General features: G+C 64.6%; 48 protein-coding genes (2 of these 48 only partly in view). 26 read left to right on the top strand and 22 right to left on the bottom strand.

Annotated elements, in window-relative coordinates; genetic code table 11:
- Positions 1 to 115, bottom strand: the 5' end (the start) of a protein-coding gene (locus AC56LW_RS03315) for an SDR family oxidoreductase (RefSeq protein ID WP_183555629.1). Its footprint begins 926 nt before the window's first position; the window shows 115 of its 1041 coding nt (coding positions 1–115); its start codon is at positions 113 to 115; its stop codon lies beyond the left edge, outside the window.
- 227 nt (positions 116 to 342) lie between these two features.
- Between AC56LW_RS03315 and AC56LW_RS03310 the strand changes: the two genes are divergently transcribed.
- Positions 343 to 816: a transposase gene (locus AC56LW_RS03310; RefSeq protein ID WP_499631593.1), complete on the top strand. Its 474-nt coding sequence runs from the start codon at positions 343 to 345 to the stop codon at positions 814 to 816.
- A gap of 247 nt (positions 817 to 1063) precedes the next feature.
- Here AC56LW_RS03310 and AC56LW_RS03305 read toward each other — a convergent pair whose 3' ends face one another.
- From AC56LW_RS03305 to AC56LW_RS03295, 3 genes are all read right to left on the bottom strand, one after another.
- A complete protein-coding gene (locus AC56LW_RS03305; protein ID WP_499631590.1) occupies positions 1064 to 1705 on the bottom strand; it encodes a DUF8692 domain-containing protein in 642 nt (213 codons plus the stop codon).
- A gap of 231 nt (positions 1706 to 1936) precedes the next feature.
- Positions 1937 to 2914 (bottom strand): Bug family tripartite tricarboxylate transporter substrate binding protein, encoded by a 978-nt coding sequence (locus AC56LW_RS03300; protein WP_258835240.1) that lies wholly within the window; start codon positions 2912 to 2914, stop codon positions 1937 to 1939.
- A 129-nt stretch (positions 2915 to 3043) separates the two neighbouring features.
- Complete coding sequence (locus AC56LW_RS03295; RefSeq protein ID WP_499631587.1) at positions 3044 to 3700, bottom strand: DUF4230 domain-containing protein; 657 nt, start codon at positions 3698 to 3700, stop codon at positions 3044 to 3046.
- 123 nt (positions 3701 to 3823) lie between these two features.
- On the opposite strand from AC56LW_RS03295, the gene AC56LW_RS03290 reads away from it, so the two are divergent.
- Entirely contained in the window at positions 3824 to 4495 is a 672-nt protein-coding gene (locus AC56LW_RS03290) for a class I SAM-dependent methyltransferase (protein ID WP_499631585.1), read from the top strand.
- Between the two features lie 18 nt (positions 4496 to 4513).
- Here AC56LW_RS03290 and AC56LW_RS03285 read toward each other — a convergent pair whose 3' ends face one another.
- From AC56LW_RS03285 to hepT, 4 genes are all read right to left on the bottom strand, one after another.
- Positions 4514 to 7345 carry an Hsp70 family protein gene (locus tag AC56LW_RS03285; RefSeq protein ID WP_499631582.1) on the bottom strand — a complete coding sequence of 944 codons (2832 nt, stop codon included), beginning with the start codon at positions 7343 to 7345 and terminating at the stop codon, positions 4514 to 4516.
- On the bottom strand, positions 7342 to 9222 hold the full coding sequence (locus AC56LW_RS03280; protein ID WP_499631579.1) for an Hsp70 family protein: 1881 nt from the start codon (positions 9220 to 9222) through the stop codon (positions 7342 to 7344). Before AC56LW_RS03280 ends, AC56LW_RS03285 begins: the two co-directional genes overlap by 4 nt.
- A gap of 8 nt (positions 9223 to 9230) precedes the next feature.
- Positions 9231 to 9821 (bottom strand): DUF2760 domain-containing protein, encoded by a 591-nt coding sequence (locus AC56LW_RS03275; RefSeq protein ID WP_183555618.1) that lies wholly within the window; start codon positions 9819 to 9821, stop codon positions 9231 to 9233.
- A 121-nt stretch (positions 9822 to 9942) separates the two neighbouring features.
- Positions 9943 to 10380, bottom strand: coding sequence for a type VII toxin-antitoxin system HepT family RNase toxin (hepT, locus tag AC56LW_RS03270; protein WP_499631576.1), 438 nt, complete (start codon positions 10378 to 10380; stop codon positions 9943 to 9945).
- A gap of 156 nt (positions 10381 to 10536) precedes the next feature.
- Here hepT and imuA point away from each other — a divergent pair, with 156 nt between their 5' ends.
- The 3 genes from imuA to AC56LW_RS03255 all read left to right on the top strand — a co-directional run bounded on the left by imuA (position 10537) and on the right by AC56LW_RS03255 (position 13187).
- The gene (gene imuA / locus AC56LW_RS03265; protein WP_332531426.1) at positions 10537 to 11244 is read left to right on the top strand and encodes a translesion DNA synthesis-associated protein ImuA; all 708 of its coding nucleotides are present in this window, start codon (positions 10537 to 10539) and stop codon (positions 11242 to 11244) included.
- Positions 11174 to 12727, top strand: a complete 1554-nt coding sequence (locus tag AC56LW_RS03260) for a Y-family DNA polymerase (RefSeq protein WP_499631573.1) — start codon at positions 11174 to 11176, stop codon at positions 12725 to 12727. The genes imuA and AC56LW_RS03260 overlap by 71 nt, the downstream gene beginning before the upstream one ends.
- 97 nt (positions 12728 to 12824) lie before the next feature.
- A complete protein-coding gene (locus AC56LW_RS03255) occupies positions 12825 to 13187 on the top strand; it encodes a hypothetical protein (RefSeq protein ID WP_499631570.1) in 363 nt (120 codons plus the stop codon).
- A gap of 55 nt (positions 13188 to 13242) precedes the next feature.
- Here the strand turns inward: AC56LW_RS03255 and AC56LW_RS03250 are convergent, their stop codons facing one another.
- The 3 genes from AC56LW_RS03250 to AC56LW_RS03240 all read right to left on the bottom strand — a co-directional run bounded on the left by AC56LW_RS03250 (position 13243) and on the right by AC56LW_RS03240 (position 17428).
- Entirely contained in the window at positions 13243 to 13992 is a 750-nt protein-coding gene (locus AC56LW_RS03250; RefSeq protein ID WP_499631567.1) for an AAA family ATPase, read from the bottom strand.
- A gap of 66 nt (positions 13993 to 14058) precedes the next feature.
- Complete coding sequence (gene tyrS / locus AC56LW_RS03245; RefSeq protein ID WP_499631565.1) at positions 14059 to 15279, bottom strand: tyrosine--tRNA ligase; 1221 nt, start codon at positions 15277 to 15279, stop codon at positions 14059 to 14061.
- A 226-nt stretch (positions 15280 to 15505) separates the two neighbouring features.
- Positions 15506 to 17428 (bottom strand): M61 family metallopeptidase, encoded by a 1923-nt coding sequence (locus tag AC56LW_RS03240; RefSeq protein ID WP_499631562.1) that lies wholly within the window; start codon positions 17426 to 17428, stop codon positions 15506 to 15508.
- A 211-nt stretch (positions 17429 to 17639) separates the two neighbouring features.
- Between AC56LW_RS03240 and AC56LW_RS03235 the strand changes: the two genes are divergently transcribed.
- The 4 genes from AC56LW_RS03235 to AC56LW_RS03220 all read left to right on the top strand — a co-directional run bounded on the left by AC56LW_RS03235 (position 17640) and on the right by AC56LW_RS03220 (position 21953).
- Positions 17640 to 18110, top strand: coding sequence for an Hsp20 family protein (locus AC56LW_RS03235; protein ID WP_183555607.1), 471 nt, complete (start codon positions 17640 to 17642; stop codon positions 18108 to 18110).
- A 228-nt stretch (positions 18111 to 18338) separates the two neighbouring features.
- The gene (locus AC56LW_RS03230; protein ID WP_499631559.1) at positions 18339 to 19889 is read left to right on the top strand and encodes a Do family serine endopeptidase; all 1551 of its coding nucleotides are present in this window, start codon (positions 18339 to 18341) and stop codon (positions 19887 to 19889) included.
- 52 nt (positions 19890 to 19941) lie between these two features.
- Positions 19942 to 20604: a response regulator gene (locus AC56LW_RS03225; protein ID WP_258835222.1), complete on the top strand. Its 663-nt coding sequence runs from the start codon at positions 19942 to 19944 to the stop codon at positions 20602 to 20604.
- Entirely contained in the window at positions 20601 to 21953 is a 1353-nt protein-coding gene (locus AC56LW_RS03220; protein ID WP_332531433.1) for an ATP-binding protein, read from the top strand. The genes AC56LW_RS03225 and AC56LW_RS03220 overlap by 4 nt, the downstream gene beginning before the upstream one ends.
- Here AC56LW_RS03220 and AC56LW_RS03215 read toward each other — a convergent pair.
- Positions 21950 to 22438 carry a hypothetical protein gene (locus AC56LW_RS03215; RefSeq protein WP_499631556.1) on the bottom strand — a complete coding sequence of 163 codons (489 nt, stop codon included), beginning with the start codon at positions 22436 to 22438 and terminating at the stop codon, positions 21950 to 21952. The genes AC56LW_RS03220 and AC56LW_RS03215 overlap by 4 nt on opposite strands.
- Positions 22439 to 22593: 155 nt before the next feature.
- Here AC56LW_RS03215 and AC56LW_RS03210 point away from each other — a divergent pair, with 155 nt between their 5' ends.
- Positions 22594 to 23724 (top strand): branched-chain amino acid ABC transporter substrate-binding protein, encoded by a 1131-nt coding sequence (locus AC56LW_RS03210; protein ID WP_499631553.1) that lies wholly within the window; start codon positions 22594 to 22596, stop codon positions 23722 to 23724.
- A gap of 93 nt (positions 23725 to 23817) precedes the next feature.
- On the opposite strand, the gene AC56LW_RS03205 is transcribed toward AC56LW_RS03210, so the two are convergent.
- Complete coding sequence (locus AC56LW_RS03205) at positions 23818 to 24561, bottom strand: hypothetical protein (RefSeq protein WP_499631550.1); 744 nt, start codon at positions 24559 to 24561, stop codon at positions 23818 to 23820.
- Positions 24562 to 24951: 390 nt separating this feature from the next.
- Here AC56LW_RS03205 and AC56LW_RS03200 point away from each other — a divergent pair, with 390 nt between their 5' ends.
- Complete coding sequence (locus tag AC56LW_RS03200; protein WP_499631547.1) at positions 24952 to 27246, top strand: family 43 glycosylhydrolase; 2295 nt, start codon at positions 24952 to 24954, stop codon at positions 27244 to 27246.
- A 39-nt stretch (positions 27247 to 27285) separates the two neighbouring features.
- Positions 27286 to 27870, top strand: a complete 585-nt coding sequence (locus tag AC56LW_RS03195) for a PEP-CTERM sorting domain-containing protein (protein WP_499631544.1) — start codon at positions 27286 to 27288, stop codon at positions 27868 to 27870.
- A 57-nt stretch (positions 27871 to 27927) separates the two neighbouring features.
- Here the strand turns inward: AC56LW_RS03195 and AC56LW_RS03190 are convergent, their stop codons facing one another.
- Complete coding sequence (locus tag AC56LW_RS03190) at positions 27928 to 30333, bottom strand: TonB-dependent receptor plug domain-containing protein (protein WP_499631542.1); 2406 nt, start codon at positions 30331 to 30333, stop codon at positions 27928 to 27930.
- Between the two features lie 208 nt (positions 30334 to 30541).
- On the opposite strand from AC56LW_RS03190, the gene AC56LW_RS03185 reads away from it, so the two are divergent.
- Positions 30542 to 33733 (top strand): error-prone DNA polymerase, encoded by a 3192-nt coding sequence (locus tag AC56LW_RS03185; protein WP_499631539.1) that lies wholly within the window; start codon positions 30542 to 30544, stop codon positions 33731 to 33733.
- A gap of 457 nt (positions 33734 to 34190) precedes the next feature.
- Complete coding sequence (gntR, locus tag AC56LW_RS03180) at positions 34191 to 35219, top strand: HTH-type transcriptional regulator GntR (protein WP_332531441.1); 1029 nt, start codon at positions 34191 to 34193, stop codon at positions 35217 to 35219.
- Between the two features lie 6 nt (positions 35220 to 35225).
- Here gntR and cynS read toward each other — a convergent pair whose 3' ends face one another.
- Positions 35226 to 35675, bottom strand: coding sequence for a cyanase (gene cynS, locus AC56LW_RS03175; RefSeq protein ID WP_499503319.1), 450 nt, complete (start codon positions 35673 to 35675; stop codon positions 35226 to 35228).
- 247 nt (positions 35676 to 35922) lie between these two features.
- Here cynS and AC56LW_RS03170 point away from each other — a divergent pair, with 247 nt between their 5' ends.
- A complete protein-coding gene (locus AC56LW_RS03170; RefSeq protein ID WP_499631534.1) occupies positions 35923 to 36435 on the top strand; it encodes a gluconokinase in 513 nt (170 codons plus the stop codon).
- Here the strand turns inward: AC56LW_RS03170 and AC56LW_RS03165 are convergent.
- On the bottom strand, positions 36432 to 37358 hold the full coding sequence (locus AC56LW_RS03165) for an AraC family transcriptional regulator (RefSeq protein WP_499631531.1): 927 nt from the start codon (positions 37356 to 37358) through the stop codon (positions 36432 to 36434). The genes AC56LW_RS03170 and AC56LW_RS03165 overlap by 4 nt on opposite strands.
- 157 nt (positions 37359 to 37515) lie before the next feature.
- Between AC56LW_RS03165 and AC56LW_RS03160 the strand changes: the two genes are divergently transcribed.
- Positions 37516 to 38265: an SDR family NAD(P)-dependent oxidoreductase gene (locus AC56LW_RS03160; RefSeq protein WP_499631528.1), complete on the top strand. Its 750-nt coding sequence runs from the start codon at positions 37516 to 37518 to the stop codon at positions 38263 to 38265.
- 238 nt (positions 38266 to 38503) lie between these two features.
- Positions 38504 to 40285 carry a glycoside hydrolase family 16 protein gene (locus AC56LW_RS03155; protein WP_499631525.1) on the top strand — a complete coding sequence of 594 codons (1782 nt, stop codon included), beginning with the start codon at positions 38504 to 38506 and terminating at the stop codon, positions 40283 to 40285.
- A 19-nt stretch (positions 40286 to 40304) separates the two neighbouring features.
- Here the strand turns inward: AC56LW_RS03155 and AC56LW_RS03150 are convergent, their stop codons facing one another.
- Together AC56LW_RS03150 and AC56LW_RS03145 are read right to left on the bottom strand one after the other, a co-directional pair.
- Positions 40305 to 42674, bottom strand: coding sequence for a GH36-type glycosyl hydrolase domain-containing protein (locus AC56LW_RS03150; RefSeq protein ID WP_499631522.1), 2370 nt, complete (start codon positions 42672 to 42674; stop codon positions 40305 to 40307).
- Positions 42671 to 44047 carry an MFS transporter gene (locus tag AC56LW_RS03145; protein ID WP_332531448.1) on the bottom strand — a complete coding sequence of 459 codons (1377 nt, stop codon included), beginning with the start codon at positions 44045 to 44047 and terminating at the stop codon, positions 42671 to 42673. The genes AC56LW_RS03150 and AC56LW_RS03145 overlap by 4 nt, the downstream gene beginning before the upstream one ends.
- Before the next feature lie 205 nt (positions 44048 to 44252).
- Here AC56LW_RS03145 and AC56LW_RS03140 point away from each other — a divergent pair, with 205 nt between their 5' ends.
- From AC56LW_RS03140 to AC56LW_RS03130, 3 genes are all read left to right on the top strand, one after another.
- Positions 44253 to 45512 carry a DUF2254 domain-containing protein gene (locus AC56LW_RS03140; RefSeq protein ID WP_499632875.1) on the top strand — a complete coding sequence of 420 codons (1260 nt, stop codon included), beginning with the start codon at positions 44253 to 44255 and terminating at the stop codon, positions 45510 to 45512.
- Between the two features lie 56 nt (positions 45513 to 45568).
- Positions 45569 to 46330 carry a DUF6624 domain-containing protein gene (locus AC56LW_RS03135; protein WP_499631519.1) on the top strand — a complete coding sequence of 254 codons (762 nt, stop codon included), beginning with the start codon at positions 45569 to 45571 and terminating at the stop codon, positions 46328 to 46330.
- Between the two features lie 92 nt (positions 46331 to 46422).
- Positions 46423 to 47106 carry an outer membrane beta-barrel protein gene (locus AC56LW_RS03130; protein ID WP_499631516.1) on the top strand — a complete coding sequence of 228 codons (684 nt, stop codon included), beginning with the start codon at positions 46423 to 46425 and terminating at the stop codon, positions 47104 to 47106.
- A gap of 5 nt (positions 47107 to 47111) precedes the next feature.
- Here the strand turns inward: AC56LW_RS03130 and AC56LW_RS03125 are convergent, their stop codons facing one another.
- Both AC56LW_RS03125 and AC56LW_RS03120 read right to left on the bottom strand, forming a co-directional pair.
- Complete coding sequence (locus AC56LW_RS03125) at positions 47112 to 48446, bottom strand: MFS transporter (protein WP_332531451.1); 1335 nt, start codon at positions 48444 to 48446, stop codon at positions 47112 to 47114.
- Positions 48447 to 48805: 359 nt separating this feature from the next.
- Positions 48806 to 50581, bottom strand: a complete 1776-nt coding sequence (locus AC56LW_RS03120; RefSeq protein WP_499631514.1) for a methyl-accepting chemotaxis protein — start codon at positions 50579 to 50581, stop codon at positions 48806 to 48808.
- Between the two features lie 288 nt (positions 50582 to 50869).
- Here AC56LW_RS03120 and pyrG point away from each other — a divergent pair, with 288 nt between their 5' ends.
- The 5 genes from pyrG to AC56LW_RS03095 all read left to right on the top strand — a co-directional run bounded on the left by pyrG (position 50870) and on the right by AC56LW_RS03095 (position 55522).
- Positions 50870 to 52567, top strand: a complete 1698-nt coding sequence (pyrG, locus tag AC56LW_RS03115; protein ID WP_499631511.1) for a CTP synthase — start codon at positions 50870 to 50872, stop codon at positions 52565 to 52567.
- The gene (kdsA, locus tag AC56LW_RS03110) at positions 52564 to 53418 is read left to right on the top strand and encodes a 3-deoxy-8-phosphooctulonate synthase (RefSeq protein WP_332531454.1); all 855 of its coding nucleotides are present in this window, start codon (positions 52564 to 52566) and stop codon (positions 53416 to 53418) included. The genes pyrG and kdsA overlap by 4 nt, the downstream gene beginning before the upstream one ends.
- A 97-nt stretch (positions 53419 to 53515) precedes the next feature.
- Positions 53516 to 54802, top strand: coding sequence for a phosphopyruvate hydratase (gene eno, locus AC56LW_RS03105; RefSeq protein WP_332531455.1), 1287 nt, complete (start codon positions 53516 to 53518; stop codon positions 54800 to 54802).
- Between the two features lie 74 nt (positions 54803 to 54876).
- Positions 54877 to 55236 carry a cell division protein FtsB gene (gene ftsB, locus AC56LW_RS03100; protein ID WP_258835205.1) on the top strand — a complete coding sequence of 120 codons (360 nt, stop codon included), beginning with the start codon at positions 54877 to 54879 and terminating at the stop codon, positions 55234 to 55236.
- Positions 55237 to 55246: 10 nt separating this feature from the next.
- On the top strand, positions 55247 to 55522 hold the full coding sequence (locus AC56LW_RS03095) for a helix-turn-helix domain-containing transcriptional regulator (RefSeq protein ID WP_332531456.1): 276 nt from the start codon (positions 55247 to 55249) through the stop codon (positions 55520 to 55522).
- A 126-nt stretch (positions 55523 to 55648) separates the two neighbouring features.
- Here the strand turns inward: AC56LW_RS03095 and AC56LW_RS03090 are convergent, their stop codons facing one another.
- Positions 55649 to 56164, bottom strand: coding sequence for a Dps family protein (locus AC56LW_RS03090; protein ID WP_183555578.1), 516 nt, complete (start codon positions 56162 to 56164; stop codon positions 55649 to 55651).
- A 189-nt stretch (positions 56165 to 56353) separates the two neighbouring features.
- On the opposite strand from AC56LW_RS03090, the gene AC56LW_RS03085 reads away from it, so the two are divergent.
- Complete coding sequence (locus AC56LW_RS03085) at positions 56354 to 57112, top strand: hypothetical protein (protein WP_499631506.1); 759 nt, start codon at positions 56354 to 56356, stop codon at positions 57110 to 57112.
- 65 nt (positions 57113 to 57177) lie between these two features.
- Here AC56LW_RS03085 and hslO read toward each other — a convergent pair whose 3' ends face one another.
- A protein-coding gene (gene hslO / locus AC56LW_RS03080) for an Hsp33 family molecular chaperone HslO (protein ID WP_332531458.1) crosses the window boundary here: on the bottom strand, positions 57178 to 57483 show its final stretch. 675 nt of this gene lie beyond the right edge of the window; the window shows 306 of its 981 coding nt (coding positions 676–981); the start codon falls outside the window, past its right edge — the gene reads right to left on this strand; the stop codon is at positions 57178 to 57180.

Here is a 57483-nt window from a genome sequence, read left to right as displayed (position 1 = left end):
GTACGGCAGCGGCCGAGGCGGCGACGCCGGCGGCCACGGTGCCGACGAATCGGCGGCGCGATGGCGCCATGTCTTGCGTGGTCTGGTTCTCGACCTTCTTGTCTTCCGAATGCATGCTTGCTCCTTGAATGTGGTGGCAGGGTGCCGGTAGCGGTCACAATGTTGATAAAGATGTTAGTCGTTATCGAAAAGTCATGGTGTTCGGTAGCGGTGGAGCAATGTCTTGTGAGGGAAGTCAAAGACGCCTGAACGAAAACAGGGCGCGAGCTTCATCGCGGTGATGAAAACTGAACTGGCGGGCCAGGCAGGTGTCGAACTCCGACTGTAACAAGGGAGCCCGCCGTGACATCGTTCAGATTCGTGAAATCAGGCCCGCGTCGCGCATTGCTCGACCATCCCCGGCCGGCAAGGGCGATGGCGGTCCCGCACCAGCAGGGCAGCCTTGAGCGGCTCGCGGCTCTCATCGCAGACAGCAGGTCGACGCAACGCTGCTGCCCGCATTGCGCTAGCCGGCAACTCAACCGGCATGGCCAGGCCAATAACCGCCAGCGCTTTCGCTGCCGCCAGTGCCGCCGGACATTCAACGACCTGACCGGCACCCCGCTGGCGCGGCTGAGATTGCGCGACAAGTGGCTCGATTACATTGTCATGCTGCGCGAAGCCAGATCAGTGCGCGCAGCGGCGGCCCAGGTTGGTGTGCACAGCAATACCGCGCTGCGCTGGCGTCACCGCTTTCTGGACGAGACTGATAAAGAACGGTTGTGGCCCACTGACAAAGTTCGCCGCACACTGAAAAAGGCCACCACGAAGCAATGACGTTCGCCGCGACAGCCAGGGAATCCCGGTGCGTGCGTCATGAGGACGTGGTCCGGGCAGCGGCGCCAGTGCACTGCGCCGGAGTCGCTTGCCGCACCGTTGCCGTGGTATCGGCATGCAGATTGACCTCGAGTCTGTCGCAGCTCGCAGCGATATGGCTGGTCATGGCATAAATCAGGGTTGCCATGCCGGTCATTTCGAGTCCTTCTTCCGCCATGACAAGCAGGTTGTAGAGCAGACTGTCACCCTAGCTTTCCATCACACTGCCATTGATCAGTTCCATACCGAGGCAACCGCTGAGGAACAGGCCTGCCGCCAGCAGCATTCGACGGCGCGTGGCAGGCGGCAACCGCAACATGAATTTGAGGAAGAACAGCGAGGCCGTGAACACGCCTATCAGGCCCGGCACGACCCAGCTGTAATACAGCAGTCCGAGTTGTGCGCCATTTGCCGGATCGGAGCCCCCCAGCATCGCGCGCACCGGCCCGGTCATTTTTTCATGTACCTGAAAGCATTCGTCGTAAGACAAGAACAGGAAACCGACTGCCAGGACGGTCCAGTAGATGGCGTCCCGGTCACCGCGGTTTTTCGCGTCCAGAGCAATTAAGGCAAACAGCGCGGCGCTGCACAGTCCGAGGCAAACCGAGAAAAATGTCGGAAGATTACCTTCGGCGTCGACATTAAAAAGGGGAACCAGTCCATGGACGACATCGTGTCCGAACCCCAGTCGCAGGACAAGGCCTGCCGCGTGTGCGCACAGCAGACAAATGATGATCGTGCCCAGGAAGTGGGCAATCGAGCGGGGACTGCCTGATAAGCGAAAGTCGGGCATGTTGTTTTCTCCAAAATGATCGCCGAGGAATTTCTGTTTAAATGGCAGGAACTGCACACTTTTATGACAGGACGATGACAACGATGTTGTGGAGATTACATTAATATTTCGACATCGTAAATAATATATTTTTTGTATTTTTTTTGGGAGGATAAGGCGCTGGCAGGCAACCTGCCAATACACCAGGGCACTGCGCTTGATACGGTAAGCAAAATGCGGACGTAAAAAAACGGGTGACCCGGCAAAGCCGCGTCACCCGTTTTCAGGGCATTACCGAGTCACTGACAATCAGTCGACGGTCGCGCCGCTGTCTTTCACGACTTTCGACCACTTGGTGGTTTCAGCCTGGACGAACTTGGCGAAGTTCTCAGGCGTGTCGCCCACGTACTCGGTGCCGGTGTCGGCCAGCACGCGCTGGAAGTCAGGCGACTTCATGACCTTCTGCGTTTCGGCGTTGATCTTGTCGACCACGGCCTTCGGCGTCTTGGCTGGCACGAACATGCCATACCACGCATACGATTCGATTGGCAGGCCGGCTTCGGCGAAGGTTGGTACATCCGGCAGCAGCGGCGAACGCTTGTTGCCCGAAATGGCGATTGGCTTGACCTTGCCGCTCTTGATGTGCGGCATGATCGCGATGGTGCTGTCGAACATGATCGGAATGTGGCCGCCCAGCAGGTCGGAAATCGCCGGCGCCGAACCCTTGTATGGGACGTGAACCATGTCGAGCTTGGTCACGCCGCGGAAGATTTCACCGGTCAGGTGTTGCGGGGTACCGTTACCGGCCGACGCATACGAGAACTGGCCGTTCTTCGACTTGATCAGGGCCAGCAGTTCCTTGACGTTCTTGGCCGGGACCGATGGGTGGGCAACCAGCACCAGCGGCGCGCGCAGCAGGTTGGTGACCGGGATCAGGTCGGTCGCCGGGTTGAACGCCATTTTCTTGTACAGGCTCGGGTTGATCACGATTGGTGCGCTCGAGGTGATCAGCATGGTCTGGCCATCGGCCTTGGCGCGGGTGACCGCTGCCGAACCGATATTGCCGCCGCCGCCGCCACGGTTATCGATGACGAACGACTTGCCCAGCGCGGTCGTCAAGCCTTTGGCCAGCGGGCGCGCCGCGATGTCCGACGGGCCACCTGCCGGCCATGGCACGACGACGGTCACGGTGTCGCTTGGCCAGGTTTGGGCGAAGACGCTGGTAGAAAGAACGGTTGCCGCGAGAGCAAAGACAAGGGTTTTTCCGCTGGATGGGAAGACGCGCATGGTGTTGTCACCTCTATATAGTTGATTTGTTCCGATAACCTGCTGAGGCGATTCTACACGAAGGGTCATGCCGGTTGCGTCATCGCAGGTGTAATCTTTTGTTTCTATGTGGGAATTTCTTACAACAGATTATGGCGTGGTGCCAGCCTTGGGCAGCCCGGTGCTGGCTTCCCACACGACGGTCGGCGTCCAGCCGGTGGCCAGCAGCGTGGCCTGCATCACGGTGGCGGCGTTGTCCCTCGCGGTATTCAATATTGTTGGCTGGCTGCACGCGGCCTGCACCGCTTTCTGCGCCGTGGCCAGTACGTTGTTCATGGCCGTGGTGCGCGTTTGCGCCGATGGAATGAACGCCTGCAAGCCCTGGTCGGTGATCGCATAGAAGTACGAGCCGCCCTTGGCGCGCGGTTCGTGGTTGATGCGCGCCTGCAGGGGCGAGGGCGCCGGCAGCACGACCGTCAGCGTGCGCGCCGTGTTGTCGATGTCTTCGTAGCGCGCCTGGCGCAGGTCGGTGGCCAGCGTGCAGTCGCCGCGCGCGACCAGCAGCACGCGGGTGCTGCCAAGTCGGACTTCCCATTGCGACCACGGGATGTCCACGGCATTCGGCTGCGTGAATTCGATCACGTCCGAATAGTTCATCTTGAGCGACACCAGATGCCCCATCTTCTCGAGCGACACCAGCGGCGGCGGTGCGGGCGCTTCGTCGGCCGGGCGCTTGATGAGCGCGAAGGTAATGGCGGCAGCGAGGACGGCGACGAGCAGGATGGGCAGGTGTTGCGATGGTTTCATGGGCGGCAGGGGCGGGTGCGTTGGCGGAGTCGGCGGCCAGTCTATCCGATCCTGTGGATGGCTGTCGTTCACCGGTGTGCCGTTGCCGCCTGCGGCATAATCACGTGATTACAGGAGGAACCCATGCCAGGTCTTACCGATGCCGCTGTTCTCGACGCGTGGTCGCGCAACGTCGACCCCTGGACCACCGCCGTGCGGGGAGGTGAGATCGAAACCCGCATGCTGGTCACCAATGCCGCCATCGTCGATGCGGTGCGCAGCCTTGATCCGGCCACCGGCGTCGATCTCGGTTGCGGTGAAGGCTGGCTGGTACGCGCGCTGCCGGGCGTGGCGATGGTCGGTGTCGATGCGATTGCCGCGCTGGTCGAGAAAGCCAATGCCGCTGGCGGCGGCGACTTTTGCGTGCTGTCGTTCGAGCAGATCGCGCAGGGCCAGCTGGCGCTGGCAGTCGATGTCGCAGTCTGCAATTTCTCGTTGATCGGCAACGAGGCGGTCGATGGCCTGCTGCGTGCGGCGCCAACCTATCTGCGCGAGGGCGGCTCGCTGATCGTGCAGACCGTGCATCCGCTCATGGCGTGCGGCGATGCGCCGTATGTCGACGGCTGGCGCGCTGGCAGCTGGGCAGGCTTTTCCAGCGACTTCGCCGATGCGCCGCCGTGGTACTTCCGCACGATCGCGGGCTGGGTCGCGCTGTTCGCAGCAAACGGGTTGCGCGTCACTGCGATGCGCGAACCGCTGCATCCCCATACCGGCAAGCCGGTCTCAGTGATCCTGATCGGGCAGCTGGAAGCGTGATGCGTCGATCGACCGCGCTCAGCGCAGCAGCTTGAGCCCCGGCGGCAGCGCATCGCCCAGCATGCGCGCTTCGCTGGCCTGATCCAGTTCCACGACCTCGCGCACCATCGCTGTCCATGCCGGCGGCGCGCCGCTGGCGGCCAGGCGGCGCAGCACGTCGCCGCGCACCGCATCATCGATGTCGCGCGAGCGGTCGCCCGTCATGCGCGCGATGTGGGCGGCGGCAAAGCCGGCCGGCTCCACCTTGCGCCAGTCGAGCAGCAGGAGCTGGCGCAGCCAGCCCTCGGCCACGTCGGGCGGCGCCACTTCGTGCGCGCTCGACTGGAACGACTGGCGCGCACCCACGCGGCCCAGCGCCCACAGATAGCGGCCGTAGCGCGCGCTGGCGCGGGCATCGAGCTTGCCGCCGGCAGGGATGTCGGCGATCTGCTTGAACAGCCATTCCCCGATCTCGGCCTTGTAGGCCGACGGGATGCGTTCGAGCGACGCGCCCACGCGCAGCAGGTCTTCTTCGCTGCCATCGACCAGCGTGACGGGACGCCGGCCACGCTCGGCGGCATCGGCCTGCAGGTTGAAGGCGAAATCGTCCAGCACGCGCAGTTGCGCATCGAGCGACAGGCCGCCGGCCACGCGGCGCCACAGCGTCCACCATTCGGCGCGCACCTGGCTGTCCTTGTGGTGCTGCACGCCCGCTTCGAACAGGGCCCACAGCCCTTCCATGCGCCACTCGTCGAGCGGGTGGCCGAAGCCGGGGCGCAGGCTGTAGCCGGCCAGGTTGAGCCACGCGCGCTCGTGCTCGACCGAGCGGCGCCGGCCTTTCGCGCGCGCCATCAAGGCGTCGAACAGGCGGCGCAGCAGCGGCGTGGTCCAGTTTTCGCGCGGGCCGAGCAGGTGTTCGAGGCCAGCGCGCAGTTGCTTGACTTCTTTCGGCTCGACCTGTTTCGAGCGGGCGCCGAACACGCGCTCGATCTTGTCGATCGCCGCGTCGAGGTTCGCGGGCAGGGCCTCGTCCGGCGCGTCGATAGCGCCATCATCATCGCTATTGCCACGCAACTGGAACGCCAGCTGCCAGCGCCCGCCGCCGTCTTCGGCGACGCAATGCACTTCGAGCGAACCGACCTCGCTCAGCGTCGTCACCAGGTGCACCGGAATTTCGGCCGTGGCGCCGGATCCTGATTTGCGCAGCACCGTCGCGATTGGCGGCAGGCGCACCACGTCGGCCAGGTCGAGATCGACCAGGTCACCGGCCTGTGGCGCCGCGCCGGCATCGGCAATCGTCGAGACCAGGTGAAAGCGCACTGGCCGGCCGACGCGCAGCGCGAAGCTGCGGTTTGCCAGCGTGACGTCCGTGGCGGCCGGCGTGCCGCGTGGCAGCAGGCAGACGGCGCGCAGCAGGCCGGCGCGCGCTTCGCCGTCGAGTAGCAGGTAATAGTTGCGGGCCGCGCCGCTGTCAATGGCCGGCGCCAGACCCTGGCGCGCCAGCGCGTAGGCGACGCCGCCACGGGCGACGGCGATATCGGGATTCTCGTTGTGCAGCACGCGCAATGGCGCGTCACGCCAGCCGCTCAGCGTGTCGACCAGGCGCCTGGCCAGTGCGGCGCCCCTGAACACGCCGCCGTTGAGCAGCACCGTATCCGGAATCGGGATCGCGCCGCCATCCAGGCCGAGTGCCTCGCGCGACGCCGCTGCATGCTGGCGCAAAAAGCTCGCCAGATGCCGCGTGATGGCGGGGTCGCTCGCGTACGGCAGGCCGAATTCGACGATGCCGGCGCGGGCGCGCGTCGGTTCTTCCTGCGCCGCGTTGAGCGGCAGGAAGCCATCGAGCACGATGCGCTCGATGTCGCTGCGCAGCAGGTCGGCCTTGCGAGCGGAGCCGATCAGGCGGCTGCCAGCGCCGAGCAGCGTGACGGCGACCGACTCGGGCGCGTCGTCGGCCAGCAGTTGCTCCTTGGCGGCGCGGCAGCGTTCCGTGAGCTGGGCCAGGCGCGCGGCCGACAGGCGTGTGCGTGCATTGTCATTGTCGGCACCGGATTGGCCGGCCATGCGCGCTTCGATCAGGTGCGCCAGCGCCAGGTCCATATTGTCGCCACCCAGGATCAGGTGGTTGCCCACGCCGATGCGCGTCAGGTGCGGCTCGCCGTCCCTGGTATCGACCTTGACCAGGCTGAAGTCGGTGGTGCCGCCGCCGACGTCGGCCACCAGCACCAGCCGCGCGTCGCCCAGATCGTCGGCCAGGCTGGCGCGATGGCGGTACAGCCAGTCGTACAGCGCGGCTTGCGGTTCTTCCAGCAGCGCCACCTGCGGCAGGCCGGCCAGCCTGGCCGCTTCGAGCGTCAGCGCGCGGGCGCCTTCGTCGAATGACGCCGGCACCGTGAGCACGATCTGCTGGTGTTCGAGGGGTTGTTTGGGGAAGCGCGCATTCCATGCGGCGCGCAGGTGCGCAAGATAGCTGGCGCTGGCAGCCACCGGCGAGACCTTGGGCACGTCGTTGTCGACACCCCACGGCAGGATCGGCGCCATGCGGTCGACGCCGTCGTGCGACAGCCAGCTCTTGGCGCTCGTGACGAGCCGGCCCGGCGTGGCCGCACCGAGCACGCGCGCCAGGCGCCCCAGCGCAACGCGCTCGACGCCGGCGACGTCCGCCTGCTGCCAGGGCAGTTGCAGGGCGCCGGGCGCGAGCTCGTCCGGCCCCGGGTGGTAGCGCATCGACGGCAGCAGCGGTGCGCCGGCCACTTCGCCGGGCGCCACCAGTTGATCGATCTGGAATAACTCGATGCCGCCCGGGCCATTGCGGCCGTAGGCCAGCACCGTGTTCGTGGTGCCCAGATCGATGCCAACGAGCCAGGTCACTGGACCCCGGCCGCCGTACGCACGTCGAACTCGATCTTCCAGCGCTGGCCGTCACGCGCCACCGCCAGCAGTTCGAGCGTGCCGGCGTCCGTCGCCAGCGCATGCAGTTTTACCTGCACAACATCACCTGCTGCGCGGCCGTCGGCCGGCAGCGTGGCCTGGATCTCGTTCATTTCGTGCAGCTCGTCCGGGCCCCAGAATTCGAGCACGTCGCCGATGCGGTCCTGGCGGCGCGTGGTGGAGCCGAAGAAGCGGAACGTGACCGGTTCGCCGATCACCAGGCCGAATTCCTGGCCCGGCAGTTCGAGTTCGCTGCCTTCTTCCATGCCGAATGGCGCCACGCACAGGGCTTCAAGTGGCGGCTCCATGCCCGGGATGGCCGGCATCGACGATTCGACGCCAACGTAGTACGAACGCGCCGTGCCGCCGCGAATGCGCACGCCGCCGCCACGTCGCGCGTAGCTGAAGTAGGCCGCGCCGCGCGCGACGGCCAGATCGAGATCGGCGCCTTCGAGCATGCGGGCCGGTTCGGCGCCTTCCATGTACAGCCAGTCGTTGATGGTGTCCATCACGCGCTGGGCCAGGATGCCGGACTTGAACACGCCGCCGTTGAACAGCACCGCGCTTGGATGCAGGAACGTGTGGTCGGCCGTGACGCGGCCACTGAAGCCTTCGAGTTCGGCGGTGGCGCCGGCCTGGCGCGCGAGGAACGCGGCCAGGTGGCGCGTGATCGCGGCATCCTGCGCATACGGCAGGCCAAGCTGGGTCAGGCCGGCGCGGGCGCGCACGGTCGGCCGCGCCGAGGCTTCCACGCGCGGGAAGAAGCCGTCGGTGATGAAGGCGGTGACTTCGTCGCGCGTGAGTTCGGTGCGGATCGAGCCGCCGATGAGTTTCGAGCCGCGGCTTGGCACTACGATCGGGTGCGTCGTTGCGTTGGCGTCGGCCAGTAGCGCTTCCTTGGCGCTGCGGCAGCCGTAGGTGAGTGCGCGCATCTGCCAGGCGTCGAGCTGCGTGCCGTTGGCAGCGAGCTTGCGGGCCACGAAGTGGGCCAGCGCCAGGTCCATATTGTCGCCACCGAGCAGGATATGGTCGCCCACGGCGACGCGGTGCGGTTCGAGCTTGCCGTCGCGTTCAAGGATCGCGATCAGCGAAAAGTCGCTGGTGCCGCCGCCGACGTCGACTACCAGGATGATGTCGCCGGGTGCGACCTGCTTGCGCCAGCGCCCGCCGCTGCCCTGGATCCAGCTGTACAGCGCCGCTTGCGGCTCTTCGAGCAGGGTCGGCGTGAAGCCGGCAAGGCGCGCGGCGTCCAGTGTCAGCTCGCGCGCGCCCGGATCGAACGAGGCAGGGATGGTGACGGTGACCGATTGCTGGTCGAACGGCGCTTCGGGGTGCGCGGCGTTCCAGGCCTGGCGCAGGTGGCGCAGGTAGTGGGTCGATGCATCCAGTGGCGAAACACGGGTGACTTCGTCCGGCGCGTCCGTCGGCAGGATCGCGGCGCGGCGATCCACACCTGGGTGGCACAGCCAGCTTTTGGCCGACGAGACCAGGCGGATCGGCGTGGTCGCGCCGCGGTTGCGCGCCATCTCGCCGGCGATCGCGGTTTCTTCAGTGTCGCTCCATGGCAGCGCGCGTTCGCCGGCCGGCAGTTCGTCCGGGTGCGGCAGATACAGGAACGATGGCAGCAGCGGCAGCGCTTCGATCGTGCCGGGCGCGGTCAGTTGCGGGATCGGCAGCACGGCGTCGACGGCCTGTTCGCCGTCACTGGCCTGCAGGTCGACATACGACAGCGCGCTGTGGGTCGTGCCCAGGTCGATGCCGATGGCGTAACGCGGTTCGGCCGCGTTGTTCAACGGGTCGTTGGAGGAGTTGTTCACGATGTCGTTCACAGTTCCACCTCCGCCGGGGCCAGCACGCGTGCATCGTGGCGCTCGGCCAGTTGCGGCAGCGTGACGCTGGCGGCGCGCCAGCCGCGGTGGCTCAGGGTGCCGTTGAATGGCGCCGTGCCGACCACGTTGCCGGTCAGGCGCACGCTGGCGGCATCGAAGCCTTCGTTCAGCGTGATGCGGGCGCCTTCAGCTTCGCTGCGCACCGGCTCGATCGTGAAGTGCTCGCGCAGTACGCGCGCGCAGCCTTCGTGCACGACGCGTGCGGCGGCGCCGATGTCGGCGTCCGAATAGCTGGTGAGATTTTCGTGGGCGAAGTCGATCAGGCGTGCTTCGCGCTGGAAGAGGCTCAGCAGTTGCAGGGCCGAATCCGGCGTCGGCGCGCGCAGGGGCGTCGGTGCTGGCGCTGGCTTCACGACAGGTGCAGGTGCCGGTGCCGGGGCAGGTACCGGTGCCGGAGCGGCGGTCGGGCCGACGCCGTCATCGCGCACGCGCGCGGCAAATTCGGCGTCGCCGAGCGATTTGAACAGGGCGCCGAAGGCGATCGACAAGCGGCTGAAGAAGCCGGGCAAATTGGTCTGTTGGGTCATGGTTGTTTTGATTGGTCAGTGCGAAAGCGGCGACCCGGCGCATCCGGCGCCAGGGAATGCCGCTCCCAAAAGAGGCGCATGATACCAGCAGGCGCACCGTTGGCGCACTGACAAGACATGGTCAGGGTTGGCCGACAGCGCGCGCGCCGCTCGTCAGCGCTGCTGCGTAATCGGTGAAATCGCCAAGGCCGCGCTTGATGATCGTGACGAGGGCGGGCAGGGGCGCGGCCTGGTAATCCCATTCGGCGCGGCAGAATTCGCCGGTGCGCTTGAGGTTTTCGGCCACGACCGGGACGATCCAGCCATGCCCGGCCAGCAGCGTGATGACCTCGCGCTCGTCCTGCGCTGGTCCCAGATGTGCGCAGCCGATCACGTAGTCGCCCATCTCGATTGCCGCTTCCCAGGCGCGGATCACGTTGAGCGTGGCCGCATCCTGGCGCGTGATGTCGTCGGTGAACGTGGTGGGGTCGCGCTCGTATTCTTCGCGGGCGCGTTTGCAGCAGCGTTCGATGATGCCGGCTTTCTTCAGAAGAAGATCGGTACTCACTGCGTTGCTCATTAACAACTCCATGATCACTGGACACCAAAAAGATATATGGCGCCAAAGCGCCGATCTACAAGGTGCGGATACGGTAGACAAAATGAAAAGCGCTTGCCAAGCCCCGTTTCAACGAGTACTGTACGTTTATACAGTACTTGCATTGTTATCACTATCATGACTCCTTCTTCCATCTTTGCTGCGCCAGAGGCATTGCACCCATCGCTGTGGCGTGCTTCGCAGCTGGCGCATGCCGACACGCGCTGCATCGACACGGGGCACGCCACCTTGTCGGGCCAGTTGCCGGGCGGTGGCTGGCCCGGCGGCACCCTGGTCGACCTGTTGCTGCAACAACCCGGCATCGGCGAAATGCGGCTTCTGCGCCCGGCGCTGGCCGCCTGCGCATCGCGCCGCATCGTGCTGCTGCAACCACCCCATCCACCCCAGGCGCTGGCACTGGCCGCGCTGGGCCTCGATCCATCCCAATTGCTGTGGCTGCGCTCGACGCGCAGCGCCGATGCCCTGTGGGCAGCCGAGCAGGTCTTGCGCAGCGGCAGTTGCGGTGCGCTGCTGTTCTGGGCCAACCACGTGCGCAGCGACAGCCTGCGCCGCCTGCACCTGGCGGCGCAGGGTGGCGAAACCCTGTTCTTCATGCTCCGCCCCTTGTCTGCCGCGCAAGATGCATCGCCCGCGCCGCTGCGCCTTGCGCTGCGCCCGGCCGCCGGCGGCATGACGGTCGACTTCATCAAACGCCGGGGACCGCAGCGCGACGCGCCGCTGTTCCTGCCCCTTGGTTCTTCACTACTGCAACGCCATGCGCCTCTGGATCGGCCTGTATTTGCCCCAGCTACCGCTCGAAGTCTTCAGCCCACGCTGGTGCAATAGCAGTAGCAATGGCGGCGGTGCCGATGGCGCCGATGCTGCCGACGCTGTTGTTGTAGCTGCTGCTGCGGGCGATCCCGGCATCGTGGTTCTGGAACAGGAGCGGGTCATGGCCTTGTCGAAAGCGGCGCACATCGAAGGCGTGCTGCCCGGCATGCGGCGTGGCGGCGTGCTGATGCTGATGCCCGACGCGCGCATCGTCCAGCGCAGCCACGAGCGTGAAGCCGAGGCCTTGCAGGCAGTGGCGATGGCGATGCTGCAGTACACGCCGCAAGTGGCGCTGGCCGAAGAATGCACGCTGCTGCTCGACATCGGGGCCAGCCTGCGCCTGTTCGGCGGCATCCGGCAGTTGTGCGAGCAGGTACGCGCCAACCTGCGCACGCTCGGCTTTACGGGTTGCATTGCCTGCGCGCCCACCGCGCGCGGCGCCTGGCTGCTGGCGCGCCGCAATGCGGGGCGCGCGGTCAAGATGGCGTCGCTCGTGCGGCGGCTCAATCGCCTGCCGGTGAGCCTGCTGCCACCGGCGCGGCCGTTCGCGGCCTGGTTCGATGGTCTCGGTTGTCGCCGGCTGGACGAATTGCAGCGCCTGCCCCGGCCTGGCCTGCAGCGGCGCTGCGGGCGGGCACTGCTCGACATGCTCGACGCGGCGTATGGCCACAGCCCCGAACTGTTGCAATGGATCGAGCCGCCCGAACGTTTTCAGGCCCGGCTCGAACTGTTCGACCGGCTCGAACACGCCGACCTGCTGCTGGCCGGCGCCCACCACCTGGTGCTGCAGATGACGGGCTGGCTGTGTGCGCGCCAACTGGCGGTCGAACGCATCCTGCTGCTGCTCGAGCACGAGCGGGGCAGGGTGGCATGTCCGCCCACGGCGGTCGAAGTCGCGCTGGCCGAACCCACGTGGCGCGACGAACACCTGATGCGGCTGCTGCGCGAACGCCTGGCCAAGCTCGAACTCGTCGCACCCGTGATCGGCATCCGGCTCGAAGCCCAGCAGTTGCAGGCGATGGCGCCGCCGACTGACTCGCTGTTTCCCGATCCCGGCGGCAGCGAAGAAGACCGCATGCGCATGATCGAACTCCTGGTCGCGCGCCTGGGTCCCGACAACGTGCTGCAGGCGCTGCCCCATGCCGATTACCGGCCCGAGATCGCCAACGCCTGGGTACCGGTGCACGAGAAAGTGAGCACGGCGGCGCGCGCCGCGCAGATGCCGCCCGATGTGCAAAGCCTGCCCCGGCCAAGCTGGCTGCTGGCCAAGCCGCTTGCGCTGCTGATGCGCGACCACCGGCCGTTCTATGGCTCGCCGTTGCGGGTAGCATCCAATCCCGAGCGCATCGAAGCGGGGTGGTGGAGCCAGACGCAGACGCGCGATTATTTCATCGCCGAAGGCAAGGACCACGCGCTGTACTGGATCTACCGCGAGCGCATCAACGGCTCGGGCGAGGATGCGGCGCCGCGCTGGTTCCTGCATGGCTTGTTCGGGTGAGGCGATGACTATCAACGCATCGCCAGCGCGCGCCAGCGAACGGACCGTTTACCCCGGTCAGGCATACTTCAGCGATCGACAGTCGACAGGAGAACCCATGAAATCATCCATTCATCTCGCCGCCCTGGCCGCTTTTACGTTCGCCGCCTCGGCCCACGCCGCCACGCAGCAGACGCTGGAAACGTCCGGCTTTACCGTCAAGATCGTGCAGCAGTGCGAAGAAGGCAACGTCACCTGCGACGACGTGCGCTACACCGGCACCAGCAAGAAGACCGGCAAGGCAATCAAGCTGCGCGGCAAGACCATGCACTCGATGGCAGCCGATGGCGTCACGCCCGGCGCCTTCCAGGGCTACGTGTTTCGCTCGGGCCGCGTGAACTACACCGTGTTCGCCGATGGCCGGCTGGTGGTTACCGAGGGCAAGAAGACGCTCGTGAACCAGCGTGGTGAATGGAAGTAGTCCTGGCCCGCACTCGATGAACCGAGAATAGGGTCGCCCGGCTAAATCACCACGCTCAATCCGGCGCCAGCAACTGTTCCAGCCGGCGCGGATAGTGATTCAAAAAGTCGCGTGTCACGGCGTAATGTTCCGTGTCCTCATACCCGATCTCGGCAATGCCGTTGCCGTCGAATACCAGGATCTTCGCGCCAGGATAGGCAAGCAGAATCGGCGAGTGCGTCACGATGATGAACTGCGACTGATCCTGCACCAGTTGATGCATCGCCCGCAACGCTGCCAGCTGGCGGGTGGGCGAGAGCGCCGCCTCGGGTTCATCGAGCAGGTACAGGCCATTGCCTCTGAATTTGTCGAGCAGCACACTCATGAATGCTTCGCCATGCGAGCGCGCATGCAGCTTCTTGTCGCCATAGCCACCGAAGACACTGGTCTCCGGCATCCGGTCGAGGTAGGTCGCGAGATTGTAGAAGCTCTCGGCCCGAAGAAAATAGCCGTCCTTGGGCCTGCGCGTGCTGCGCGACATCCGAATGTGATCCGCCAGCCGGGTGTGCTCGCCGGACGTGTTCAGCAAGTGGTTGTTCAGCGTGCCGCCTTCGATGCCAAAGCCCAGTGCCAGCGCGATCGCTTCCAGCATGGTCGACTTGCCGCTGCCATTCTCGCCAACGAAGAAGGTCACGTCGGCGTGGAACTCGATCGATTGCAGTTCGCGCACGGCAGGAATGTTGAACGGGAAGTCATCGAAGCCGACCTCGTTGCCGAAGTCGGCCCACACGCGTTGCAGGTAAGGCTTGGCGCTGAAACGATGCATGGCGAAGGCTCGGGAATCGGCAGTGCCGCCAGTGTGCCACACCCTGTGCCCGCCGGCCTCGCAGCGTTACCCATCGCGCTCCGCAAGCACGATGCGCACATGCTGCTTGCGCCCGGCCGACAGAAGCCATTCGCTACCGGCAGGAAGCGCCATATCGGCATCCATCACCGCCACGCCATCGAGCCGCAAGCCGCCGCCCGCCGCCAGGCGCCGCGCTGCACCGCGCGATGCTGCGAGACCGGCATCGACGGCAAGTTCGGCCAGCGTGATCCCGGTCGCGAAGCGCGTGGCATCGAGCGCGAACGTCGGCATGTCGTCGCGCCGGGCGTCGCCAAAGGCCGCTGCTGCAGCGCGCAGCGCCGCGTCGAGCGCGTCCTGCCCGTGTGCCAGCCGCGTCGCTTCATTGGCCAGCACGATCTTCGCATCGTTCAGCGCCGCGCCCTGCAACGCGCCCAGGCGCCGCACCTCGGTCATCGGCAGTTCGGTAAACAGTGCGAGGAAGCGCGCCACGTCGCGGTCGTCGACATTGCGCCAGAACTGCCAGAAGCCGTAGGGCGACAGGCGGTCGGCGTTGAGCCACACGGCGCCGCCCGCCGACTTGCCCATCTTCTTGCCGTCGCTCGTGGCCAGCAGCGGCATGGTCAGGCCATACAGGTCCAGGCCCGACCGGCGCCGGCCCAGATCGATGCCGTTGATGATGTTGGCCCACTGGTCGGCTCCGCCGATCTGCAGCGTGCAGCCGTGACGGCGCGCCAGTTCAGTGAAGTCGTACGCCTGCAACAGCGTGTAGCCGAATTCCAGGAATGACAGCGAGTGTTCGAGGCGCGAGCGGATCGCATCGAACGTCAGCATCCGGTTGACGCTGAAGTGACGCCCCACCTGGCCCAGGAAGTCGAGGTAGCCCAGGCCATCGAGCCATGCGGCGTTGTCGACCACCGGCACGTCCGGGCCGAGGTAGCGTGCGAAGGCGCGGCCGATACCGGCAATGTTCGCGTCGATCGCCGGGCCGTCCAGCACCGGCCGCGTGGTGTCACGAAAACTCGGATCGCCAATACGTGTGGTGGCCCCGCCAATGAGCAGCAGGGGGTGGTGGCCCGCGCGCTGCAGCCAGCGCATCAGCATGAGGCCTTGCAGGTGGCCGACATGGAGGCTGTCGGCAGTTGCGTCAAAGCCCAGGTAGGCGGTGATGGGCGTGGCCATGGCGTGGCGCAGGCCAGCGACGTCGGTGCATTGGTGAATGAAGCCGCGTTCTTGCAGAACGTCGAGCAGGTCGAGCGGGATGGACATACAGTCTCCTGGAGATGGAACGCCCAGGAAGACCGGTTACCCGTACATGTCCGCCTGAAGCGGACCGGGTTGCGTGAAAGCCCCTACCGCTGCGAGGTGCGGTAGGCGTAATAGCTGGCTGGGGAAGTCACGATGAAAGTCATGGATCGATCTTAGCTGCATGCCGGCGCATGCGTCAAGCGTCGGGGCAGCGCCGCGACGCTTGCTTCAGTACTTACTTCAGTGCTTACTTCAGCGCCTTGAACAACACCTCGAGGCGGTCCTTTGTGCCCGGAATGCGTTCCAGGCGCGGGTAGCGCAGGCCGTCGCGGTAATCGAGCGAGATCGTGCGCAGGTTGTTCCCCTTGCGTACCAGGAGTTCGAGCGGCGCCTTGCCATCCTTGGCCGCGCGCACTGCTGCCTTGAGCACGTCGCCCTTGTAGACGCGGTTGTTGACCGCGACGATCGTCGTGTTGGCCGCCAGGCCCGCGCGGAAGCCCACGCCGTCCCAGATCACGCCCGTGATGCCGCCATCGGCGCGCACCTGGAAGCCCAGCGAGTACGTGAAGTCGGCGGTCTTGTTGCGCTCTTCCGCGCCGCGCGCTGCGTCGCTTGGCGTGTCGCCGTAGACCAGCTTCCAGCCGGCGCGCTTGAGGCCATCGAGCGGGGCGCCCGGGCCGTGGCCGTCCAGGCGCGCGCGCAGGAACGGCGCCCAGTCGTATTTCTGCACCTTGTTCAAGGCGGCCACCACATCGCCGAACGTGTAGTAGGTGGTCTGGGTGCTGCCGTTGTCGATGCCGAAGAAGGCGCGCGCGAAGTCCTGCAGGCCGCGATGCTCGCCCGACATTTCGCGGATCATCGTGTCGACGTCGAGCCAGATCAGCATGCCTTCGGTGTAGTAATCCTCGCTGCGCTGCCAGTTGCCCCAGCCGATCGGACGGCGCCCGTTGATGATCGGGTCGTTGACGGTGTCCTGGACTGCGCGCCAGTCGCGGCCCTGGGTAGCGTCGTAGCGCGCTGCATCGGCGGCCAGCGCATCGCGCGCGTGGGTTTGCGACACCAGGCCCGAACGCGCGGCGAGCACCTTGCCCCAGAACTGGGTCTGGCCTTCGTACAGCCACAGCAGCTCGTTCTGCAGCGGCGTGTTGAAGTTGGCGACATCCTGGCCTGCGGGCCGGCGGAACTTGCCGTTCCACGAGTGGACGAATTCGTGCGGCAGCAGCTCGCGCCCGGCCTCGTTGCGGTTCCACTCGGTGAAGTACCCGAGCTTGACGCCATTCTCGCTCGACTGCTGGTGCTCGCGGCCGATGCCGCCGAATTCGTCCGAGATCGCGAACAGGAAATCGTACTGGCGATAGTGGTGCGAACCGAACAGCTTGAGCGCCTGGTCGACCATCGCGCGGTGCAGCTTGATCTGGTCCGGCTTGGCCTCGAGGTTTTCGGGATTGTCGGCCACCACATTGAGCATCACCGGCTGCTTCGCGCCCGGCGCCAGGTCGATGCGCTTGAAGTAGCGGCCCGCGAACAGGGGCGAATCGACCAGCGTGTCGAGATCATGCGGCTTGAAGCGCACTTCGTCGCCGGTGCGTGCTTCGACCGCCAGCGAGCTGGCGAACTGCCAGCCGGCGGGCAGGCGCAGCGTCGGCTGCACGGTAATGCGGCGCGCCTGGTAGCCGGCCGGGTACAGCGCCACCGATTGCCACTGCACGCCGAGGATGTCGTCGGTCATCGTGATGCGGCCCTGCGTCGTATCGAGCGGCGACAGGAACTGGTATTCGGCTTCCAGCGTGGTGGCGCCTTCCGGCACGACGACGTGGAACGCATACACGTTGACCGGGTCGCGCTTCCATTCCACTGGCTTGCCGCCGGCGCGGAATTTCAGGCCGGCGAGCTGGGTCAGCGGAATGTTCGGGCCGTGGTTCCCCGGCGCCCACTGCGGATACAGCAGCGTCATCGGGCCAGCCTGCACGGGCATCGACAGGCGCATCCTGAAGACCTGCTGCGACAGATTGCTTGCGTCGACATGCAGCGCGATCGTGCCGGGATACGGCGCGTCGCCGACGGCGGGAAGCTGGGCTGCGGCAGGCAGGGCCAGCGTCAGGGCCAGAGTCAGGGCCAAAGCGCTCGCCGGACGGGCAGCGCGTGCGAAGAAGGTGCGGGATGCGGTCATGGGAAAAGGCAGGGAAGGGAAGCCGGGCAGTGTAGCACCGCGCGTCGGACTGAATTTTCCTTGATACATCATGCAAACAAAATTTGGAAAAATATTTTAAATTCCGTATTTTGCTTGTCTTGATTTCGCGATGGATGGCATTAGATTGGTACCAGCGGATGCTCAACTGAGGTCCGCACCCTTATCGCTTAACTTTACAAGGATAACTATCATGCGTACTTACGACCTGACCCCCCTCTACCGTTCCGCCATCGGTTTCGATCGCCTGGCCAGCCTGCTCGAGCAACGCGCCGAGTCGCAGCCAAGCTACCCGCCGTACAACATCGAACTGGTGAGCGAAGACCAATACCGCATCGTGATGGCGCTGGCCGGCTTCACCCGCGACGAAGTCGAGATCATCACCGAGCGTGACAGCCTGCACGTTACTGGCCGCAAGCAGAAGGATGACGCCCAGCGCACCTTCCTGCACCGTGGCATCGCAGCACGCGATTTCGAGCAGCGCTTCCAGCTGGCCAACCACGTGAAGGTCACCACGGCGTCGTTCGACAACGGCATGCTCACCATCGAACTGGTGCGTGAAGTGCCCGAGGCGCTCAAGCCGCGCAAGATCGCCATCGGCGATGCTGCCGGTACCACAATCAGCGGCGACAACGTCCAGGCACTGGAACAGCGCGCTGCCTGAGCTGTGGCACATGATGTGATAACGGTTTGAACGGAGGGCGCCTGCAGCATCGGGGCGCCCTTGTCCTATCTGGCGGGCCTTGTGTCTGTGCAGCCGCAAACCGTGTGCATTAAGGCGCGTCTAAGGGGTGTTGTCTGTCAACTTAAGTATGGTCTAAGACGGCTGCGCGACACTAGCCTCATCGAATCTCGATCACCGATTCACCGAATTTTCATCAGGAGCACATCCATGTCGAACCCAAGTGCCGTTACTGCCATCACTGCCAAACGCCTGACGCTGGCCCTGTGTGCCGCGGGCGTCATCGGCGGCGCGGTCGGTGCCATCGCTGTCAATCACAATAACGCTACTGCCAATGCTGCTCCGCCTAGCGTGCCCGCGGTCGTCGCGGCCGCCCCTGGTGCTGCGCCGGCTGCTGCCGTGGGCGCACCGTCGTCGACGGTGGCGCTGCCCGACTTCACGCGCATCGCCGCGCAACAGGGCAAGACCGTGGTCAATATCCGCGTTGTTGGCGGCACCAAGACGGCCGCCCGCGGTGGCGGCGGTGCCGGCGGCATGCCAAGCCTCGACCCTGGCCATCCGTTGTATGAGTTTTTCAAGCAGTTTCAGGACCCGCGCTCCGGTGGTGAGCGCGGCGGTCGTGAAGCGCCCGTTTTCGGCGCTGGATCGGGCTTCATCGTAAGCCCGGACGGCGTCATCCTTACCAACGCACACGTCGTGCAGGGCGCTGACGAAGTCACGGTCAAGCTGCAGGATCGCCGCGAGTTTCGCGCCAAGGTCCTGGGCTCCGACCCGCGCACCGACGTGGCTGTGTTGAAAATCGACGCCAAGGGCTTGCCCGTGGCGCCGATCGGCAAATCGAAGTCGGTCCTGGTGGGTGAGTGGGTGCTGGCCATCGGTTCGCCGTATGGTCTCGAAAGCACCGTCACCGCCGGCGTGGTCAGCGCCACCGGTCGTTCCATCTCGGACGGCAGCGTGCCGTTCATCCAGACCGACGTTGCGGTCAACCCCGGCAACTCGGGTGGCCCGCTGTTCAACACGCGCGGTGAAGTGGTCGGCATCAATTCGCAGATCTACAGCCAGACCGGCGGCTACCAGGGCCTGTCGTTCTCGATCCCGATCGATCTTGCCGTGCGCATCAAGGACCAGATCGTCGCCACCGGCAAGGTGCAGCATGCCAAGCTCGGTGTGGGCGTGCAAGAAGTCGGCCAGAGCTTCGCCGATTCGTTCAAGCTCGAATCGGTTGAAGGGGCCCTGGTGAGTAACGTCGAACGTGGCAGCCCGGCCGAGCGTGCGGGCCTGAAATCCGGCGACGTGATTCGCACCGCCAACGGCACGCCGATCGTCTCGTCGGGCGACCTGCCGGCGATGATGACGATGGCAAAACCGGGCGACAAGATCGCCATGGACGTCTGGCGCGACGGCAAGCTGGTGCGTATCGATGCGACGCTGGCCGACGCAGCCGAGAAACCACGCCGCGGCCAGATGGAAGACGTGGCCGGCGTCGTCGACAACAGTGCGAAGCTGGGCCTGTCATTGCGGCCCCTGGAGCCGATCGAGCGTCGCCAGAGCGGCATCGCGGCTGGCCTGCTGATCGAAGACGCTTCGGGCGCCGCCGAAATGGCCGGCATCGAGCCGGGCGATGTGCTTATCTCGGTCAACGGCCGGCCCGTGACGTCGGTGGTCCAGGTGCGCGAGATGGTCGCCAAGGCCAGCAAGTCGGTGGCCCTGCTGATCCAGCGCGACGGTCAAAAAATCTTCATCCCGGTGCGGATCGGTTAATTGGTTAAGATAGCGTAGCGCCCTCGGGTCGCACTTTTACAACGGGGGATGTATGCGGCTGCTGCTGGTGGAAGACGATACGATGATCGGCGAAGTAGTGCTCGACCTGCTCAGGGCCGAGCACTACGCAGTCGACTGGGTCAAGGACGGCGAAATGGCCGACACGGCCCTGCTGCAGAACCAGAACTACGATCTGGTGCTGCTCGACCTGGGGCTGCCGCGCAAGGATGGCCTCGAAGTACTGCGCTCGATGCGCGCGCGCAAGGACCGCACCCCGGTGCTGGTCGCCACCGCGCGCGACTCGGTCGCCCAGCGCATCGCGGGCCTGGATGCCGGCGCCGACGATTACGTCCTCAAACCCTACGATCTCGACGAACTGCTCGCGCGCCTGCGCGCGCTGCTGCGGCGTGCTGCCGGGCGCGCCGAGCCGATTTTCGAATACCGTAACATCACGATCAATCCGGTCACGCGCGAAATCATGGTCGACGGCACCCAGGTATCGCTGTCGGCGCGTGAGTGGGCCGTGCTCGAAGCGCTGGTCGCCCGGCCTGGCGCCGTGCTGTCGCGCGCGCAGCTTGAAGAAAAGCTGTACAGCTGGCGCGATGAAGTCTCGAGCAATGCGGTGGAAGTGTATATCCACGGCCTGCGCAAGAAACTGGGCAGTGACCTGATCCAGAACGTGCGCGGCGTCGGCTACATGGTGCCGAAAGCATGAAAATGACGCACTCGCTGCGCGGGCGCCTGCTCTGGTTCCTGCTCGCGGCGATCACGATTGCAGCGGTGGCGCAGGCGACGATCGCCTACCGCACCGCGCTGCACGACGCCGACCAGATCTTCGACTACCACATGCAGCAGATGGCCCTGTCGCTGCGCTCGAGCACACCGCTGTCGAACGACGAAGCGCGCGCTCGGCAGGAAGCCGAAAGCGCCGGTGGCAACGACGACATGGTGGTGCAGATGTGGTCTCCCGATGGCGCCCAGATGTTCCACAGCGTCTCGCGTGCGCGCCTGCCGCAGCGCGCGGTGCTGGGCTTTTCGAACGTGCGCGCCAACAGCACGACCTACCGCGTGTTCTCGATCCAGACCTCAAATCAAACCGTGCAGGTAGCACAGGACCTGGCCGTGCGCCGCAATATGGCGGGCAATCTGGCCCTGCGTACGCTGGGGCCCATCGCGGTCATGATGCCGATCCTGATGCTGGTCGTGTGGTGGGTCGTGAGCGGCTCGCTGCAACCGGTGGCGCGCGTGCGCTCGCAGGTGGCGTCGCGCCAGGCCGACGATCTGTCGCCGGTTTCCGATACCGGCTTGCCCGACGAAGTGCGCCCGCTGGTGCAAGAGTTGAACCTGCTGTTTGGCCGCGTGCGCACTGCGTTCGAGGCCCAGCAGAACTTCGTGGCCGACGCCGCGCACGAACTGCGCACGCCGCTCGCGGCGCTGCGCCTGCAGGCGCAAAGCCTGGACCGCGCCGATACGCCCGAAGCGCGCCAGGTCGCGGTGGGCCGCCTGACGGCCGGCATCGACCGCGCCACGCGCCTGGTCGAGCAGCTCCTGATCCTGGCGCGGCAGGAAGCCACCGCAGCCGAAGGCTCGGCGGCCAAGACCCGGCCGGTGGACCTGGCCGACCTGGCGCGCCGCACCGCCGCCGACCTGGCCGGCGTGGCCGCCGCCAAGGGCGTCGATCTGGGCCTGCAGCAGGCCGACCCGGCCAGCATCGACGGCCAGCCCGACGCGCTGCAGATCCTGCTGCGCAACCTGGTCGACAACGCCGTCAAGTACACCCCGGGCGGCGGCACCGTCGACATCTCTGTGCTCAGCGGCGCCGGTACGGTGGCCGTGCAAGTGGAAGACAGCGGCCCCGGCATACCGCCGGAGGAACGCGAACGCGTGTTCGACCGCTTCTACCGCGTGGCCGGCAGCGAGGCCGCCGGCAGTGGCCTGGGCCTGGCCATCATCAAGGCGATCGCCGAGCGCCATGGCGCGGTGCTGACGCTGGGTTCCTCCGAGCGACTGGGTGGCTTGATGGCGACCGTCACGTTCAAGACGCCAGTACAGACAAGCCTCTAGCAGCGCAGCTCGTGATAACGCTGACGCAGGTTGAGGGTATCATGCGCCAGCGTCTCCCTTGAATCGCGCGCGGGCCCGAGCTGCTCGATGCGTTCGTTGTCGACGATCGCTGCTTCGAGTGCGCGGCATTCGCGCTGTGCTCCAGCATCCAGCGCTTGACGCCGCACTGCTGTGGCGTACTGCTGCTCGTTCATGCCCAGGAGGGGTTTCCAGATACGGGCCATGTTCTCCTGATGATATTCGCGCGCGACCGTCGCGCCCACGCGGGACGTGCCCGACAGCTTGTCGACACCGCGCGCGGGCACCACGTCGAGCCGCTTCGCGCCGAGGCACGGTACGTCGGTATAGGCGATCTTGCCAGCCACCTCACATTTGTAGATCGTGCGGCTGGGTGCCGGCAGCTGCGCATGCGCGGGCAGCGAGGCAAGTACCAACAACAGCTTGCCAGCGATGGCAGTCTTGATTCTGAATGGGATGGTGTACATGGTGTCTGCTGCCGCCTTGCTGTCAAGCCAGGCAGAATACCGCAGCAGGCAGGGGCAAAATAGCGTCAATTGTCACGCCGACGCGCTGTGCATACTCACGGTAAAATAACCGGTTTGGCGGCTTTTTGTCCGCCTGTCTGCATACCGGGAAACCCATGAACAAGAACATATTGGCTGCCAGCGTACTGGCGGCAACGGCCGGCCTGGCGTCAAGCCAGGACATCGTCAAGATCGGCCATGTGGCCGGGATCACCGGGCCGGTGGCCTACTTTGGCAAGGACACCGAGAACGCCACGCGCATGGCGATCGAACACCTCAACGCGCGCGGCACCACGATCGCTGGCCGCAAGGTGACGTTCCAGCTGGTGGCCGAAGACGACGCGGGCGACCCGAAACAGGCCACCAGCGTGGCGCAGAAACTGGTCGACGCCAAGGTGAATGGCGTGATCGGACACCAGACGTCGGGTACCACGATTCCGGCGTCGAAGATCTATCACACCGGCGGCATCCCGCAGATTTCGCCATCGAGCACCAGTCCGAAATACACGCAGCAAGGCTTCAATACGGCGTTTCGCACGATTGCCAACGACGTGCAGCTGGGCCAGGCCCTGGGCCGCTACGCGACCGGCGCCATGAAGGTGCGCCGCGTGGCTGTCGTCGATGACCGCACGGCCTACGGCCAGGGCCTGGTGATGGAATTTTCCAGAAGCCTGCAACAGCAGGGCGGCACGATCGTCGCGCGCGAATTCACCAACGACAAGGCGACCGACTTCAGCGCCATCGTCACCCGCATCCGCGCCACCAAGCCGGACATGGTCTTCTTCGGTGGCCTGAGCGCCACGGCCGGCCCGATGCTGCGCCAGATGAAGCAGCTGGGCATGAACGTGCGCATGATGGGCGGCGACGGCATCTGCTCGGACGAGATCTTCAAGCTCTCCGGCGGCACCATGGCCGACGGTCAGGTCGTGTGCGCGGAAGCGGGCGGCGTGCGCGGTGAAGGCAAGGCGGGCATGGACAAGTTCCGCGCCGACTACAAGAAGCGCTTCGGCATCGATGTGCAGATCAACGCACCGTATGCGTACGACGCGACGATGGTCATGGCCGATGCAATGGTCAAGGCCGGATCGGCCGCCCCGGCCAAGTATCTCCCATTCCTGGCCAAAGCCAATTACAAGGGCGTGACCGGGCCGGTGGCGTTCGATGCCCGCGGCGATGTGCGCGACGGAACGATCACCTTGTACGGGTTCAAGGGTGGCAAGCGCTCGCTGATCACGGTGACCAAGTAGGGTGGACGGCTGCGCCGTCCACGCGTTCAAACCAAGCCTGCGTAGCCACATCGCGATGACTGTTTGAACGCGTGGACGGGAAACCCGTCCACCCTACGCCACTAGATGCCGGAAAGTCGGTTCGATATTCTTCGCATGCAGATGACGCACGATGTCTTCTAGCGTCGCGTCTTTCAGCAGCAGGCCTTCCGGTAGCGCGGGCGCAGGCGTGGTTGCGCTGGCCACGACTGGCGTAGCGGTCAACGCTACTACCGGCGCCCTCACCGCGGCCGGTTCGAGCAGGCGCCACGCGTGCTCGAACTGCTCCGCATCGATACTCTCCAACCCCTCCAGGAATCCGGATTGCCCATTCGGCGGCGGCTGCATGTCCAGCCCCGGTTCGTCGGCAAACGACGCGCCCATTCCCGGGTGGATGAAGGCGGCCCATTTGCCGGTGCGCGGGTGCAGGCAGGGCGGCAGGGCGACCGGCGCGCGCACCGCGTCCGGCGCCAGCTCGACCTCGGGGAAGTACGCATCGCGCAGGCGTTCCAGAAAAGCCTGCGCGCGCTCGGCCGGCACCGGCGTGGCGAGCGACAACCACAAATAATAGGCGTCGCCGCCCGAGATGCTCACCGCCGGCGCGGGCAGTTTGAGCGTCGTCTGCAGTGCATTGGCCACTTCGCACAGCCGCGTCCAGTGCGCTTCACTGTCGGCGCCCTTCGTCTTGCGAAACGGGATCATCATGGCGCGCGTCTGGCCGTCGCCGCCCGTCAGGCTGACCGGCAGTGCAAGGATGTCGGACGGCAGTACATCGGCTGGAAGATACAGCCGCATCAATTCGGCAATCAGTTTGTGCATGGTGTTCTCGCTGGAAAGCGGGCATTTTGACACATCGCGTACGCCAATACCCTGTGGTACGGCGCCAACACCCATTCCTGCGTGAAAAGCCAGGCGATTACTTTTTCGTGGATTTAAAACGATTCCGACGAAAAAAACATATCGCAGAACTGGCTGCGATATTCTTTCAATCGCTTTCATAAGCAATTGCGCTATTTAAGTTATCGCAAATATTTACACCAAGAAACGCGCTGAACAAGCGTATGCAATCCGGTTGCAAACCATCTAAAAATATCGCATTCTCGTTTCCGGCATTCGATCATCAGAATGCACATTCAAATAAATATAACGGAGACCAGCGTGCATCACACCCTTTCCTCATTTGGAACATGGGCCGTATTGTCATCGGCCATGCTTCCTTCGTTCGTCGCTGCCCAGGCAGCGCCCACCCCGATCGTCTTCCAGAATGCAGCCGTGCACGACCCGTCGGTCATCAAGGTGGATGACATGTTTTATGTGTTTGGATCGCACCTGGCGGCTGCCAAATCGCGTGATTTGATGAAATGGCAGCAGGTCAGCGACGGCGTCACCGCGAGCAATCCATTATTTCTCAATGGCGCATCGAATGTATTCACCGAACTGGCCGAAACATTCAGCTGGGCGCAGTCGTCCACATTGTGGGCGGCCGATGTCAAGCGTATGCCGGACGGAAAATTTTACATGTATTACAACGCCTGCAAGGGCGATTCGCCACGCTCCGCATTGGGTATTGCGGTAGCGAATAATATCGAAGGTCCTTATGTCGACAAGGGCATTATTTTAAAATCCGGCATGTGGGGCCAGCCCAGCCATGACGGCACGATCTACGACGCACTGAAACACCCGAATGCCGTCGATCCGCACGTCTTTTCGGACCGTGCCGGCAAACTGTGGATGGTGTACGGCTCGTATTCGGGCGGGATTTTCATCCTGGCGCTCAATCCCTCGACCGGCATGCCATTGCCGGGGCAGGGCTACGGCAAGCGCCTGATGGGCGGCAACCACGCACGCATCGAAGGCGCTTACGTGATGTACAGCCCCGCAACGTCGCACTACTACCTGTTCACGTCCTTTGGCGGCCTGGATTCGACCGGTGGCTACAATATGCGCGTCGCGCGCTCGCTCAATCCGGACGGGCCCTATGTTGACGCCCAGGGCAACGACATGGCGGCTGTCAGATCCGACCCCACCAAGCCGCTGTTCGACGATGCATCGATCGCGCCCTACGGCGTCAAGCTGATGGGCAGCTTCCTGTTCGAGCGAAGCCTGGGCGACGCCGGCACAGGCATCGGCACCGGCTATGTCTCGCCGGGCCACAACTCGGCGTATGTCGATCCGGCCAGCGGCAAGTACTTCCTGATCTTCCATGCGCGTTTCCCCGAGCGCGGCGAGCAGCATGAGATCCGCACGCACCAGTTGTTTATGAATGCGGACGGCTGGCCGGTCGTCGCGCCGCGCCGCTACACGGGCGAGACGCTGGGGGCCGTGCGGCGCGAATTCGTGCAGGGCGACTACATGCTGGTCAATCATGGCAAGGACATCTCGGCCGCCATCAAGAAGTCGCAGTCCATCGCACTCAACGCCGACGGCACGATCACGGGCGCCGTGAGCGGCAGCTGGCTGCTCACCGGCAGCAACGGGATCGAGATCCGCCTGCCCGGCGCCTCGCCGTACAAGGGTGTCTTCATCAACGGCTGGGATGAAACGGCCAAGAGCCCTGCGATGACCTTCTCTGCGGTCTCGCGCGAGGGCGTCTCACTATTCGGTAGCCGGCTGCCGCCACGCACCGAGGCGCAGGTGGTCAATGCCGTCGCCGCAGAACTTAGCCTGGGCAACACGAGCGCCGTCACGGCCAATCTCGCGCTGCCCACGCGCGGCACGCGCGGCGCGGTGATTACCTGGACGTCGTCCAATCCGGCCGTCATCAGCAACACCGGGGTGGTGACCAGTCCGGCCAGCGGGGACGTCAATGTCACGCTCACGGCGCGTATCGCCAAGGGCAATACGGTGGTTACCAAGACGTTCGTCGTCACCGTGCGCAAGGCCGGCGGCCTGCTGGCCCACTACACCTTCGATGGCAACCTGGCCGACGCGAATGGCATCTTCGGTGCGGGCAGCGTGACCGGCAACCGGATCGACGCGCCAGGCGGCAGCATCGCCTTCGAGGCAGGTGTGAAGGGCAGGGCGGCCGTCTTCAACGGCGCGAGCGGCGTGCGGCTGCCCAATGGTCTCATCGCGAGCCAGAACTACAGCGTGGCGCTGTGGCTCAAGCCGGCGGCACTGACGGCGTTTTCGACCACCTTCTTTGGCGCGCGCACGACCGAATCCTGGGTCAGCCTGCTGCCGATGGGCCATGGGGGCGTGGGCGGCGCATCGATGCTCTGGTCGGGAACGGCCTGGTACGACGCCGGCCTTGGCATGACGATCCCTGTCGGGCGCTGGTCGCATGTGGCCTTCACCGTGCGAAACGGCGCGGTCAATGTGTATGTCGACGGCAGCAAGCGATTCAGCGGCGCGGGTTTCCCCAACGTGTTTACCGGCACCAGCGGCGTGTTTGCGCTGGGCGTGAACTGGTGGGACGCGCCATACCGTGGCGCGATGGACGATCTGCGCATCTACGGCTCGGCACTGAGCGACGCCGACATCGCGGCGCTCGTGCGCCAGTAACCCGCCACGCCTCTATCTCCACACATCAAGGAGCACCCTATGAAACACAGTATCCTTTCGTTCCTGCTGGCGGCATGCTGCGCGAGTGCGCACGCCGACGTCATTGGTTTTGACGACCTGGCCAGCAGCGAGACCGCGGTCATCGCCGACGGCTATGCGGGCTTCAACTGGACCGGCGTTGGCGTCATCGGCGCCGACGCCTATCCCGACAGCGGCTTTGCCAACGGCGTGGTCTCGGCGGCCAACGTCGCCTTCAACCATGCGGGCGGCACCGTCACGATCTCGAATGCGACCGGCTTCGATTTCATCGGCGCGTTCTTCACGTCGGCCTGGTATGAACAGGAACTCTCGTTCGAGGGCAGCCGTGCAGGCCAGTTGCTGTTCGCGACCGACGTGTCGTACGGGATCGACACGTTCGCGCCGCAGTGGATCGAACTCGGTTGGCGCGGCATCGACACGCTCACGATCTACAACAGCAGCGGCACGCAGTGGGCCATGGACGCCTTCACGGCATCCGCTACGGCGCCGAACACGGTGCCGGAGCCGGGGACGCTGGCGCTGTGCGGCATTGCTGCTGCGGGGTGGCTGGCGGCGCGCAGGCGCAGGCCGCTGCAGCGGGCGTAAACGCCAACGGCCTGCAATCGCTTGCAGGCCGTTGTTTCACCGCGCGATCAAATCAGATCAGAAGCGGTGCGCCAGGCGCGCGAACAGCGCCGCGCCATTCAGGCCGAACTGTACGCTCTCGTACTTGAAGCCGTTGTCGGTCTCGTTCGCATCCTGCACGGTCGGCTTGACGTCGAAGATGTTGGTGCCGCCCACCGTCAGGCGGGTCTTCTCGGTGAAGGCCCACGTGAAGGCCAGGTCGGCCGACGTCTTGGCTTCGTACTTCTGGTTCGGCACCGGTGGACCCGAGAACGTGCCCAGCGTCTGCGGACCGAAGTGGATCACGCGCAGCGCGGTTTCCAGCTTGCCCTGGACGTAGTCGAAGCCCAGCGTGGCCTTTCGGCGCGGCGCGCCTTCTTCGATGAACAGGCGCTCGCGCTCGGACAGCAGCACGTCTTCGAAGCCTGCCAGTGCGGCTGGCGCTTTCACGCGCTGCACTTCGGTCTTGCTGAAGTTTGCGGCCAGGAACGTCGTCAGGCGGCCGGCGGCCACGTTGGCGCGGTGCGAGACCGTCAGGTCCAGACCCTGCGTCTTGGTGTCGACCGAGTTGACGAAGAACTGCGCCTGGCCCACGCCCAGCTGCTGCAGCGTCGCGCCCAGCGCCGGGTAGTTGTCGGCGTCAAAGCGGCCCGACAGCACGATGCGGTCATCGATGTCGATGCGGTACAGGTCGGCCGTGACCGACAGTGCCTGCGTTGGCGACCAGGTCAGGCCCAGCGTGTAGCTCTTCGATTCTTCGTCCTTCAGTTGCGGGATGCCGGCGGCGGCCGCTACGCGCCCACCATTCGGCGCCAGCACGACGTCCAGTGGCTGGCCGCTGACGAAGTCGGTGAAGGTCGACGAGAAGTAGGCCTGCTGCAGCGACGGCGCGCGGAAGCCCGTGCTGGCCGAGCCGCGCAGCAGCAGGTCCGGCGCCAGGCGATAGGCGGCGGCGAGCTTGCCGGTGGTGGTCGAGCCGAAGTCCGAATAGCGCTCGTAGCGCAGCGCGGTCTGGATCTTGAGGCGATCGGTGAGATCCGTTTCGATGTCGACGTAGGCCGCGTTACTGTGACGGTCGGTGTCGGTTTCGTCGCCCGGCTGGAAGCCCGGGAAGCCCTGGCTGCCGGCGTTGCCGCCGATGCCCACGCCGTCGGCGTCGATGTACGAACCGGCTTCGCCGGCGAAGATCTGGTAGTTCTCGCGGCGGTGCTCGAGGCCGAACGCGACGTTCATGCCCTTGAACACATCGCTGTAGAAGCGGCTGATGTCGGCGTTGGTGGTCGCCTGGCGGAACGAGAACGCGCCCGCATAGAAGTGGTCGGCGCTGCGGCCCTGGCCGCCGCCAAGCAGATCGAGGTTGGCGATCGAGGCGTTGAGCGTGTTGGCGATGTTGTACTTCAGGCGGTTGTAGCCGTAGGTCTGCGACAGGTCGGCATTCCATTCGCCGGCCGTCCAGCGGTAGCCGACGGTGCCCCAGCGGTCATCGACCTTGCCGTTGATGAACGGGACGAAGCCGTCCGGGTACATTGCGGCCGAATTGCGCGATGGGATATCTTCCGAGCCCAGGCCTTCGCGGCCGAAGGCGGCCGACGAGGCATCGCGCTGCTGCACGCCGGCGGTGAAGTAGAACTTGCCGCCCGCGCCAGCCGGGAATTCGCCGTTCAGGTAAATGGTCTGGTTGTCGGCTTTGGTGTCGCCGATGATGCGCGGGTTGCCGGGCTCCGAGCGATTCGAGCGGCCGCGGTCCGAGTATTCGCCGGTGATGCCCAGCACGCCGCCACCGAGGGCCACGCCGCAGTAGGCCGATGCCTGCCAGTTCTCGCCATCGCCTTCGGTGTACTGGCCGTAGCCGGCCACCGATTCGCAGCCCAGGCTTTTCTTCAGGTCGATGTTGATCACGCCGGCAATCGCGTCCGAGCCGTATTGGGCGGCGGCGCCATCGCGCAGCACCTGCACTTCGCGGATCGCCATCACGGGGATGCCGTTCATGTCGGTGCCCGTGTTGCCGCGGTTGCGCGCACCGAACAGGTTCACCAGCGCGACCGTGTGGCGGCGCTTGCCGTTGACGAGCACCAGGGTCTGGTCCGAACCCAGGCCGCGCAGGGCGGCCGAGTCGATCAGGTCGGCGCCGTCTGCGCCGGTCTGGCGGGTCGAGTTGAACGACGGCGACAGGTTGCTCAGCACCTGCGCGAGGTCGAACTGGCCGCTTTGTTCGGCCGCTTTCGTCATCGGGATGAAGTCGATGGCCACCGGGGTGTCGGTGCTGGAGGCAGCGCCGACGCGGCGCGAACCGACGACGCTCACGCTTGGCACGACGGCGTCGGTGGTGATGGCGGGTGCGGTTTGCGCCTGAACGGCGACTGGGGCGAGAGCAAGGGAAGCAAGGATGGTGCTGCCATACAGACTGGACAACACGGAACGGGGCATGATTTTGAGTTTGAGCACTGGTTTCTCCGAAGGATGTTCGGATACTATCAATGGATCCTTCGATTACCGTTGCAATGTGGCATTAACACAACGTTCTTGTTGTATAACTTTGTATTATCAACTCGGGTGCATAAGTAATTTCCTGGGGTAAATAATGCACGTGCGGTAAAAAAGGTCGGCTATACTGTGTTTTTATACAGTATTTGTCATTTGACATGAGCCCGGCGTGACACAGCCTCCGACCAACCAGCCCCCTGCAGCCACGACCCTGCCGCCCTATGCGGAGTTGTTCTGCCTGTCGAACTTCTCGTTCCTGCAAGGGGCGTCGCATGCCGAGGAGCTGGTCCTGCGCGCCGTGCAGCTCGGGTACTTCGCGCTGGGGATCACCGACGAATGCTCGCTGGCCGGCGTCGTGCGCGCGCATGCGGAAGCAAAAGAGGCCGGCCTGCCGCTCATCATCGGCGCCCACTTTCATTTGCAGAACCCCGATGGCAGCCCGGCGCCGTCGCTGATCCTGCTGGCGCAGAACCGCGAGGGCTACGGCAACCTGTCTGAATTCATCACGCTCGGACGCACGCGGGCTGGGAAGGGCACGTACCTCCTGACACCCGATGACCTGGCCGACCCGGCACCCGAGAACGCGCACCTGCGCCACATGCCCGATTGCCTGGCGATCCTGCTGCCGCCGTATCCGGGGCACGAGGCGCAGGATGTCGACCGCCTGCATGCGCAGGCAGCGTGGATGGCGACCACCTTTCCGGGCCGCGCCTGGCTCGGCCTGACGTCGCTGCACCGCGCGTTCGACGATGCCCACCGCGCCACGGTCGAAGAAGTCGGCTGGCAGCACGGCTTGCCGATCGTGGCGCTGGGCCACGTGTGCATGCACGTGCGTTCGCGCAAACCGCTGCAGGACACGCTCACCGCCACGCGCCTGAACAAGGCGGTGGCCGACTGCGGCTACGGGCTGGCGCAGAACGCCGAGCAGCACCTGCGCTCGCGCCTGCGCCTGGCCAATCTGTACACGCCTCAAGTGCTGGCCGAGACGGTGCGCGTGGCGCGCCTGTGCACGTTCTCGCTCGACGAACTGCGCTACGAATACCCGGACGAAGTGGTCCCGCCCGGTCACACGGCGGCGAGTTTTTTGCGCGCCGAAACCTGGATCGGCGCGCACCGGCGTTTTCGCGACGGCATCCCGGCCAAGGTGCAGGCGCAGATCGAGCACGAGCTGGCGCTGATTTCCGAGATGCGCTACGAGCACTACTTTTTGACGGTGTACGACATCGTGCGCTTCGCCCGCTCGCAGCACATCCTGTGTCAGGGCCGCGGTTCGGCGGCCAATTCGGCCGTCTGCTACTGCCTGGGCATCACCGAGGTCGATCCGGCCCGCGCCAGCCTGCTGTTCGAGCGCTTCATCTCGCGCGAGCGCAACGAGCCGCCCGACATCGACGTCGACTTCGAGCACCAGCGGCGCGAAGAAGTCATCCAGTACATCTATAACAAATACGGGCGCGATCGCGCGGCGCTGGCGGCGGTGGTGATCAGCTACCGCCCCAAGAGCGCCTTGCGGGACAGCGGCCGCGCGCTGGGGATCGACCTTGGCATCGTCGAGAAGGTGGCCAAGACCCACCACTGGTTCGACAGCCGCGCCGACCTGCTGGGCCGCCTGGCCGAGAGCGGGCTGGATCCCGAGGCGCCGCTGTCGCGCCAGTGGGCCACGCTCGCGCAGTCGCTGCTGAACTTCCCGCGTCACCTGTCGCAGCATCCGGGTGGCTTCGTCATCGCGCGCGGCAAGCTCTCGCGCCTGGTGCCGATCGAGAACGCCGCGATGGCGGACCGCAGCGTGATCCAGTGGGACAAGAACGACCTTGAGGAACTAGGGCTGATGAAGGTTGACGTCCTGGCGCTGGGCATGCTGTCGATGATGCGGCGCGGGCTGGAGCTGGTGGGCCAGCGCTACGGCAACGTGTTCGAGATGCAGGACATCCCGGCCGACGATACCGCCACCTACGACATGATCTGCCAGGCCGATACGGTGGGCGTGTTCCAGATCGAATCGCGCGCGCAAATGAGCATGCTGCCGCGCATGCGCCCACGTGTCTTCTACGACCTCGTGATCGAGGTGGCCGTGGTGCGCCCCGGCCCGATCCAGGGCGGCATGGTCCATCCCTATCTACGGCGCCGTCAGGGCTTCGAGCCGGTCGTGTATCCGAGCGCCGAGATGAAAGTGGCTCTCGAGCGCACGCTGGGCGTGCCGATCTTCCAGGAGCAGGTGATGCAGGTGGCGATCCTGGGCGCGGGCTTCACGCCGGGAGAGGCCGACCAGCTGCGCCGCGCGATGGCGGCCTGGAAGCGCAAGGGCGGGCTGGAACACTATTACGAGCGCATCACGACCGGCATGCTCGAACGGGGCTACACGCTTGAATTCGCCGAAGCGATCTTCAGCCAGATCCAGGGCTTCGGCGAATACGGCTTTCCCGAGTCGCATGCGGCCAGCTTCGCGCTGCTGGCATATGCCAGTTCATGGCTCAAGTGCCACGAGCCGGCCGCCTTCCTGTGCGCGCTGCTCAACAGCCAGCCGATGGGCTTTTACAGCCCGTCGCAACTGGTGCAGGACGCGCGCCGCCATGGCATCGAGGTGCGGCCAGTCGATGTCGCCGTCAGCGGCTGGGATTCGGCGCTCGAAGAATACGATCCGCACGAGCGCACGCGCCAGCCGGCGGTGCGCCTCGGCCTGTCGCTGCAGCGGGGGATGAAGGTCGATGCGGCCGAGCGCATCGAGCAGGCGCGCGCCGTGCGGCCGTTTGCCGATGTGGCCGACCTGGCGCGCCGCGCGGGCCTGGACCGCAGCGACCTTCAGGTGCTGGCGGCGGCCGGCGCGCTGCAGTCGCTGGCGGGGCACCGGCGCGAAGCGTTGTGGGAAGCATCCGGCGCCGCGCCCGACAAGGACCTGCTGCGCCCAACGGTGCCGCGCGAAGAGGCGCCGGTGCTTGCGGCGCCAAGCGAAGGCGAAGAGATCGTGGGCGACTACCGCGCACAGGGTCTCACGCTGGGCCGCCATCCGCTGGCGCTGCTGCGCGAACGCCTGCTGGCGCAGCGCTTCCTGCCAGCGTCGACGCTGATGGATTTCCAGAACGGCCAGCTGGCGCGCGGCTGCGGCCTGGTGACGGTCCGCCAGCGCCCAGGCACCGCCAAGGGCGTGCTGTTCCTGACGCTGGAAGACGAAACCGGCAACGTCAACGTGATCGTGTGGCCATCGCTGGTAGAGCAGCAGCGCCGTGAGGTCCTGAGCGCACCGCTGCTCGGCGTCTACGGCATCTGGCAGCGCGAGGGCGAAGTGCGCCACTTGGTCGCCAAGCGGCTGGTGGATCTGTCGCACCTGCTCGGTGCGCTCGACACGCGCAGCAGGGATTTCTGCTGATGCACAGCCGGGGTCACACAGCCGGGGTCACACAGCCGGGGTCAGGTCTGACATTCGGACACGACCTCAGCCTTGGTCACCTCCAAAAGACTCCAAAGCCGGGGTCAGGTCTGACATTCGGACACGACCTCAGCTTTAGTCACTTCCAAAAGTCTCTTGCCCAGTATGAGCATGGCTCTGTGCCAGCTAGTTCCGACTACTCGACTGTCGAGATCGTGTCCGAATGTCAGACCTGACCCCGGCTTTTCTGTCGAGATCGTGTCCGAATGTCAGACCTGACCCCGGCTTTTCTGTCGAGGTCGTGTCCGAATGTCAGACCTGACCCCGGCTTTGGGAACCGAATGTCAGACCTGACCCCGGCTTTGGGAACCGGCTTTTCTTCTGGTCGCCAACTTTCCTGTAGCGGCAGGCCGCTGCGTTGATAGAATGGTCATTGCGTAAATATCACGGGAACAGCATGGACAAGACAAGCCGAAGCCGGGGCAGGGGGACGGGGCGCGCGACGCTCGAGCAGGTCGCGGGCATGGCTGGCGTGTCGATCATGACCGCTTCGCGCGCACTGAGCCAGCCGAAGCTGGTGTCCGACGCCACGCGCAGCAAGGTCGAGCATGCCGTGGCTGAACTGGGTTACGTGCCCAATCGCGCCGCGCGGGCGCTGGCCTCGTCGCAGTCGCACGTGATCGTGGTGCTGGTGCCGTCGCTGTCGAACGCCGTGTTCACTGCCGTCCTCGAAGGCATCCACGACGCCGTCGCGCCTGGCCAGTACCAGCTCCTGATCGGCAATACCTATTATTCGCAGCTCGAAGAAGAAAAGCTGCTGCGCACCTATCTGCAGTCGAACCCCGACGGCATCCTGTTCTCGAGCCAGGTGCGCAGCCCCGCCGTGGCCAAGATGCTGGCGGCATCGCAGGTGCCGGCGGTGGCCATGATGGATTTGTCCGATGATCCGGCCGTGCTGTCGGTCGGCTTTTCGCAGTACGAGGCCGGCATGGCCATGACACGCCACCTGATCGGCAAGGGGTACACACGCATCGGCTTCATCGGCGCCCAGCTCGACGAGCGCACGCTGCGCCGCGCCGATGGCTACCGCGCGGCGATGGCGGCGGCCGGCCTGGCCGACCCCGGCCTCGAGCTGATGGTGCCCGAACGCTCGACGATCGCACTGGGCGCCGGCCTGATGGCGCAGATGCTGGCGCTGCGGCCCGACTGCGACGCCGTCTTTTGCTGCAACGACGACCTGGCCCACGGCGCCGTGTTCCACTGCCAGCGGCAAGGCATCCGCATCCCGCAGGACATCGCGGTATGCGGCTTCAATGACTTGCCCGCGTCGGCCTGGATGATGCCGTCACTGACGACGGTCGACACGCCGCGCTACCAGATCGGCTTCGAAGCCGCCGGCCTGCTGCTGCAGGTGATCAGGGGCGAAGAACCGGCCGAGCGGCGCATCGACCTTGGCTTCACGCTGCGCGACCGCGAGAGCGCATAAGGGGCATCAGTAGGTTTTGTAGGGCAGGAATTTGCCCGACAAGACCACGTTCACGCGATCGCCTTTCGGGTCTTCGGTGCGCTGGATATCCATCGAAAAATCGATGGCGCTCATGATGCCGTCACCGAATTCTTCGTGGATCAGTTCCTTGATCGTGGTGCCATACACGCTGACCAGTTCATACCAGCGATAGATCAGCGGGTCGGTCGGCACGGCCGTCGGCAGCGAGCCTTTGTACGGCACGATCTGCAGCCAGGCGATGGCTTCATCGGACAACTCGAACAGCTTGCCGACCGCTTCGGCCTGCGGCTTGGTCAGCGTCATCTGGCCCAGGCAGGCGGCGGTGGTCCATTCCTTCGACAGGCCCGTGGCCTCGGTCACGTCGCGCCACTTGATGCCCTTGCGGACTTTCGCGGATACGATCAGTTTGGTGACATCTTCACGGCATGAAATCATGTTGGCTGCTCCAGAAAGTGGGGAAGGTAGGTGCTCACGCCTTACCTCAGCAAGGGGCGTGCCATGCATGAAGTCACGACGAAGCAGACACACCGGGCCTGCCACGCCAGCAAGAAGCCAGCAGCATGTCAGCGAAATGCGCACTGCGCGGGCACAGCCGCCCGAAATGGGTGCATGGCCTGTGGGTTTACATTTCCAGGCAGGGCGCGCACAATCGCGGTATGTTTGTTAGCGTTAACATAAGGCAATGACGACAGAACCAACGAGCGATAACAAGGGAACGGCCTGGGTCATCATGGGCGTGAGCGGCTGCGGCAAGAGCCAGATCGGCGCGCGCTTGGGCAACCAGCTCGGCGTGGAATTCATCGAGGGCGATGCCTATCACTCCGACGTGAACATCGCGCGCATGTCGGCTGGTACGCCGCTGACCGACGACGACCGCCACGACTGGCTCGTGACGTTGCGTGACCTGCTGGCACGGCGCGAGGGCGGGGCGGTGCTGTCATGTTCGTCGCTCAAGCGCAGCTACCGCGACCTGCTGCGGGGTGCCGGCGGCGATGTGCGCTTCGTGCACCTGGCCGGCGAGCGCAGCCTGCTGGCCGAGCGCGTCAGCAATCGCCCCGGCCACTACATGCCGCCATCGCTGCTCGACAGCCAGCTGGCAACGCTCGAACCGCTGCAGCCGGACGAAGCGGGCATCACGCTCGACATCCGCGACACGCCGGCGCAACTGGTGGCGCAGATTCTCGCCAGCGCCTAGGTGCTGGCTGCCGGCGCGCCTGGCGCCGGTGTCCTGAAGCGGGCCACGTCGCGCATCGGCGGCAGGCCGAACATGCGGGCGTACTCGCGGCTGAACTGCGACGCGCTTTCGTAGCCGACCGTGAATGCCACCGACGCCGCATCGAACGGCTCGAACAGCAGCAGCCGGCGCGCCTTCAACAGGCGCAGGCTTTTCTGGTACTGGATCGGCGTCATTGCGGTGACTGCCCTGAAGTGGCGATAGAAGGCCGCGACGCTCATCCCGGCCAGCGCCGCCAGGGGGCCAACGCGCAGCGGCTGCGCCATGTGGTCGCGAATCCAGTCGATCGCGCGGCGCACCTGCGACAGGCGACTGTCGGCGTGCGCGATCTGGCGCAGCACATCGCCATGCGGCCCCTGGAGAACGCGAAACAGGATCTCGCGCTCGATCAGCGGCGCCATCATCGCCACGTCGTCAGGCCGCGCGACCAGCTGCATCATGCGCAGCCAGGCATCGATCAGGTCAGGGCCTGCCTGCGCAACGCCGACGTCGGCACCATGCGCGACCTTGCCGGCAGCGGGCAGGTCGGCCAGCATGGCGGCAATGATGGCCGGGTCCAGCGCCAGGCTCACGGCGAGATACGGCGCCGTGCCCGATTGCGCGGTGATCTGGCCAAGCGCCGGCAACGCCACCGGCACGACGAAGTAGCCGGGCGCCTCGATGTGCACGACCTGGCCGCCGATGGACAGGCTCTTTGACCCCTGCAGCACCAGATGCAGCATCGGGCCATAGACCTGGTTCGAACATGCTTCGGCGCGCACCATGGCCACCCGCGGCAGACCGGTCGCGGTCCAGGTGTCGCCCGCGCTCATTGCAATGGCGCGCAGCGCGTTCAGCGCTACATTGCCTGCTTCGCCTGTCGCATCGGTGATCGCTTTATCCATGCCCGAATATAGCACCGGCCACGCCGGCGCAACGGGCTTTGAGAAGAATAGGCAAGCATGCGCGAAGAACCGGCATGTGGCGCATGCCGCGCCTGCGTAGCATCGTCCTGGTCGCCGGAGCCATTGGGCTTCGGGACACATCGACCAAGGACACACCATGAAACTGACCAATAAAATCGCCGTCGTCACCGGCGCATCGAGCGGCATCGGCGCCGGCATTGCCCGAGCATTCGGCGCCGAGGGCGCCACCGTCATCGTGAACTACGCCAGCAGCAAGGCGGGCGCCGATGCGGTGGTCGCCTCGATCGAGGCCGCCGGCGGCAAGGCAGTCGCGCTGCAGGCCGACATGAGCAAGGCAGCCGACGTGGCGGGCCTGTTCGAGCGCGTGAAGGCCGATTACGGCACGCTCGACATCCTCGTCAACAATGCCGGCGTGGCCGTCTTCGAGATGGTGGCCGAGATGACGGAAGACGCGTTCCACAAGCAGTTCAATGTCAACGTGCTTGGCTACTTTTTGGCGATTCGCGAAGCACTCAAGGTGTTCAAGGATGGCGGCAGCATCATCAACATCAGCTCGATCCTGAGCACCGACCCGTACCTGGCGTCGAGCGTGTACGCCGCCACCAAGGGCGCCGTCGATACGCTGACGTTCGCACTGGCGCGTGAACTGGGACCGCGCGGCATCCGCGTCAATGCGATCCTGCCGGGCCACACGAACACGCCCGCCACTGCCGGCAACTTTGACGGTGATTTCGGCAAGATGCTGATTGCCGGGACGCCCCTCGGCCGCTTCGGCGAGCCGGAAGACATCGCGCCGGTGGCCGTGTTCCTGGCATCGGGCGACGCGCACTGGGTTACCGGCGAATCGCTGCGCGCCGCCGGCGGCGTGCGCGGTGTGGGCTACTAGGCACTGCCTCGCCAGCGCAAGGTAAAGCGATATATGCGCATCGGATAAACCGGTGCGCGGCATGCAGATGTGTTTGACGCACCCCTGAAATCGGACTATATTTTTTAAAGCAAATTGGAAAGGGTTCCAATCAAGTATTCCGCATCAAAACCATTCGAGACCAACGCAAAGTTGGCGGCGTGTGGCATGGCAATCCGGCACGGCCACATTTTCTTGTCATGAGAAAAGAGGAGTCAACGTGAGTCATCTACACCAGCAACACCGCTCCAAATGGAAGCCGTTCCAGCTGCTTGCCGCCGGCCTCGCGCTGGCGTGGAGCACGCAAGCCACCGCCAGCGTCACCAATCCCGTCATCGGCCAGCTGCTGTGGTCCGAAGAATTCAACGGCGCCAGCGTGAATACCGGCGTCTGGAACCTGCAGGACGGGAACGGTCGCCAGATTGGTCTGTGCGGCTACGGCAACGCCGAACTGCAGACCTACAGCCCGAACAACGCCAGCATTGCCAACGTGCCGTTCGAATCGGGCACGCGCGCGCTGGCGATCCAGGCGCGCAGCCAGACCGTGGGCAGCACTCTGTTTACGTCGGCGCGACTCGATACCCGCAACAAGGTGCAGGTGCAGTACGGGATGATCGAGGTGCGCATGGCCACGCCGAACCTGGGCACCGGCCTGTGGCCGGCCGCCTGGATGCTGGGCGTGAGTCCGCAGACCTGGCCGCGCAACGGCGAGATCGATATCATGGAGATGGGGCACAAGGCCGCGGTGCGGGCCGAGGGCGGGGCGCCGTTGTCCAACCATTTCGTCGGCGCGAACGTGATCACCTGGCAGCAGGCCGCCTGCGTGCCCGGCAACGAGAGCTGCGCCGCATCGACCGCGTGGCAGACCGATAACTGGCACGTGTCTGCCACGTCGCTGGCCAACCGCTTCGTCACCTACCGCTTCTACTGGACCGAGAGCGAAATGCGCTTCTCGGTCGTCGACAACGGCGTCGAGCACAATCTGTACAACGCGCCGCTGGCGGTCAATTCGAGCGCGCTGCAGGCGCCGTTCTACCTGCTGCTGAACATGGCCGTGGGCGGCAACTTCACCGATGCGGCCAATGCCAGCCAGGTCACGGCGCCGCTGCCGGGCACGATGTATGTCGACTATGTGCGCGTGTACCAACTCGATGGCAAGGGGCAAGTCAAGCTGGGCGACCAGACCGCGCCCGAAGTCGCCGGCAAGTTCGGCGTGTTCACCGACAACACGGCGGTCGACGCCAAGCTGGTGCCTGGCACGAACGCCGACATCTACCTGTGGAATACTGCGTCCACCGGCGCCGGCAACACTGCGCCATATGAAGGCAGCAACGTCATCGCCTGGAACTACACCTCGCCGGGCCAGTGGTTTGGCGGCGGCATCCAGGCGCGTCAGGCGCGCAACCTGAGTGCGTACCGGGCCAATGGCGTCGTCAACTTCCGCATCAAGATCCCGGCGAACGTGGGCTTCCGGATTGGCGTGGGCGACACCTACACCAACCAGAACTGGATCAACTTCCCGGCCAATACGACCGCGTATGGCCTGGTGCGCAACGGGCAATGGGCGCAAGCCTCGATCCCCGTCTCGACGCTGCTTGGCCCCCTGGTGGCGGCGCAGTCGCTCTTCGATGTCTTCATGATCTCGAGTATCGACGGCAGCCTGCCGGCATCTGGCTTCCAGTTCGCGATCGACGATATCGTGTGGAAGGCGGGCGGCAATGTGGCCACCAGGATGCTGACGCAAGTCGCAACCACGTCGGTAAGTCAGACGGGGCCCACGACGCTGGAATTTCGCACCATGACCAAAGGGTGGGCCGATGTGCATTACACCGTCAATGGCGGCGCGCAGGAGAACGTGCGCATGTTGCTGCGCAGCGGCGTGAATACCTTCACGGCCGGTGGACTCAAGGCGGGCGATGTCGTGCGTTATACCTTCACGTACTGGGACACCGCGCGTAACTTTGCAGTCGACACGGCGCCACAGACGTTCACCATGAAATAAACCTTGCCGGTCGGGCCGCCTAGCGGACCGTCACCTGCAAGCGATACGTGCGGCCCGCGTCGATGTTGTCGATGCGGGCCACGGCCAGTTCAATACCGTCGCAGACCACCACCGTGCGCTCGACTGCACCGCGCCGGATGTCCACCTCGAACGTCGCACCACGGAAGCGCCGCGTGACCGTCATGCCCGGCCAGCCGGATGGCAGTTGCGGATTGACCGTCAAGCCATTCGCATCACCCTTCAACCCACACAGGCCTTCAATCAGGCAGCGATACACCCAGGCCACGGTGCCCGTGTTGAACAACTGGCTCGAGCGCCCGGCCGTGCGCGGGTACTCGTGGTACGCGCCGCGGTAGTAGTTGGGGATGAAGACGGGCAGCTGGCCGCGCTGCAGGTAGTCGGCCAGGTCCGGACCCGGAATCATCTTGCGCAGCGCGTCGAAGGCGCGGTCTGCTTCGCCAATCGTGTACAGGCTGAAAATGTAGAACACGGCGGCGTGGTTGTAGACCGCGCCGTTCTCGGCCGAGCCGGGATGCTTTTGCGTGACGCGCCCGATGTCTTCGCGCATGGCGCTGTAGGGCGGGGCAAACATCTGCACGCCGTAGGGTGTCTTCAGTTGCGCGTCGATCTCGGGCAGCATCTGCGCGCGCTGCGCGTCGTTTGCGGCGCCCGACAGGAATGCCCAGCTTTGCGGGTTCAGGTAGATGCGGCCCTCGGTATCGGCCGCCACGCCGAACTTGACGTCGTCGTCAGTGATGCCGCGTGCGAACCAGCTGCCATCCCACAGGTGCGCGTTGGCCGAGGCGTTCATGGCGGCGGCGCCATCGCGGTAGCGTGCCTGCATCGCTCCATCATTGCGTGCAGCGCAGACGTCCGCCCACAGGTTCAGCGCGTACGCGGCCGCCACGGTCAGCCAGCCCGAGACGCCGCGGCCCTTGTAGCCGACCATGTTCATCGGATCGCACCAGTCGCCCTGTTCGATGTAGCTGAGGCCCCGCGCATCGCGGCGCAGCAAGAGCCAGTCCATCGCCAGGCAGATGCGCTCGAACGCGGATTTGACGTCGCCGCCGTGCGCGGTGACCGGCACGTCGAGGATCGCGCTGTCACCCGTTTCATCGAGGTAGGCTTGCAGGCACACGGGCAGCCAGACGCAGTGGTCGGTGTGCGGGATCTGGTTAATGTATTTGAGTTCGGCGCCTTCGAACAGCAGGATCCCGTCCGGCATGGCGCCGTTGGCTTCCTGCTGGCTGAGTGCATGCAGGAAGGCAGCGCGGGCAGCGGCCGGCTTGACGAACACCATGCCCATATTGTCCTGCAGGTAGTTGCGGGTCTGCGGGTCGGTGCTGAGGCGATTGACGTCGCCGTGGTAATACACCTGGCGCGCCAGCCACGTGTTGACAAAATTATCCAGCTCGGGGTCGGGCGTGGCGATCTGCAGCACGCCGTCGCCCTCGGCGATGTAGGCGGCGTAGTCGCGGGCGGCAGCGGCGAAACCTTCTTCGCTCAGGTAGCGCTGGCGCAGCAGGGCAATCTCGGCATCGTCGAACGCAGGGCCGAACAGCAGGCGGCGCGTGGCGGCCTCGCCGGGAGCCAGGGCCAGGCGGTACTGGACGACGGCGGCGGGCGTTTCGTAGCGCGCGTCGCCGCAGGGCAGCAGCGCGGGCGCCAGCGTCGATGGCGCATGCAGGCCGCCTTCGCCTTCAAAAACCTTTTGCCCAGTTTCCCAGGCATCGGGCGCGTGCTCGCACAGCAGCACGGTACGGTCTTTCAGCAGGCGGTTCTTGAAGAAATCGTCCAGCTTCTGGTACGGCGTGATGCAGGTTGCGACGATGCCGCCAAGGTCGTGCCGGTACTCCGCCGACTGGTTCATCCACGACATGTAGCCGACCGTGAAGTACGGGTAGATGCTGATGCGGCGCGGGCGCGCCGACAAATTGGTGACGGCCACCGTCCACAGTTCGGCCACGTCGTCGACCGGCAGCGCGAGCGTCAGGTCGATGCGGATGCCCAGTTTTTCGATCGTCCATTGCAGGTCGGTGCGCCCGACCGAGAACGCATAGCGGTCGAGCCCCCCGCGCACCGGTTCGTACGGCGCCGAGAACAGCTCGCCCGTGTCTTCGTCTTTCACGTACACGAAGCGGCCCGGATGGTGGGCATAGTAATTCTGCTCCGGCTGCATGAACGATTTTGCTTCCATGTTCGGGCCGTGCGAGTACTTGCCGGGTTCGGGCTGCATGAACTGCGCAGTGGCGTAGCCGCGGCAGGTCGTCTGGATCATCATCCTGCGGTTCCACAGGAAGCCGCCCGCCTGCGGCATGGCGGTCGGGCTGGTAAGCACATAGCGGTCGTCTTGCGGGTACAGCATCGGGGCAATCTCCGTTGGATTCATGGCGCCGCCTTGCGCGCGGCCAGTTCGGCGCCCATGCGCGCCAGGGCCTTGGCGTCGAGGTTATACAAGCACATGACCAGCACGGCCACCAGCGCAAAGGCGGCCGGCACGAACGACATCAGCCAGACGATGCCGGCCTGCGAGCCGATGCTCTGCGCCGCGTTGGGCACGTAGCCGAGCCAGGTGAAAACAGCGCCGATGACGCTGACCGCCACCGCAGTACCGAGCTTTTGTGAAAAGGTCGCGGCGGCGAAGGTCATCGCGGTGGCGCGCCGGCCGGTGCGCCATTCGTTGTAGTCGGCGGTGTCGGCATACATCGAGAACGCCAGCGGCGACTTGGGCCCGAGCACCAGGCCCAGGCCTGCCTGCAGCACGAACATCAGGTCGATCCGGTCGGCCGGGATCAGGAAGAACAGCGACGACAGCACGGCGGTGCAGCTCATCAAACCGATCATCAACAGCTTCTTGTCGATGAAGCGCGTGAGCAGCGGCGTGCAGGCTGCGCCGACGGCGGCAAACACCATATAGGTCGGCACGAAGGTCGCCATCAGCTCGGGGCGGCCGACGACGTACTTGAAGTAGTAGGCCGAGGTCGTGGTGCGCAGCGTGATCGTCACCATGATGACCAGGGCCAGCACGAACAGCACGACCCAGGGCCGGTTGGAGGCCAGGTCGCGGATGTCGCGCCAGACGTCGCTCTTCTGGCCGGGCGGGGGCAGCACGCGTTCGCGCGTATTGAGGAAGGTGATGAGGAACATGACTGATGCGGCCACGCTCCACGCAAGCATCGTCAATTGCCAGCCGCGCACGTCGTCACCAGCGCCGAGCCACGCCACCATCGCCGGCGTGGCGGCTGTGACGAGCGTGCTGCCGGCGAAGGCGAAGATGAAGCGCAGGCCGTTGATCGTCGAGCGCTCCTGCGGATCGTTCGAGATCACGCCCGAGAGCGCGTTGTAGGGGATGTTCACGCAGGTGTAGCAGACCATCATCGCGAGATAGCTGCCGTAGGCCCACAGCAGCTTGCCGTTGGCGTCGAGGTCGGGCGTGGTGTAGGTGAGCACGGCTGCCGCGCCAAGGGGGATCGACATCCAGATCAGGTAGGGGCGGAACTTGCCGAAGCGGGTATTGGTGCGGTCGGCAAAGGCGCCGATCACGGGGTCGGTGAAGGCGTTGATCAGCTTGATCGAGGCGAGCAGGGTGGCTGCCTGCGCCGCCGAGATGCCGAACGTGTCGGTGTAGAAGATCAGCAGGAAGGTGGCGATATTGGCCCAATAAAAATTGAAGCCCATGTCGGCCACGCCATAGCTGATCTTTTCTCGCCAGCCGAGGTTGCCGCCCGTCGCCACAGGTGTCTCAGGCCCGCGCTTGAACATTGATTGTCTCCAGATATTTTTATGGTGATGCCAGCATTGAGTGGTAACGCTAACATCGGGCAAGTATGGCGCTGCCGGGATGGCGTGTCAACACACCGCAGCGTGTCGGCGCGCCGTACTGAAATATGGTTGTTTTGATCATTGCTCTACACTGCCGGGGCAGCTTGCCATCACACGCTTTGACTAGAGGAGTCGATTGACCACCATGATCCTGCCGGCCCGAATGCAATTCCTGATGAACCGTCTGCGCGAGCGCCTGTGGGTCAAGCCCATGATCGCCTGCGTCCTGTCCGTTGCCGGCGTGGCGCTGGCGCATCTGGTCGACAGCATCCCGATCGACTGGAAGGTGCCGGAAATCGCGCAAGGCTCGATCGTCGACCTGCTCAAGGTCATTGCCGCCAGCATGCTGGGCGTCGCGACGTTCGCCGTTGCCTCGATGGTGGCCGCGTATGCGTCGACCGGGCAGTCGGCCACCGAGCGCGCGTTTCCGCTCGTGATTGCCGATGACGTCTCGCAGAACGCGCTGTCGATCTTTGTCGGCGCCTTCATCTTTGCCATCATCGGCCTGAGCGCGACGACCAACGATTACTTTGGCAAGCCAGGCCGGTTCACCCTGTTCGTGCTGACCCTGCTGACGCTGGTGATCGTCGTGCTCGTGTTCGTGCGCTGGGTCGACAGCATCGCGCGCCTGGGGCGCCTGGGCGCCGTGATTACCCGGGTCGAACGTGCGGCTGCCGAAGCGATGGCGCGCCGCATCCGGTTGCCCTGCATGGGCGGCATGGTGGCCTTCGGGCCACCGGCCGGCCTGGCCTTTCACAGCCAGGCGAGCGGCTACCTGCAGCGGGTGGACATGGATGCCCTGCAGCGCATCGCTGCCGAGCGCAAGCTGCGCATCACGCTGGCGGTCGCACCCGGGGCGCTGATCGTCTGCTCGCGCCCGATCGGGTACGTGCTGCCCGATGGCGAAGACGCCGGCACGATCGAACCGGACCTGATCGCCAAGGCATTTACCATTGGCCCACTGCGCCAGTTCGACGAAGACCCGGGCTTCGGGCTGGTCGTGCTGACCGAGATCGGCAGCCGCGCGCTGTCCCCGGGCATCAACGATCCCGGCACTGCCATTGTCGTTCTCAATGCGGTCTTCCGGATCTTCGATGCGTGGACCCATCCCGGTTTCAGCGCCGAGCCGGACCATGACCGCGTCGAAGTGCCGCCGCTGTCGCTGGGCGACATGTTCAACGATGTCTTCCCCCCACTGGCCCGCGATGGTGCCGGGGTGCTGGAAATCGCGCTGCACCTGCAGTGGGTGTGCGGCGAGCTGGGCCGTTGCGGCGATCCCCACCTGCGCGCCATGGCGCAGTGCCAGGCCGACGAAGCCCTGGCACGCTCGGCAGCTGCACTGGATTTTGCGCCGGACCTGGCGCAACTGCGCCGCCGGCATGCCGATTACTGGGGGCCGGCATGAGGGCTTGTGCCAGCAGGCTGCGCAGCATTCTCCTGCCCTGGTGTCTTGCGCCGGCGATGCTGATGCCGGCAACCGGCCTGTGCGCAGCAGAACCGGGCGGCATGCTGCCGTTTGCCGGTGAGCTGCACAGTTCGACCAAGGTGTTCCCTGCACGGCTGGCGGCGTTTGCCAGCTGCGCAGATCGCCCGCGCATCTTCGGCAAGGTCGAAGGCAGGCGCTATCGCATCGACCTGCCTGCGGGCACGCGCTGCATGGTCTTTGTCGGTGAACAAGAGTGGGAAGCCATGCCGCTTGTCGTCGAGGATGTCAACGTGACGGTCCCGCTGCCGCTGCTGGTGTACCCGAGGCAGGTGCCGCAACCAGAACTCGCGCGCGAACTGCTCGAACTGGGCAGGGACGACCAGGCATTGCGCGGCGAACATGCGCGCCCGAATGATCCGGACGCCCTCGAACGCCTGCGGGTAGATGATGCGGCGCGACAGCAGCGGCTGGCGGCGATCATCGCCACCCATGGCTGGCCGACATTGTCGATGGTGGGCTGGGAAGCTGCCAATGCTGCCTGGCTCATCGCCCAGCACGCACCGCTGGCGCGCTTGAAACCATGGCTCGCGCTGATGCAGGAGGCCGCCACCAGGCACGAGATCGCGCCGTACAACCTGGCGACGTCGATCGACCGTGTCCGCGTGTACGAAGGCAGGAAGCAAATCTACGGCACCCAATACCGTCCGGACGACAAGAAACAGGGGGCGCCGTACCCGATCGAAAACATCGAGCGCCTCGAGCAACGCCGCCTGCAAATGGGCTTGCCACGCAGGTAGCCGCGACAACTTGTTACCAAGTCATGCAATCCGCATGTTGCGACTGGCGGTTTCGGGCGTAAGCTTCGGGTCTGTCCATTGGAGCGATGAAGATGACGATAATCCGGATCATGGCGCTGGCTGTTGGCGTGCTCGCCGCGTGTGCGGCGCAGGCGCAGGAACTGCTGCCGGTACAGACGCCGGCCGGCCCGGCGGTGCTCGAGGCCGATCAGCTGCACGAACCCGACCCGTTTGCCGGAACGCGCACGAGCGCGTCGCGCGTGTACAGCGCGAACGTTGCCGCACAACCCAATGACCACATCTTCAAGGGCTTCCGGCGCGATCCGCGGCTGATTGCCGGGGTCAAGGTCGCCCCGCATGTCGCGCTGGAGGCCGGTTACGTCAATCTGCCCGACCGCGGCCTGTACCGGGAAGAGCAGGGCAGGGCCGAGGGAGCATCGCAGGGGCTCGGCGAGAAAGGCTCGAGCAACCATCTGGCCGTCAAGGTGTCGACCCCCGAGGATGCGCGCCTGTCTGCGTATGCCAAGGCGGGGATCGCGTACAGCGAAATCAAGCGCAGCATCAATGCCGGGCCCGATACATGGGTTCACAACGGCGCTGGTCCGGAAATCGATTCCGGGTCCGATACGGGGCTGTATACGGGCGCTGGTGCCAAACTCAAGCTCGACAAATCAACATCGGTCAACGCCGAGTTCTCGCGGCATGGCGACACGGCCAAGAAGCTTGGCCGTGTCATCCGGGACGGCATCAAGGGTAATATGCAGCTGGGCTTCTGATCCCGTCAGTGCGCCGCTGCGGGCGCCGCCGCGACCGGCGCCGAAGCACGCTTGGCCACCTTGTCGTCACGCAGCTCTTCCGGATCGCGCAGCGGAATCATCAGGAATGCACTGAGCGCATACAGGCCGGCAAAGATCCAGATGATGCCAGCCACGCCCAGCGATGCGCTGAAGATGGCAACAATGGCCGGCCCGACCCAGGTCGATGCACCCGCGCCCAGGCTCAGCACCGACAGTGCGGCAGCGCGGTTTTTCGGCACCAGCAGCGGCATCAGTGCCGACAGGGGCACGAAGCCGCCCAGCGTCATGCCGTACATCGCGCCGAACAGCGCGGCGATGTAGAAGTTACCGATGAACAGCTGCGGCATGTAGAAGAACAGCGGCGTCGTGATGGCGCTGCCGACGGCGCCCATCCAGATCACGGTGTTGCGCAGGCCGAAGCGGGTGGCCAGGCGGCTCGAGATGATGTTGCCGGCAATATTGGCGACAAAAATCACCGTCACGAGGCGCAGCCACTGCTCCAGCGTGAAGCCGATGACGTCCATGAAGAAGCCCGGCAACACGATGAAGAAACCAAACATCGACGCGGTGTTGATGGTACGCACTACGCCGCTGAGCGAGGTCTTCGGTTCTTCCCACATGATCGAGACGCTGCCCATCAGTGATGTCAGCGGCTTTTCACCAACTGGTGCCAGGCGCTTCGTCCCGGCGGCATCCTTCACGCACAGCAGGGCCAGCGCGGCGCCGGCAATTACCAGGATCAGCGACAGCCAGAACGTGGCCAGCGCACCGATCAATGGCACCGAGAAACTGGCCACCAGCGCGCCGAGAGTCGGCAGGCCGGCTGCATACGCCACCCAGAACCAGCCCATCGCCAGGCCCAGTTTCTTGGCCGGCGTGGCGGCGACAATCCAGACCAGGAAGCCGTAAGCGAACAGCGGATAGCCGAAGCCGCGCAGGGCGTAGCCGGCCAGCATCATCGGATAGCTCATCTGGCCGACGCCGAACGTCAGGAACACCACCTGGAACACGACCCAGATACCGGCGCCGATCAGCATGACTTTCTTCGGCCCCCAGATATTCGACAGCGCACCGGCACACCAGGATCCGATCGCCACTGTCACGCCATACACGGTGAACAGGACCGCAATGTCGGCTTCGACCATGTTTTTCTGGGCCAGGTAAGGCGCCAGATAACCGAGCTCGACGCCATCGCCGATCATGAAGACCAGCAGGCCGACAAAGCCCCACAGCAGTGAGCGGGGAATCCCGAGTTTCTCGCACAGCCTGTCAAGGATGCCCGGTTGGGAAGAGGGGAGATGTGGCGATGCCGTTGGCATGCGGTTTGTTGTTGGAGACAAATTAGCACCTGCAAAATCGTGGCGTTCGTGAACGCGATGGGCGACCCGGAAGGGGCGAAGTGCGCGCAGCGGGGGCGCGTAATAGGGCAGTTCCGGAGAGGAACTCAGGGCAAGGATGCCCGTGACATGCCGTGGGAACGGCAAGCAACGACACGTGACCGCGCCATTGCGTGAGACCGGAGTTGATCTTTCCCAATAGTATCACATTTGCACAAATGTGTTAACTTGTTAGTGAATTTCGTGCGGATGTGCGATGTTGTTGAAAGATACGATCAGGATGTAAAAAACCGCCGTGCCCGGAGCGGGGACGGCGGTTTTTGCAGGCAGTGGCTGGAAGCTCAGAACTCTTCCCACTCCGCTTCATTCATCTTGGTCGTGGCGACCGGCTTGCTGGCTGGCTTGCTGACTGGTTTTGCTGCCTGCTTTTCTGCGGCCTTGCTCACTGGCTCCTCTGCAGGCGTAGCAGCAGGTTTGGCCGTCGCACGCGGCGCCGGCTTGCTCAGCGCCGGCCGTGCCGGTGGCGGACGCTTGACGGGTGCGCTGGCGACGACGGGCGTCGTGTGCGCGGCGTCGAGCTTGAACACGTCGACCACCTGCGCCAGGCGCTTGGCCTGATCCTGCAGCGATGCCGTGGCGGCGGTGGCTTCTTCGACCAGTGCGGCGTTCTGCTGGGTCGCGTTGTCCATCTGGCCCATGGCCTGATTCACCTGGTCGATGCCGGTGATCTGCTCCTGGCTGGCCGACGAGATCTCGCCCATGATGTCGGTCACGCGGCGGATCGAGTCCACCACTTCGCGCATCGTCGCGCCGGTCTGGTCGACCAGCTTGGTGCCGGTGTCGACCTTCTCGACCGAATCGCCGATCAGGCCCTTGATTTCCTTGGCGGCGGCTGCCGAGCGTTGCGCCAGCGTGCGCACTTCGGACGCGACGACGGCAAAGCCGCGGCCCTGTTCGCCGGCGCGTGCAGCTTCCACGGCAGCGTTCAGGGCCAGGATATTGGTCTGGAACGCAATGCCGTCGATGACGCTGATGATGTCGACAATCTTGCGCGACGACTCGTTGATCGAGCCCATCGTGGCGACGACCTGGTCGACCGAGGCGCCGGCCTGCGTCGCGACGCTCGAGGCAGCAATCGCCAGCTGGTTGGCCTGGCGCGCATTGTCGGCGTTCTGGCGCACGGTGCCCGTCAGTTCTTCCATCGAGGCAGCGGTTTCTTCCAGCGCTGCGGCCTGCTGTTCGGTGCGGCTTGACAGGTCGAAACTGCCGGCGGCGATCTCGCCCGAGGCGCCGCTGATGGTCTGGGTACCGGTGCGCACTTCGTCGACGATCCTGGCCAGGCTGGCATTCATATTGCCCAGCGCGCGCAGCAGGGCGCCCGTTTCATCGCTGGCGCTGCTGTCGATGCGCACGGTCAGGTCGCCGGCGGCGACTTGTTCGGCAGCCTGCACGGCGCGGCGCAGCGGCCCGGTGATCGAGCGGGTCAGCAGCCAGGCGAAGACGCCGCCCAGCAGCAGGGCGCCGGCTGCCAGCGAGCCGATGACGACCTTGCCCCGAGCGGCGGTGCCGGCAATCATTGCGGCGCTGTCGCTGATGTGCTTTTGCTGCAGGTTCACCAGGTCATGGACGCGCTCTTCATAGGCCTTGGCGGCCGGCGTGAATTGCTGGTTCAGGATCTGTTCAGCCAGTTCGGTATTGCCCTCGCCCTTGGCCTTGACGGCGCCGTCGCGTGCCTTGCTGTAGGCGGCGCGGTGTTCCATCACCGACTTGAACAGGGCCGTTTCCTCGTCACCCGTAATCAACGGTTCGATCTTCTTGACCAGATCGGCCGACAGCTTGCCGGTGGCGGCCGCGTCTTCCTTGAAGTATGCGGTCAGCGAGCCATCGCTGCTCTTGACGATGGCGGCGGTGCGGCGCACGGCGGCGAAAATCTGCGTGTACCACTCGGCGATCATGCGTTCTTTCGCGAGTGGCTCGGCCAGGATGATCTGCGTTTCCTGCGCAACCTGGTTCAGTCGCCAGACGCCAACGGTCGCGATGATGACCGTCATCAAGAGGGTCACTAAGAACCCTGCTGCCAGTCGCGTTCCGATATTGAGTTTGATGAAGTTGCCCATGTTTTGATCTGCGTGAAGTAGGTGAATGCGGCGCGGTCAGGGACCGGGGATGAGTGACCCGCCGACTGTCTCGACCGGTGTTGTAATTTACTTAAAGTTTAAAGTTGCTTGTGACAATTATTGCCCAAGTGAAACGAAAATGCACCCAGAATGGGTGGTAATTTGTGGTTTTGTGACCGGCCAGCGACAGTACTGCCAGAGAAGTTAACGCCTTGATATGAGGCGATATTTGCCGCCATAAGGTATAATTTCTATTTCCCGCGTGTGCCGTTCGGCACCATCAGCACAATGACCAAATTCGTATTCGTCACTGGCGGCGTCGTCTCTTCCCTGGGCAAAGGGATTGCAGCCGCCTCCCTCGCCGCAATCCTCGAGAGCCGCGGTCTCAAAGTCACCATGCTCAAGCTCGATCCGTACATCAACGTCGATCCGGGCACCATGAGTCCAACCCAGCACGGCGAAGTGTTCGTCACCGACGACGGCGCCGAGACTGACCTCGACCTTGGCCACTACGAGCGTTTCATCAGCACCCGCATGAAAAAGGTGAATAATTTCACCACGGGCCAGATCTATGAATCGGTGATCCGCAAGGAACGTCGTGGCGAATACCTCGGCAAGACCGTGCAGGTGATCCCGCACATCACCAACGAGATCCAGGATTACATCCGCCGCGGCGCCGAAGGCGTCGACGTGGCGCTGGTCGAAATCGGCGGCACCGTCGGCGACATCGAGTCGCTGCCGTTCCTTGAAGCCGCGCGCCAGCTGTCGCTGCGTTCGGGCCGCAAGGGTGCCGCATTCGTGCACCTGACGCTCGTGCCGTTCATCGCCTCGGCCGGCGAACTCAAGACCAAGCCGACCCAGCACAGCGTGCAGAAGCTGCGCGAAATCGGCATCTCGCCCAACGCGCTGCTGTGCCGCGCCGACCGCCCGATTCCCGACGACGAACGCGCCAAGATTTCGCTGTTCGCCAACGTCGAAGAGCAGGCCGTCATCTCGGTGTGGGACGTCGACACCATCTACAAGGTGCCGCAAGTGCTGTGCGACCAGGGCCTGGATGACATCATCCTCGAAGCCCTTGGCCTGGACGCACCAAAAGCCGACCTGTCGATGTGGACCAAGCTGATTCACACGCTCGAGAATCCAAAGCACGAAGTCACGATCGGCATGGTCGGCAAGTACGTCGACCTGATCGAGTCGTACAAGTCGCTGACCGAAGCGCTGCGCCATGCCGGCATCCATACCGAAAGCCGCGTCAACATCGAGTATCTCGATTCCGAAGAAATCGAAACCCGCGGCTGCGACCACCTGGCCAAGTACGATGCAATCCTGGTGCCGGGCGGCTTCGGCAAGCGCGGCGTCGAAGGCAAGATCGCCGCTGCCCGCTACGCCCGCGAAAACAAGATCCCGTACCTGGGCATCTGCCTGGGCATGCAGGTCGCGCTGATCGAGTACGCACGTAATATGGCGGGCCTGGCCAACGCCAACTCGACCGAATTCGATCCGGAAACCGACCAGCCGGTCGTGGCCCTGATCACCGAGTGGCAAAACCACGACGGCAAGGTCGAAAAGCGCGACACCAACTCGAACCTGGGCGGCACGATGCGCCTGGGCGCGCAGACCTGCGCCGTCAACCCGGGCACGCTGGCCGCCGAAATCTACGGCAACGTCGTTACCGAGCGTCACCGTCACCGCTACGAAGGCAACAACCACTACCTGCCGAAGGTCGAGGCTGCCGGCCTGACCGTGTCGGCGCGTACGCCGAACGAAGACCTGTGCGAAATCATGGAGTTGCCACGTACCGGCGCGAACTCGCACCCTTGGTATATGGGCGTGCAGTTCCACCCCGAGTTCAAGTCGACGCCGCGCAACGGCCACCCGCTGTTCACGTCGTTCATCAGGGCCGCCCTCGCGCACCAGGCATCGAACACCAACACTGCCGCCAACGTTGAACTGGCCGCACCAGCACTCCAAGGAGACGCAGCATGAAACTCGCCGGATTCGACGTCGGCCTCGAGCACCCGATCTTCCTGATCGCCGGCACCTGCGTGATCGAATCGCGCCAGATGGCGATGGACACGGCGGGCACGCTCAAGGAAATCACCGCGGCACTGGGTATCCCGTTCATCTACAAATCGTCGTTTGACAAGGCCAATCGCTCGTCGGGCAAATCGTTCCGCGGCCCTGGTATTGAAAAGGGCCTCGAGATCCTGGCCGACGTGCGCCGCGAAATCGGTGTGCCGGTCCTGACCGACGTGCATGACGCCGAGATGATCCCGCATGTCGCGAGCATCGTCGACGTGCTGCAAACGCCAGCGTTCCTGTGCCGCCAGACCGATTTCATCAACGCCTGCGCGCGTTCGGGCAAGCCGGTCAATATCAAGAAGGGCCAGTTCCTGGCCCCGGGCGACATGAAGAACGTCATCGACAAGGCGCGCGCCGCTGCGCGCGACGCCGGCCTCGAAGAAGACAATTTCATGGCCTGCGAGCGCGGCGTCTCGTTCGGCTACAACAACCTGGTCTCGGACATGCGTGGCCTGGCCATCATGCGCGAATCGAACTGCCCGGTCGTGTTCGATGCGACCCACTCGGTGCAGCTGCCGGGCGGGCAGGGCACGTCCTCGGGCGGCCAGCGCGAGCACATTCCTGTGCTGTCGCGCGCCGCCGTGGCGTCGGGTATTGCCGGCCTGTTCATGGAAACGCACCCGGATCCGGCCAATGCGATGTCGGATGGTCCGAATGCGGTGCCGCTGGCGCGCATGAAGGAGCTCCTGACGACGCTGGTCGAGATCGACCGCGTCGTCAAGAAGTCGCCGTTCCTGGAATTCGACTTCAAGTAACCGTTCAGGTTTGGATGCACCGTGTTGCGGGTATCCCTGGGGGACCCGGAGCACGGTGGTCCCCCCAAGATTACCTACCTTCTGGAGACTGAGAAACATGAGTGCTATCGTTGATATCATCGGCCGCGAAATCCTGGATTCGCGGGGTAACCCTACCGTCGAATGTGACGTCCTGCTCGAATCGGGCGTGATGGGCCGTGCGGCAGTGCCGTCGGGCGCATCGACCGGCTCGCGCGAAGCGATCGAACTGCGTGACGGCGATCCGAAGCGCTACTTCGGCAAAGGCGTGCTGCAAGCCTGCGAAAATATCAACACCGAGATTTCCGAAGCGATCATGGGCCTGGACGCGAACGAGCAGGCGTTCCTGGACCGCACCCTGATCGATCTCGACGGCACCGAAAACAAGAGCCGCCTGGGCGCCAACGCCATGCTGGCCGTGTCGATGGCCGTGGCCAAGGCCGCCGCCGAAGAAGCGGGCCTGCCGCTGTACCGCTACTTCGGCGGTTCGGGCGCGATGCAGATGCCAGTGCCGATGATGAACGTCATCAACGGCGGCGCGCACGCCGACAACAACCTGGACATCCAGGAATTCATGATCATCCCGGTGGGCGCCCCATCGTTCAAGGAAGCCATCCGTTACGGCGCCGAGGTGTTCCACACGCTCAAGAAAATCCTGCACGCACGCGGCCTGAACACGGCAGTCGGCGACGAAGGCGGTTTCGCCCCGTCGGTGGCCAACCATGAAGAAGCCATCAAGCTGATCATGGAAGCGATCGAGCAGGCTGGCTACGTCGCCGGCAAGGACATCGCGCTGGGCCTGGATTGCGCCGCCAGCGAATTCTACAAGGATGGCCGCTACGTGCTCGAAGGCGAAGGCGGGCTGAGCCTGTCGGCAGCCGACTTCACCAACATGCTTGCGACCTGGTGCGACAAGTACCCGATCATCTCGATCGAAGACGCAATGCACGAAGGCGACTGGGAAGGCTGGGCCACCCTGACCGCCGCACTGGGCAAGAAGGTCCAGCTGGTGGGCGACGACCTGTTCGTCACCAACACCAAGATCCTGAAAGAGGGCATCCAGAAGGGCATCGCCAACTCGATCCTCATCAAGATCAACCAGATTGGCACCCTGACCGAAACGTTTGCCGCCATCGAGATGGCCAAGCGCGCCGGCTACACCGCCGTGATCTCGCACCGCTCGGGCGAAACCGAAGATTCGACCATTGCCGATATCGCGGTGGGCCTGAATGCGCTGCAGATCAAGACCGGTTCGCTGTCGCGTTCGGACCGCATGGCCAAGTACAACCAGTTGCTGCGCATCGAGGAAGACCTGGGCGACATCGCCAGCTACCCGGGCCGTGACGCGTTCTACAACCTGAAGTAATCCCTTGGGGCCGACGCGCGGGATGGGGTCATCCCACCCGCGCGTCGGCTTTTTCATCTCCTTCGTTTTTCACCATGCGCCTGATCACGATTGCCCTGGCTGTTCTGCTCGTGCTGATCCAGTATCCCCTCTGGCTTGGCAAGGGCGGCTGGCTGTCCGTGGCCGACATGCAGAACCAGGTCGAAACCACGCGCATCAAGACCGAGCAGCTCGCCGCGCGCAACAGCAAGCTCGATTCCGAAGTCGATGACCTGACCGAAGGCACCGGCGCCGTCGAAGAGCGTGCGCGCTACGACCTGGGCATGATCAAGCAGAACGAGATTTTCGTGCAGGTGCTGCGCAAGAATGAAATCCCGGTCGAATCGATGACCGTGCCGCCACCACCACCACCGCCGAAACCGGGCGCCAAGCCAACCGGCGCTGCCGCACACTGAGCCAACTATCATGCTTGATGAAACTACCCCGATCGACCCCGCCAGCCTCGATTCGCTCGACGCGATCGCAGACTGCCTGGCCGAAGCGTTCGAAGATGGCGATGGCGCCGTGATTACGGCAGCCCTGCAGGCAGTGGCGCAAGCGCCCGCCCTGGGCGAGCTGGCCGCCAGCGTGGGCATGCCGCGCGACGCGCTGCAGGCGGCGATGACGGCAGGGGAGTTCGATATGGACCTGACCCTCGAAATCATGAAGGTCGTCGACCTGCACATGAGTGGCGGGAAATAAGGCTGACGACGCGCTCTTCGTCTCTTCTCCACATATGCAAAAACGTCGTTCCAGCTGAGGCTGGAACGACGTTTCCAGGCTAATTTAATTAGCGCGACAACGGCCCGTGACGGGCCGTGATGCTTCTTACTCTTTCGACTGCGACGATGCGTCGCCCTGCTCGTGGCCTGCGCCCTGTTCCAGGAATGCGCGCAGCATCCATGCATTTTTCTCGTGCACTTCCATGCGGGTCGACAGCATGTCGGCGGTCGGGAAATCGTCGATTTCGTCAGCAATACGCACGGCAGCACGCGCGGTGCGGATCACGGCTTCCTGGCCTTCGACCAGTTGACGGATCATCTCTTTGGCCGACGGCACGTCGGTTTCTTCGGTGATGGTCGACAGTTCGACATAACGCTTGTAGGTGCCTGGTGCGAAGTGGCCCAGTGCGCGGATACGCTCGGCGATATCGTCCAGTGCGGTCCACAGTTCGGTGTACTGCTCCTGGAACATCACGTGCAGGGTCTGGAACATCGGACCGGTCACGTTCCAGTGGAAGTTGTGGGTCTTGAGGTACAGCATGTAGCTGTCGGCCAGCACGGTCGAGAGCGATTCGACGATTTTTGCGCGGTCTTCGGTGTTGATGCCAATATCGATGTTCATGTGTATTTCTCCATTAGTCAGTGATATTCATGTGGTGCCACTGTCTGAAAATGCAACAGTATCAAACAAGCATCAGCTTACCACCATGACCGAATCGCCGCAGGACGGTACGAGGTGTGTGACGAAGAGTGAGAATTGGCGCGCGCCGGTCGCGTAGACTGATTTGTTTCTGATAACAAAGGTCATCACATGACGTTGCAACGCGCGGTAGTGGCACTGGTTCTGGTACTTTCCGGCCCGGCATGGGCGCAGGTAACGCCACCCGAAGCCAGCATGGAAACGAAGGTCGAAGTCAGCGGCGTCAAGGATCCCGAGCTACGCCCCTACCGCATCATGTCGCGTGGGCTGGACGCGTTCGACAAACACCATGGCCTCGCGCCAAGCGCCAGTCTGCGCTTTGAATTGAAGAACCAGGATGGCACGACCCAGTCGCCGGACGGCCTTGCGCTGCGCCTGTCCGGCGACACGGTGGACCTTCCGCTCGCGCTCGACAGCGATGCGACGTTCATTTTGCCGCGCAGCCAGGAAGCATTCGACGACAATGCCGACCTGGTTTTGAACCGTAAAAAATCGCGGATGCGCTGGCGTCCGCGCGTGCGCAGCCCCGGCGTGCCGGACAACGCGCGCCGGCTGGGCGACATGCGGCTCGAATGCGAAGTGGCACGGGCGGTGATGAAGGACGAGATCGGTATTGTAATGCGCAGCGCCATGGCAGTCGTCGGCGGGATGTGTCATGCGCCGATGACGGCGCTGTACTATCGCGCGCCAAAGCGGCTCGAAGCGGCGCGCCTGACATCGGGCGAGCGCAGCAGGCTACTAACGCTGAGCGAAGATCATCACAGCTTTATCGTTCCGGTGCGCAGCAAGGAGTGGGACAACGACAGCCTGATTACCTACGAATTCGCAGCCGATGCGCAGCAGGCCGCGCCGCTGCAGGCCGCTCAATAAGAACAGGGCGCCGAAGCGCCCTGAATAGCCCGACGGCGCCGGCAGGTGGCCGGCGCCTGCGCGAGTCAATGCGTGCTGCCGCTCGGCGGGATCAAGGTCTGGGCTGCGGTATCGACGGCAAACAGCTGCGCGCAATCGACCTTGTCGAACGAGTAGTGCTTGCCGCAGAAATCGCAGTTGATGCCCAGTTCGCCCAGCTCTTCCAGCGCCGTTTCCACTTCTGGCTGGCCCAGCATCTTGAGCATGTTGCCGACCTTTTCACGGTTGCAGCTGCAGTGGAACTGTGGGTGCATCGGATCGAACACGCGGATCGTCTCTTCCCAGAACAGGCGGTGCAGCAGCGTCGAGATGTCGGTCGACAGCAGCTCTTC

It is taken from the genome of Telluria sp. LT2P80, from assembly GCF_059685955.1.
The sequence above is the reverse complement of the archived record's forward strand: the minus strand, read 5'-3'. Positions and strand labels throughout refer to the sequence as shown.

Coding starts and splice junctions, on each gene's coding strand:
- AC56LW_RS03300 (WP_258835240.1), bottom strand. CDS start 2,914: ATGCGCGTCTTCCCATCCAGCGGAAAAACCCTTGTCTTTGCTCTCGCG.
- AC56LW_RS03295 (WP_499631587.1), bottom strand. CDS start 3,700: ATGAAACCATCGCAACACCTGCCCATCCTGCTCGTCGCCGTCCTCGCT.
- AC56LW_RS03290 (WP_499631585.1), top strand. CDS start 3,824: ATGCCAGGTCTTACCGATGCCGCTGTTCTCGACGCGTGGTCGCGCAAC.
- AC56LW_RS03275 (WP_183555618.1), bottom strand. CDS start 9,821: ATGACCCAACAGACCAATTTGCCCGGCTTCTTCAGCCGCTTGTCGATC.
- hepT (WP_499631576.1), bottom strand. CDS start 10,380: ATGAGCAACGCAGTGAGTACCGATCTTCTTCTGAAGAAAGCCGGCATC.
- imuA (WP_332531426.1), top strand. CDS start 10,537: ATGACTCCTTCTTCCATCTTTGCTGCGCCAGAGGCATTGCACCCATCG.
- AC56LW_RS03260 (WP_499631573.1), top strand. CDS start 11,174: ATGCGCCTCTGGATCGGCCTGTATTTGCCCCAGCTACCGCTCGAAGTC.
- AC56LW_RS03255 (WP_499631570.1), top strand. CDS start 12,825: ATGAAATCATCCATTCATCTCGCCGCCCTGGCCGCTTTTACGTTCGCC.
- AC56LW_RS03250 (WP_499631567.1), bottom strand. CDS start 13,992: ATGCATCGTTTCAGCGCCAAGCCTTACCTGCAACGCGTGTGGGCCGAC.
- tyrS (WP_499631565.1), bottom strand. CDS start 15,279: ATGTCCATCCCGCTCGACCTGCTCGACGTTCTGCAAGAACGCGGCTTC.
- AC56LW_RS03240 (WP_499631562.1), bottom strand. CDS start 17,428: ATGACCGCATCCCGCACCTTCTTCGCACGCGCTGCCCGTCCGGCGAGC.
- AC56LW_RS03235 (WP_183555607.1), top strand. CDS start 17,640: ATGCGTACTTACGACCTGACCCCCCTCTACCGTTCCGCCATCGGTTTC.
- AC56LW_RS03230 (WP_499631559.1), top strand. CDS start 18,339: ATGTCGAACCCAAGTGCCGTTACTGCCATCACTGCCAAACGCCTGACG.
- AC56LW_RS03225 (WP_258835222.1), top strand. CDS start 19,942: ATGCGGCTGCTGCTGGTGGAAGACGATACGATGATCGGCGAAGTAGTG.
- AC56LW_RS03220 (WP_332531433.1), top strand. CDS start 20,601: ATGAAAATGACGCACTCGCTGCGCGGGCGCCTGCTCTGGTTCCTGCTC.
- AC56LW_RS03215 (WP_499631556.1), bottom strand. CDS start 22,438: ATGTACACCATCCCATTCAGAATCAAGACTGCCATCGCTGGCAAGCTG.
- AC56LW_RS03210 (WP_499631553.1), top strand. CDS start 22,594: ATGAACAAGAACATATTGGCTGCCAGCGTACTGGCGGCAACGGCCGGC.
- AC56LW_RS03205 (WP_499631550.1), bottom strand. CDS start 24,561: ATGCACAAACTGATTGCCGAATTGATGCGGCTGTATCTTCCAGCCGAT.
- AC56LW_RS03200 (WP_499631547.1), top strand. CDS start 24,952: ATGCTTCCTTCGTTCGTCGCTGCCCAGGCAGCGCCCACCCCGATCGTC.
- AC56LW_RS03195 (WP_499631544.1), top strand. CDS start 27,286: ATGAAACACAGTATCCTTTCGTTCCTGCTGGCGGCATGCTGCGCGAGT.
- gntR (WP_332531441.1), top strand. CDS start 34,191: ATGGACAAGACAAGCCGAAGCCGGGGCAGGGGGACGGGGCGCGCGACG.
- cynS (WP_499503319.1), bottom strand. CDS start 35,675: ATGATTTCATGCCGTGAAGATGTCACCAAACTGATCGTATCCGCGAAA.
- AC56LW_RS03170 (WP_499631534.1), top strand. CDS start 35,923: ATGACGACAGAACCAACGAGCGATAACAAGGGAACGGCCTGGGTCATC.
- AC56LW_RS03165 (WP_499631531.1), bottom strand. CDS start 37,358: ATGGATAAAGCGATCACCGATGCGACAGGCGAAGCAGGCAATGTAGCG.
- AC56LW_RS03160 (WP_499631528.1), top strand. CDS start 37,516: ATGAAACTGACCAATAAAATCGCCGTCGTCACCGGCGCATCGAGCGGC.
- AC56LW_RS03150 (WP_499631522.1), bottom strand. CDS start 42,674: ATGAATCCAACGGAGATTGCCCCGATGCTGTACCCGCAAGACGACCGC.
- AC56LW_RS03145 (WP_332531448.1), bottom strand. CDS start 44,047: ATGTTCAAGCGCGGGCCTGAGACACCTGTGGCGACGGGCGGCAACCTC.
- AC56LW_RS03140 (WP_499632875.1), top strand. CDS start 44,253: ATGATCCTGCCGGCCCGAATGCAATTCCTGATGAACCGTCTGCGCGAG.
- AC56LW_RS03135 (WP_499631519.1), top strand. CDS start 45,569: ATGCTGATGCCGGCAACCGGCCTGTGCGCAGCAGAACCGGGCGGCATG.
- AC56LW_RS03130 (WP_499631516.1), top strand. CDS start 46,423: ATGACGATAATCCGGATCATGGCGCTGGCTGTTGGCGTGCTCGCCGCG.
- AC56LW_RS03125 (WP_332531451.1), bottom strand. CDS start 48,446: ATGCCAACGGCATCGCCACATCTCCCCTCTTCCCAACCGGGCATCCTT.
- AC56LW_RS03120 (WP_499631514.1), bottom strand. CDS start 50,581: ATGGGCAACTTCATCAAACTCAATATCGGAACGCGACTGGCAGCAGGG.
- pyrG (WP_499631511.1), top strand. CDS start 50,870: ATGACCAAATTCGTATTCGTCACTGGCGGCGTCGTCTCTTCCCTGGGC.
- kdsA (WP_332531454.1), top strand. CDS start 52,564: ATGAAACTCGCCGGATTCGACGTCGGCCTCGAGCACCCGATCTTCCTG.
- eno (WP_332531455.1), top strand. CDS start 53,516: ATGAGTGCTATCGTTGATATCATCGGCCGCGAAATCCTGGATTCGCGG.
- ftsB (WP_258835205.1), top strand. CDS start 54,877: ATGCGCCTGATCACGATTGCCCTGGCTGTTCTGCTCGTGCTGATCCAG.
- AC56LW_RS03095 (WP_332531456.1), top strand. CDS start 55,247: ATGCTTGATGAAACTACCCCGATCGACCCCGCCAGCCTCGATTCGCTC.
- AC56LW_RS03090 (WP_183555578.1), bottom strand. CDS start 56,164: ATGAACATCGATATTGGCATCAACACCGAAGACCGCGCAAAAATCGTC.
- AC56LW_RS03085 (WP_499631506.1), top strand. CDS start 56,354: ATGACGTTGCAACGCGCGGTAGTGGCACTGGTTCTGGTACTTTCCGGC.